The following is a 57,671-nucleotide window of genomic DNA, read 5'->3' as shown; positions in this document are numbered from 1 at the left end:
CGACAACTGCACCAACGGCCTGGGTCGCCTGTGTTCGGATAGCGACGCCACAGGGGCCACATCGTATAGCTATACGCCGGAAGGCTGGACCGGCGGGCGTGGCTTTACCATGGGCAGCACGACGTATGCGCTGGGCTTTAGCTATGACGCCATGGGTCGCGTGACCGTGGTGAATTACCCCGACAGCAACCAGGCCGTTTACTCCTATACCAATGGCGCCGTCGCTAGCGTCAGCCTTAAGGTCGCAGGCACCTCCGTCAATGGCGCGACGGCTATTACGTACCGCCCCATGGACATGGCGATGTCCGCCTGGACGTCCAGCAATGGGCTGGCCAACAGCCTGAGCTACGACACGGACGGGCGGCTGACGGGTATCAATGTGCCGGGCAAGCAAAGCCTGAGCTTTACCTACGACGCGGCCGATCGCATCACGCAGATCACCAACGGCATCGATAACACGCTGACGCAGAATTTCGGCTACGACTACGTGTCGCGTCTGACGTCGGTGTATTCCAGTGTAGAAAACGAAAGTTACCAGTACGACGCGAACGGCAATCGGAACACGGGGACCGTCAACGGCGTCACGCAGACCTACACCTACAGCCCTACCAGCAACCAGCTGACCGGGATAAGTGGCGGCGCCAGCACCCAGTACGGTTACGACGCCAACGGCAACACTACCCTGGTCAACGGGGCATCGAGTTATCAGTACGACCCTTATATCCGACTCGACGCGGCCGGCGGTGCCACCGACTATGTGAACCCGGAAGGTCAGCGCCTGCGCAAGATGGGCGGCTCGACCGGCACCACCTACTTTGCGCCCAGCACAGATGGCACATTATTGGCCGAGGACGACAACGGTACCTGGGTCGACTATGTGCGGTTGAACGGACGACTGATCGGTCGGATTAGCGCCGGCCAGGTCAGTGCCATCCACGACGACCAAGTGGGGCGCACGGAGGTGGTGACGGATGCCTCGCAGAACGTGATGTGGCTGGCGCAGAACTTCCCGTTTACGCAGAAGGTGACCACGGCAAACATTACGTTGAACCTGGGTTTTCCGGGACAGTATTACGATGCCGAAAGGCAAACGTGGAACAACGGCTATCGGGACTATAGCTCAGGCTTAGGTCGTTATATAGAGAGTGACCCCAGCGGATTGATGGGAGGCATCAATACCTATGCCTACGTTCTCAGCAACCCGGTGAGCAGCGCCGATGTTCTAGGTTTGCAGGACGATAGTGTTAAAAAGCAACAGGCTGAGAACGCTGTTCAGGGTGCGACGAATCTTACTTCCGCAGCGGTACTCACTGACGGCGAGGGTGCGATTGGAGATGTCGGCGGGGATCTTGCTGGCGGCGCAATCGCCATTAGTAGTTTCCAAAAATCCATGGCGCAAGCGGATTATAACGAACAAATGGGCACTGGTGATCCACAAGACCATTTATATTCTCAGTTTGCCGGAATAGATTGGTCTCAATACGGCAGTTCATTTGAGCAAGCTTGGAAGGCCTACTTACAGAAGAAATTGGGCAAAAAGAAATGCCCCTAAGCCCCGATGGCGCAAGATGTCACGCGTCATCAAGCTAGGCTATAAGTGGAATAGCATTCGCTCGCATCTCTCAGATAGATAAGTGAACTAACACATGTCGCTATGGTCAGTGCTACAGATAATTTTTAAGCCATGGCCATACCGACTTTTGCTATTAGCAATAGCAATAGCAGCATTATTTTTTCTGTCAAAGAAAAATCAAATAGTTGAAGAATGCACCGAAATCAAAGCGAAGTCTTTTGGTTTTACATTATCTATCTGTGCTGGTTTGGCTGCATCAGCGACGGCATTAATAATTTATGTTGGGCTTGGATGCAAAACTAATCCTGACCCGCTCGTACTTGAGGTTTGGGGGGCAATAAATTGGCATTTTTACATTGAAAGCGTTTTCTTCGAAATCGCGCTAGCGCTAGTAGTCATAGCTTTGATGCGAGGGCGACCCTGGAGAAGCATTTGGGTAGCGATGCCAAAAACGTCTTTTCCATTAACTTTAACTATTATTCTCCTTAGTTACTTATCCCTTCATTATGTAATAAGGCCTTTTTGCTCTTATATTTTAGACGCTATAAAGAATAATTTTTACAGTGACTTGAACGTAAATTCAATTTCCTATCTCATGCCTAAAGAAGTGGCAGAGTTAAAAGTTATCTCTCTAGAACTGGGTCGTTGGGGCGGAGTGTGGATCCTCATTTGGATAGGATTTATTGAGCCATTAATCGAAGAAATTTTCTTTCGTGGCGTGCTATTCAAAGCTTTATTGGAAAGGTCTTCTGCGATGACCGCGATTTTAATTCAGGCCATCCTATTTGCGTTGTTACACCTTGAGCTAAGCCGAATTCTATACCTTTTTCTTCTTGGCGTTTTTCTTGGAATACTTGTTAAGAAAACATCTTCTTTAATACCGTCTATGCTTGTACACATATTAATTAACACAATGGCCATATATCCAATAATTCTTCACTGATCGATGCGCAAAATACGTAAGTAAATTTTAATAATTAGTTATTCAAAAAAATTAACAAGTTACAGTAAAATGTTATTTGTTTAGACATATGGGGAATGTGTAGTGGCAAAATTAATTAATGGGGCTATAGGCTTTCTTGTAGTATTCATTTGGATATGGATCGTCGCACACCTTAGTCGATATTTTCCTAATATTGCCTCAGCATCTTCTTCCAATATTGCATCAGGACTTGGACATGGTGGCGGTTCTTATTATGTCGTCGCCCTTCCTTTCGTCGGTGCTGCATTTTTGATTTTTCCTGATTTTTTTGTTGCTCATTTCAGTCCATTTTCAAAATTTTCCGGCGAGCCAGTACTCAGTCAAGGCTTTTGGTATTTGTGCGGTTACTTTTCTTTGATTATCAGCTGGGCGTTATTGCAGTTTTTTAAATAAGCTTACGCTCCGTGACATCACGCAGTAAGTGATCCTGTCGACTTCCCATAAATCAGTGCCACGCTAAATTAGAGGTTGCCGGGTCGTTCTGAAGGCGGAATTCGGCGGGCGGCAGCCCGCCAAGGCTGTCGTGGGGAATCTCGGTGTTGTAGTCGGCCAGCCACTGCTCGGCCTGCTCACGTACTTCGGTGAGATTGCGGAAGACGTGCATATCGAGGACGCCGCGCCGCAAGCTGCCATTGAAGCGTTCGATGAAGCCGTTCTGCATCGGCCGGCCCGGCTCGATGAAGTCCAACGTGATGCTTTTGCGTTCTGCCCACTCGGCCAACGCCAACGCAACAAACTCTGGGCCATTGTGCCCCGAGGGCAGGCTACGCGCTCCAAGCGCAACTTGGTGGGATAGCCACGCCAGGCCGCGATACGTTCCAACGTGCGAATGACGCGCGTGGCAGGCAGGTTGAGATCGATTTCGATCGCCAGTGCTTCGCGGCTGAAATCGTCGAGCACATTGAACGTCCGAAAGCGCCGTCCGTCCCACAAGGCATCGGACATGAAATCGATCGACCAACTGCTGTTGATCTGCTCGCCGGCCACCAAAGGCATGGGATGCCGGTTAGGCACGCGTTTCTTGCCGCGGCGGCGGCGGTTGAGTTGCATCAGGCAATACACGCGCCACACCCTCTTATGATTCCATACCAAACCGCGACGCCGAATCAGCTGAAAAAGCTTGTCGAAGCCGCGCTCAGGAAACCGCTCAGCCAACTCGGCGAGCAGTGCGATCACTTTCTCGTCCCGATCCGGCCGGCGCCGGTAGCGCGCCGTTGACCGAGACAGTCCCATCGCCAAACAGGCCCGACGCTCGCTCCAGCCGTGGTGATTCATCAACCACGCCAGCAACGGGCGCTTGTGCGCCGGGTCTACAGCTTTTTTGCGATGAGATCCTTCAACGCGTGGTTCTCCATCGCCAGTTCCGCATACATCCGCTTGAGCTTGGCGTGCTCTGCCGCGACGTCACGCAGTCGCTGCACGTCCGAGGCCTCCATACCGCCGTACTTGGACTTCCAGACGTAATAGGTGGCGTCTGAAATACCCAGCTCGCGGCACACATCCTTAACCTGTCGACCGCTCTCGACCTGCTTCAGCGTCGCGACGATCTGACTCTCGGTGAACTTGCTCTTGCGCATCTTTGGTCTCCTTGGGGCTAGTTTGCCCGGAGACCTGCAGTTATGCCTGGATCAAGATTACGGGGGAGTCGACAGCGGCTCATGGGAAAACTCCGGGTTACTGCAAACCCACATTCCCAAATATCTGGGCCATCTCGAATTTTCGGTATCTTCGATCAGCGTCGGTACGATGATCAGCGTTCATCAGAACGAGCTGCCAACCAGACCGGAATGCGCACTAGGCCTCGGCGGCGCATCACCCGTGTATGGAATTACCACTTGAGCCCTTTGTCACGCCCGGCTCTGTGTCCGCGGTTCGTTGGCTTCTGACCCTTGTCAACGCCGACCTTCGTCGTCTTAGGCTCCGCTGCGCGCTGTGAGGCCATTTGCTGGCCATCTTCATGCTTTGATCCAGCACCAACCTTCGTCGTCTTAGGTTCCGCTCCGCGATGCGAGGCCGTTTGCTGATCACCTTCATGCCTTGATCCAGCCCCTGCTTTCGTCGTCTCAGGTTCCGCTCCGCGCTGTGGGGCCGTTTGCTGGCCATCTTCATGCCTCGATCCAGCCCCAGCCTTCGTCGTCTTAGGTTCCGCTCCACGCTGCAGAGCCGCTTGCTGGCCATCTTCATGCCTCGATCCAGCCCCAGCCTTCGTCGTCTTAGGTTCCGCTCTGCGCTGTGAGGCCGTTTGCTGGACATCTTCATGTCTCGATCCAGGCCCGGCCATCGTCGTCTTAGGTTCCGCGCCGCCGCCCGCGAGCCTATCAAGCCGCTGAATTTCCGCCTCGCGTTCGCTTTTGATTGTCTTCTCAACGGCACGCCTAGCCAGCATGCCGCGCACAGCACCTGCGGTGCGCCCATTGGTCTGGTTGCGCACCTCCCTGCCCCGCTGCGTTTCATTCATCGCGTGATCGCGCTTGGTCAGCGCCTCGCTGTGCAGACCACCCTTCCCATCGTGCGCGTATCGGTGACCATGTCGGTCGTATTCCACGCCGTGCTTGGAGGCCATTGCATCCCAGTCCCTCTTCGGCTGGATGAGCCGCTGTTGGTCTGCCTGATGCGTCTGCAGGGCACGCCGCGCCAGCTCCCGACTGTCTGCAGTTTCGCCACCGCCACGCATGCGGTGCTCACGCTGCCCCTGCTCAAGAGCCGCCTCACGGCGCGCCGCCACTACTGCTTGATGCCGGTCGACAAAGCCCTTGATGCCACGCTCTTCTGTGAATGTACGGCCGCCATCGGTACTACGCGCCGTTCGCCCGTCCTCCGATCGCACCAGGAGCTTTCGTGCTTTCGGGTCTTGCCATCCCTGTTTCCGGCGAGCATCCGCAGCTTCCCAGCGGGCGTGCGCAACTACCTGCATCCCCCTGACCTTGGCGTTGCTTCGCTCTGCGTTCGCATTGGCAACGGCCACCTTCACATGGCGGACAGGGTTCACCATGCTCCGTCCCCTGCAAGCCGACTGCCGTTTTGCCTGCGCCTGCTTGTCGATGTTGCGGAGCATTTGCTTTGTCGTGCGATCAAATCGCCGCCGTGGTGCCTTGGCGGAGTAGTCCCGAATCCGATTTCCTAGGCGCTCAGCACCCGCCCCAATGGCGTGCCCCGCCGCACTGGCATACAGCTGCAACTTGCTGCTTCGCGGCTGTTCACCCGGGCCCTCTCGCTCGACTTGTTGGCTGCGCGCTACGCGCGCGGGCCGACGTTCAGCGTCAGGCGTCACTGACGCCGAACGCCGGCCACTGCTCTGCCTTTCGACTGAGATATCGCGTGCCTTCATCGCCGTTTCCTTCCTACCGGAACGGCTTTCGATCTGTGCCGCAAGTTTCTTCCGATCGTCGGTGTGGAGAATGGCTCTCAACCTTGCACGGGACAGCGCCACATAGAACCGTGCGTGATCTGCCAGCTTCCGTTGCCCTGATCGCATGACACCAATCACTACGTCCACCGTCCGCCCCTGCGCCTGGTTGGCAGTCTGCGCATAGGCCAAGTCGATCTTCGCCCCCTGCCGGGCGTCGATAGTGTGACGTCGGCCAGCAGTATCCGTGGCCTCAATCCGGCCATCGTCCCGCACGCAATCAACAACCAAATCCGCGCCATTCTTGATCCGCTCCCCAGCTTCGGTACGGATAGCCCCTTTGGCAACGATCCTGTCCCCGGTGCCAATCCGAGATTGCACTGCCTCGTTCACCTGAAGCCTGTTCGATTTGGCTGGATCGAACGTCCACTCGCGACCATCCGAGCACTGTGCAGTGATCCGACCGCTCTCGATTCGGACAACCTCAGCCAGCTCGCCCCGTTTCGGGCCACCACGATAGTCCCGCCCAGCCTCAATGACATCGCCAACGTGATACCGAGCGGCATCAGCCCGTTCCTTTTCGGTCATCTGCCGGTCTCGCAGCGTAGTAACCGGCCTCGTGTTCTGGACTTCACCAACGTCCACGCGACGCTGCTGGATTGCCTCATTGACCGCATCGCGGTCGGCACGAGAAAGTGTCACAACGAGGGTGTCCCTCCCCGAAGCCGTCTCGCGCATGTAGTCATCAGCGACACACTTCGCCGCCTCATCTGCCGAGGCATGCTCGCGCACATCCACCTTGTCGAGCGCATCGGCCACCTGTCCATTCAGCGCATCGTAGACAGCTCCGCGGAGACGCTCACTCCGCTGGCGTTTGATGTCGGTCAGTTCGTGGGTTGCATCGAGGTGGACCGCCTTGATCTGCTCGAAGGCGGCCCCCGCCCCCACGCTACCGATCTGCCGGTCATCACCAACGAGAATGACGCGCGCGCCGCGCTCCCGCGCAAGCTGGAGCAAGTCGCGCTTGTCGCCGGCGCTCACCATGCCTGCCTCGTCTACGATCCAGACCTCACGCTGCCCATGCTGGCCTGCGCGTTCACGGGAATGGTTGGCCGCCGCGACAGTCTGTGCTTCCGCACCAATGGCATCGCCCAAGGTTTGGGCCGCGCTGTTGGTCGGCGCGAGTGCCCGTACCGTCCAGCCCGCTTCCCGTGCTGCCTCCGAAACAGTGGCGAGCACAGTGGTCGTCTTGGCGGTGCCGGCGAATCCCTGAATCACATGGAGGCCACTTTCGCTCGACAGGATGCCTTGCACAGCCGCCCGCTGCTCCTCGGAGAACGGATGACCACTGCGCGCCTCCTGACGCTCAATCGCCGCATCAATGGAGGCCTTTGAATTGTCGCCGCGCTGTTTCTCTCCGATCCGTATCTGGCCTTCGCCGGCCACAGCGATAGTCTTCGCTGCCGCCAGCATCTGCCGTTCGGTTTCCTCGCCCGCTTGGGTGGTAAACCCAGTTACGTATTCGCGGCGACCGCCAGGCACGTCTTGTAGCGTCTCGCGGGAGATCAGCCCTCCGTTCGTACAAGCGAGTTGGACCGCTTTTCCCAGTGTGAATTCATCAGCCCTGCCCTGTGAGAACGTCCGCGCTGCCGCAAGAATCTGGCGCGTAGTGAAGCGCGTCTCGCGTTCAGAGAGGTGGGTGATTGCATCACGTACGGCAGCATCCGCAGCCACCACGGTATGCTCGAAATCGCCAGCCAAGTTCCGGCCGGAAGGTCGACGGCCGAGAGCAAATCCCACTTGCACTGCTTGTGCTTCCCAGCGTTGATGCAGTTGCCCCGGCGGAAGGTGTTCGTTCGCCTTGCGCGTATCGAGTGTGGCGGCCTCACGGGCCGCTGCACTCGCATCGTCACGACTCAGCCCCCGCTCGGCCAAGGCAGCATCGATCTCGTTCCTTCGGCTCGAAAGATCGTTGCACAGTTCCTTGGGAACCTCCCGTAACTCAAAGCTGACGGCCCCGCCGACATGCACCGTCCAATCGACGTTATAGCCTGCTTGCCGCGCTCCGGCAGCGAGTGCGTTCATGTAAACATTGTTGGTCTCGACCTGGGCGGAATAGAGCCCTTGCCGGCTGTCGATGCTTGTCCAACGTCCAGTCACCGGATCGTATGTCGAGTTGGCAATCACCGCATGACTGTGAAGCTGTGGATCAAGGTTGCGCGACGTCGAATGACGGACGACACCGGCGACAAGGTTTCCTGTATTTCGGTATGCGTAGCCGTCGGCCATATCGCGCTGGCGAGTGATGATTGCGTGCGCTTCGATGTGATCGAGTGCCGCCCGGACAGCCGTGTCGTGTGCGGCCGTCAAGCGTTCATCCTTGTTCACCAGCGCCGCAATGCTCACGCTCTTTGGCGCGCTAAAAGTCACATCCCATCCCGGCGTATGACGCTGAGGATTCTTGACGGCCGCCGCTCCAAACGTGCCAGCCAGCACATCACGGAAGTCGGTTGGATTGATGTCACCGCACAAACCCAATTTCGTTGCACCAAGTCCATACCACGCTGCCGCGCTTTGGTCGGACAGGTAGTAATCGTCACGCTCGCTGTAGTAGTCGAATGCTTGGGAAGCATTGCCGATTTTCGTTACACCGATCATGCTCGAACCCTCCTCACTTCCGATCCGTAGGCCAACGTACTTCCGCCCACTGCGTGAACTTCTGGAGCCCGGCATTGATACGCGCCGCGCTTGCGGTGAGTTCAGTCGCCAACGTCGCCGAAATCGCCTCGGTCAGCTCCGCCTTAAATTCGGCGAACTGCGCGTTTTGCTCGTCACGCATGGCATGGAGTTGCTCCAAAAGCCGTTCATCCCGGTCATCGGCTGAACCGCGCTCAAGCGCGGATGCAGTGAGGTAGGCGTTGATCGACATGCCGAGATTCGCGGCATGCCTTGCGATCGCCTCCGCGTTCTCCGGCGACACACGTAACGTGAGTTTCTTCTCGTCCTGCATGGCTGTTTTTCTCCACAATTTGGCCGCGAGTCATGACGGCATGGCGGCGGAACCTGAAACCTCGCTGCAATGCGATTTCAGGGTGTAGTGACGGCACATTGACGGCAAAAAGCGACGACCCCCATGCCGTCATCCGCAACCCGCATCACCGCTGGATTTGCTGGGGTTTTGAGCGCCGAAGGCGGTGGCGCAGCCGTGCATGGTGTGTGCGAATGAGCGCAGCGAGCGAGCGAGCGGACTTGTCCGCGACTTTCCGGGCCCCGCGTAGCGGGAATGAATCTCCGTTTTCACAGATCCGATGCTCATGCCGGCTTCGTCTCCGCACCCGACTTCACAACCGAAGCCTTCGCCGCAGCAGTTGCTTTTTGCTGTGCGATACGAATCAGGTCACGCGTGCAACCTGCAGCCCGAGCGAGGCGCAAAAGCTCCCGCTCGTCTCGCTCACGATCAGCGGCTTGCTCCGCTTTGAGTTGCTCGCGCAGCTTGGCGATTTTGGCTTCGATGGCATCGATCTTCTTGCTCATGTTCGCGTCCTCATTTGTTGTCTGTACCTGTTGAAGTTTTGGCGATCAGATCGCTACCGCCCTCGTCGCCGGATGGACGACGACACGGCTGTTTTCAACGCGAATCGCAACATGGGAGACCCCGCGATCTTTGAGGTCGAGCAGTTGATCGACCACGGCACTCTCGACCGCCCGCACCACCTCACGCACACCGTAGTCCGAGAGCTTCTCGGCCTTGGCGACGAGATCGATCAACAGTTCCGCGTCAACACTCACCACCTCGACGCCAGCCTCCCCCGCGAGGCCCATCAGGAAGCGGCCCACGATGGCGGCGAGCGCCCGACGGCTCAGAGGTTCAAAAGGAAAAATGGCATCCAGACGTGCCAGCACTTCAGGCAGAAATCCGCTGCTTTTCAGCTCGTCCTTGACCTTGCGCGTGCGTTCGGAAGGATCGGCGGTCGCTGCCGCGATCTTGCCGATTTCGGCCTGCTTAGCGTTGCTGGTCAGCACGATCATGAAGCCCGAGGCGTCATAGACCTGCCCGGTCGATTGTTCGGTCAATCTTGCCTCGTCCAAAAGACCCATCACCGTCTTCAACACCACGGGATGCGCCTTCTCGATTTCGTCCAGCAAAATCAACCCTGTGCCAAACCGGCCGATGGCGCGGCAGAGCTGCCCGCCATCCTCCGAACCGGCGTAGCCCGGAGGTGCTCCGATCAGTCGCTGCACGCCGTGCTCGGCGCTCAATTCATTGCAATCCACGCGAATCATTCGCCCGGCGAAAAGTTCGGCTGCCAACGCCTTCGCCAGCTCGGTTTTCCCTGCGCCTGTGGCACCCACAAATAGCACGGTCATGACCGGCTTGTTGGAGCGTGCCAGCCTCACCCGTCGGAACGACGTCTGCACGCATTCATGCACGACCGAGTTTTGGCCAATCACTCGATCGCGCAAAAATCCTTCCACGCGCACGGGGTCTAGGTGAGAAAAATCAGCGCGCTGACCCTGTGGCGCCTTGGCACCGAGGAAATCGTCCAACTGGTCTTGCTGGTCGGTGGGTACGAGGTCGAAAATGTTCTTCATGACTTTGCCTTCGAGGATGAGGATGAGTGCCGCAACGGCAACTGCGGCGGCTAGCGCAGCACCGATTCCTAAGCCAGGTTGATCGAGTGAAAGGAGCGCCACTTGGGCACTAGCGCCCGCGACAAAGGCGCAGCCAGGGAGCGCCAATTTCAATGTTGAGAAGTAGTACCGGAACTTCACCTCTGGCCAGCGCCGCAGACGGGCATAGACCAGTGCTGCTGACGCTGTCAGCAGCCCGCCAGCAAGGTCTTCAAGATGCGAAAGGAAAAGGAACGCGACCACAACACCAACTGCAATACGGACGCGTGACAAACCTTGTGGCATAGCCAGATTGAGGTTCGGGTTATTCATGGTTCGCTCCTTTTGCAGGCGCAACCACTACTGAAAGCTTCGCCGGCGTCGAAGGCTGCACGTCGGCAAGGTGGTTGGTATCGCCACCCTCTCCAGGCGGCACGGCATAGGGCACCACCGGCACCGGCGGGGTGATGCCATCACCAACTGCAATCTGCGCAGCGATGCCCGTACTGGCCCCCTGGAAACCACCCCGGCTCACTTGGATGACGAACGTGTGCCACCCCGTATTGAGATTGAGCGTGGCCGTCTGCGACGCCGGTTCGTTGGCAAGGGATAACGGCTGCCCCAGTGGCTGGCCGTCAATGGTGGCTTCCACCGTACCCACCCCTGCAGCGGCACGCAGGATTGAGATCGATTTGGGCGCATCGAGCTTGAACCAGCCTTGGAATTTCTGCGCCCAGTCCGGGCCGCCACGCGCAGGGTTCTCCGACTGGAATTCAGTCAGTTGAGTCGATACCGCAACAGACTCCACCTGGGAGAGTTGACCGAATTGGTCACGCTGGAATGTTGAAGACTCGACCCAGCCTGGCGCGATCCCGGGGGGTGGCGCGGACGGCTTGGCCATTACCTGCGGAACCGGGCTTGGGGTGCCACGGATTGCCTCTGTCGGTGCAGGCGCTGGTGCAACGCCCCCCCCTGCCGCCAGCGGCTGTGCTATCGCCACCGGCGGGGCCACAGGTGGTTTGATTACCGGAGCCTGCGCCAGTGGCTCATGAGGAACAACTTCCGCAACTGGCGCGTGCTCGGGCACGGGTGCGATTCGAGAGAGTCCCCTGCGCGCCGCCGAAGCGAGTGATAGCAAAACGACGATCGCGATGAACGCGACGGGGATCAGAACTGCGCGCGGTTGGCGGCGTGCCCAGGCTTGTACGCGCTGAGCGAGGGTTTCGTGATCCATGCTGTCCTCCTGTTGATAGAGGGCAGCAGAAATTGGTGCCCCTATCCTTTGGGAGTTTTCGCGATCGCGCACAAATTCGGAGTCACGATCGCGGTTCTGGAAACGACCGTTCCAGACCGAAAGCCCACCGGTGGCGAGCACGCCCAACAGCTAGAGATAGAAGCCCAATCAGTTGTTGCGTTTGCGACTGGCGATCTTCTGGTCGTAACGGCGTTGCGCTTCAGCCATCGCGTGACCTTGCCAGGCAGACATTTCGCGCAGCAGCCAAATGATCGCACGTACCAGGCCTGACCACGGCGCGAAATAACCAGCGACCACTACACTCCACGGCAACATAGTGCCCTTGCGGTGGCCGTTGCGCATACCTTGAAGGAACTCATTCACGGCCGCCTACCCTTTTCATGTTGCTGGCTTTCTCACGCGCCTCGGCCATCGCTCGATCCAGTTGTTCGAGGTAGACATGAGCGATGATTTTTCCGCAGCGCACCGCGGCGATCCCTGGGGCAAAGAACTCGTAGAAGCCTTCACGAAGCCCCTTGATGAAGCGCTGTTTGACGATAGCCCAGATATCAGACATTACTCACCTGCGCTCTTGCTCGCTTGTCAACCAAGCACACAGGCCGCTTGCTGTAGATCATACGAATCATGGCTGCACCTCCGAAATCATCGAACTCGTGGCCACTTGGGCCACATCGCGTAGACGCTTGGCAAAGTCTTCCGCACGCGGGTGGTAGTAGCGTTCAAGCATGGAGCTCGACGAATGACCCACGATCTTCATCAACTCGTGCAGGCTGAAAATCTCCGCAAGCCGGCTCGTGGCTTCGTGACGGAGATCGTGAAAAGTCAGATCGGCAAGGTAGTCAGCAGAAGGTGTTGTGCCCTTCTCTGCACAGTCAGCCAGGTATCCGGCACGACTGCGTTTGGCTGCGCGAGCAAACGCCTGCGTGATCGAATGCGATTGAAGACCGCCAAGCACGAAGTCATCCGCCACTTCGCCCTTGCCCTTTGTCACAGGCAAAAGATCGTGCAGCACCTTGACTGTTTCAGGCGATAACGGGACACCACGTGGTCTACCCGCCTTTGTGATCCGACCGGGCAAGTAAGCCACGCCGGCATCAATATCAACCATCGACCAGCGAAGTTTGCAGATTTCACCGCGACGCATGGCCGTTTCGACGGCAACGCGAACTGCAGCAGGTAGCCAAGCCGAGTCGCTGGCATCGCATAGCGCAGCAACTTCTTCCACACTGACACGACGTTCGCGCTTGGTCGCCCCCTTGAGCTTCAGAGACACAGCCGGGTTGCTCAACCCAGCCATACCCCAATTGATTCGCGCGCACTCGAAAACTGCATGAAGGATCGTCAGGCGACGGTTGACCGTGGCCACGGCGTAGCCCTTCGTGAGCCAGCGGTCACAGAGGGCGCGCACATTGCCACGCGTGATCCGGTCGAGAACTGTCTGTGCAAGCGCTTCCTCTTTCAGCACTTTGATGTGGTAACCCTCGACCTCGGCACCACGGTGCTTGGGAGTTTCTTCGGTCAGGTACTTTTCCAGCGCCACCGCCAGGGTCATCCTGTCGGCTCCACCAACATCGCGCCAGGCGCCTCGCTCGATTTCGCTCTCGGTTTTCCTTCCCCAAGCCTCCGCGTCCTCTTTCCTGGTGAAGGTCTTGTACAGCTGGGGGACACCAAAACGGGCCTTTCGGATGAGCACCTTGTAGGTGCCTGCATCTGTCTTTGAGATGGTTGCCATGCCCTCATTGTCGGGCATCGCTTCTTTCGCGCAATACAAAAACGAACCGTTCCATAGGCGTTCCGCGCGTCACAGAAATATCTCTGAAACCATTGGTACATCTAGCTTTCTGGCCGTGTGAATTTCGCCTTCACACGGCAGGTGTCGCAAGTTCGATCCTTGCATCGCCCACCACTAGATTCAACGACTTAGGCCACCTCAACGGGTGGCCTAAGTCGTTGTATGCACGCCAGCACGGAAAGTCTCTTTGATTGCCGGAGCGAGGCAGTGGGTTGAAACCCCGTGCGTTGATTCAATTCCTTTCCCTTCGACTGAGTTCTACTTTTGGCGACCGCCAAAAGCAGGGGACTACCCTGAAAACGGGGGAACGTCGCCATTACCATATGACAGCGAAGTCAGTTGGGTACACCCTCCACACGAAGGGCGGATGGCCGAGGGGAGTGTGGGCATTACCGCCTTCAGCCTCACGCAGGGCAAACGCAAGCCGGGAGAGGTCACCAAACTACTGGCGACATCGCGGCTTCCATTTCGCTCTATCTGTCCATTCCAAGCTCAATTTACGCCCTGCTTGACTCAATCAATTCCTTTTGTCTTGGCAGGCATATGCGGTGCAGATCATAGCGATCCACGATAGTTTGCCTTGCGCGCTCTCGCACTTCCTGCATCCGATTGGGATCTTCACAAATACGCAGAATCGATTCCACGAGTTGCTGGCTAGAGAAAAAATCTACCAATAGACCGTTCTTCTCATGTGTGATGACCTCTTCCACCGGCGGTGTTCTTGATCCGACCACCAAACATCCTGCGGCCATGGCCTCCATCATCGACCACGACAATACGAAAGGATAAGTCAGATAAACATGTGCGGTAGAGACCTGCAGTAGCTTAAGAAATATTGCATAGGACACTTTGCCCACAAAGTGAACACGACTGAAGTCAATTCGATCTCCAATTTCTGCCAAATAGAGTTCACGGTAAGTCCCCTTGGCCGGCCGACGCCCGTAAGAAACATCGCTACCCCCAACGATAACAACGTGAGCATTGGGACGTGCTTTGAGCAATTCCGGTAACGCCCTCATGAAAATATGAAAGCCACGGTAAGGTTCCAAGTTCCGACTAACGAATGTAATGACCTCATCGGCCTTGGTTAGACGCAGCTTTTTGTTTGGAAACTCGATGAATGCCTGATCGTCCGGCTTGACATAATCCGTATCGACACCATCGTGCACGACCTCAATTTTTGGCTGATATGCGGAGGGAAACCGCGTGCGCTGCCATATCGTGGGTGCAATGCCAACGTCAGCCTGCTCAAGCGCCATGAGGTGATGCAAATTACGAATGCGCAGACGCAGAACGTCGTCGGCGCTATTGGGGAATTCCGGGTCGAAACTGAAGTCCTGTCCAGCGGTGTTGTAATAGAACTCACAGAAGTGCAGCAATCTCGATTTGGGAAAAACATCTTTCAGGAAAAGCGTCTCTCCCCAGCCCGGATGCGCGTATACAACGTCTGGATAAAAGCCGGCTTTCTTGATTTGTAGTAGTGCTTTGAGCACAACCTGCCCGCGCGTTACCGCGGCTTCCGTCGCACGCATTGTGGGCATCGTCGTTGCTTTTGACGGTGATGGTGTTTGGTAGCCCACCAACTTCACTCCCGGAATAGGGGCGCGAAAATTCTCCCTTAGACGACGCGCTTCGCCCAAACCGATCACTTGGCAGTCGGGCTGCTGTCCGTAATGCACCAACAGATGGCGATATTGTCCAGGAAGATTTTGATGAATTAGCAACAGCCGCATGCCAGCTTTCCCTTGGCGAACATTGAAGAGATCGTTCCTGCATCGATACATGGATTCGGTTTGTGGTCAACGAAAGCTCAGCCCGAAATCACTGCTCTTTTGAATCCCTCATTGATCGCTGAGATCGTCCCATCCTAGTTGACCCAACGCAGAGGCTAAAGCCAATCGGTCGTAGCGCCACCCCGTGATAGCCTCCACACGCATTTGCCGCGCTTGTGCCAGCGCCGTTTGGGTGCTGAGCAATTCCAAGATGGTGCCGATCCCAGACTTATAGCGACGCTGCGCCGATTCCCAAGCTTGAGTGGCCACCTCTTGCAAACGCAGGCTGGCGTCCAGGTTCTGTGTGTCGGTCTGCAATGTCTGATAACTCGTCCAAACCTGCAGGGCCACCTGCTGTCGAGCCTTGTCAAGCGCAACGGATTGCTGATCCAGCTGCGCCTGCGCCTGACGCACTTGGTAGTGGGTTGCGAAACCTGAGAAAAGAGGAATGCTGACCTGAAAACCGACGTAACCGTCGTGTCCGGTTGCCGGGTAATGGGGCAGACCAAGCCCTAACTGAACCGGTTCATTGTTGCGACTGTAATCACCCACCAGCTTGACCGTGGGGCGCCCCTGCGCCTTCGCCTGAACAATCGCCGCTTGCGATGCTTCTAGCTCTTTCTCCGCTGCCAGTACCGCTGGATGCGTTCGCTCCGCGTGTTGCATAAGCGCTGCAACCGTATCGGTAAAGCCCTTGTTCGGAAGCCGGTTCTGATCGACGGACTCTAGCGTTAACGCCGTATCTGGAGAGAGCCCCATAGCATTTGCAAGCGTGCCCAATGCAGCGGCAGCTAAACCTCGATCCTTGGTCTGAGTGACCAGTGCCTGCTCATAGGCTGTGAGCGCCTGATAACCCTCCGTACTTGGCGCGGCGCCCCGAGTAATTCTTTCTTGTGCGGCGATGGAACTGTCTCGTGCATCGGCAACAATCGCGGCGTCCGCGACAAGCTGCTCCATAGCCGCCTGCGCAGAGTAATAAGCCTTTGCAGTGTCCGAAAAAGTTTGTTGAAGCACCGCATCTTCGTTAGCTTGTGCCGCGCTCAGGAGCGCCTTCGCGTTCTTCAGCGCGGCGCGACGCCCGCCAAAGTCATAAAGCACCCAACCAAGCTGCAAGCTGTCGGACTGGACGATCGTTGAATAGTTGGAACTTAGCGAAGCGTGATCGCGCACATTGGTGACAGAGTCGTCGTGCACTAATTGCCCTGTTGCGGTTAGGGTCGGCAGATAAGCCGCCTTACTTACCCCGACCGCTGCCGCTCGCTCTTCAATAATAGTCCAGGCGTCGCGCGTATCCGGACCGGTGCACAACGCGCGCTCGACCGCCTCGCGCAACGTCAAAGGGTTACTGGGCGCACCGAAGGAACATATGGCATGTCCTGCCAGAATCGGGCTAGCTGCGGTTGCTGGGATGGCTCGCTGCGTATGAAAAAGATCGACAGCACGAGAATCGCCAGCAGCGATAGTCGCTCCCAGACCAACAAGGCTTGCCGCCAGAAGAATGGCCCTAGCGCTCATGCAAACTCTCTTGTGCATGCTGTATGAGCGGCCCAAGGAAATAACTGATCACACGTCGCCGTCCTGTGGTGATCTCAGTAGTGACACTCATACCCGGCGTGAGAGGGACCCAACGATCATCGACCCGCATCCGATTGCTTGAGAGCTGCACGTAAACTACGAAGACCGAGCCACGTTTGCGATCGGCAGCAGCATCATTGGATACCTCGACGACTGTCCCTTTCAAATAGCCGTAGTGGGTATAAGGAAAGGCTGCCACCTTCACGACAGCAGGCTGACCTACCCGTACGAATCCGACATCACGGTTTTCAATCGTCGCTTTCACTTGCAACGTGTCGTTGGGCACGATTTCCAATAATGACTGCGCCGTCGTTACGACACCACCCAGGGTATGCACGGACAGCTGTTGCACTGTACCCGCGGTCGGCGCGGTGAGAACCATGAGTCCCTGCCGCGTGGTCGCTTTGGTCTCGTCATCCTGGCTCGTGGTGAAATCTTGAAGATCCTTGTCCAGTTCCAAACGTTGGTCGCGCAGGAAGCCTGACGACGTGCCCGCTAGGTCGGCTTGCTGTTGACGAATCGTTGCGGCCAGTTGCGCTGCATGGCTTCGCTGGGCTTCGAGCTCATGCTCCTGCCCTTGCGCGGTTTGCTCGCGATCCAGATAGTCGATCTGTGCGACGTCCTTCTTCAGCAGCAGGCTGTGATAGACGTCCGCTTGTTGGCGCGCCAAAGGCGCCGTGGCTTGATACTTGGCAATTTCCTGCTGGGTACTGGCAAGATCTGCTTGTCGTGCGCTCAGCTCATCTTTGGCGTCTTGCACTTTTGCCACGTAAGCCTGCCACGTTTGCTCCGCCAGGTCAGCGGCCTGTTGTTGTTCGAGTGCCGTCGCTCCCGGAACAGCAACCAACTTCGGCCAATGGTTAGTCGCGACCGCTTCCAGCAAAGCCCGTGCCCGCGCGACCGCTAGTGCGGCATGAACGCGGTTGGCGTGCGCCGTGGAGGCATCGGCGGCAGCCTGCCGTGTATCGAGTTCCAGCAGAGGCTGACCCGCGCTTACTTGCTGACCGTCCTGAACGTGAATCGCACGAACCACGCCCGTGATCGCCGGTTGGACGACTTTGACGTTGGAATCGGGGACCAACTGGCCGTCGGCGACAACAACAATGTCGAGTTTGCCCAATACCGCCAAAAGCAGAACCAATATCGTCATTACGGCAATGATACGCATCGTCCAGCGCGGAGCAGGATGGACGGGCGTTTCCATCAACTCCAAATGCGCCGGCAAGAATGCTGCCTCATGGCCTTGGCGATCAGGTAACGCATGCATGCCCCGCTCGGCCCAAGCGATCTTAAACACCTCGCCATAGCGCCGCCACAGGTCGCCGAAGGCCTGCCAAAATAAACCGCTCATGCGGCCACCGTCGTCGTCTGAAGCGCAACCATGCGAGCGTAGTACCCGGAACGATGCAACAGTTCCGCATGCGTGCCGCGCTCGATAATGCATCCCTCATCCATGGCCAATATCTGATGTGCCTGACGCACAGCACTCAGTCGGTGAGCAATGATGATGACCGTGCGGCCTGCGCAGATCGCGGCCATGTTGCGTTGAATGACCTGTTCGGTCTCTACGTCCAGCGCGCTGGTTGCTTCATCGAAGATAAGTATGCGAGGCTGAGTCAACAGGGCACGCGCAATAGCCAGCCGCTGTCGTTGACCGCCAGATAGGTTGCCGCCATTCTCTTCGACGCGCGTGTTGTATCCATCGGGTAACAACGTGATGAATTCGTGCGCTCCCGCTAACGTAGCGGCTTGAATCACTTTATCCATGGGCGCGGCGGGATCCGTCAACGCAATGTTTTCACGGATCGATCGGTTGAACAGGCGATTTTCCTGTTGCACCACACCGATCTGACGCCGTAGCCATGCGGGGTCGGCAACATTCAGATCGACGCCATCGACACGTAAAGCCCCCCGCTCCGGTAGATAGAGTCGCTGCAGCAACTTCGCCAGCGTGCTCTTGCCTGATCCGGACCGGCCCACGATGCCGATGATCTCGCCCGGGCGTATCTGCAAGCTGATGTCCTTGAGTACTTCAGGCGCATCCGGCCGATAGCGGAAGGTGACGTGATCGAACACAATCTCGCCCTTCACCGTCGGTAACGACTGCTGATGCGTAGGCACCTCGCTGCGCACGTTGAGCACATCGCCCAACCGGCTCATCGAAATGCCGACCTGCTGAAAGTCCTGCCATAGTTGCGCAAGCCGCAAAACCGGTGCGGCGACGCGTTGCGCCATCATGTTGAACGCGATGAGTTCGCCTACGGTCAGCCGCCCATGGATAACCAACAGTGCGCCGAAGAACAAGGTGCCGACGGTCACGAGCTTGCCGACCCATTGAATGAGTTGCTGACCAACGTTGCCAACCATGCTGGAGCGAAAGCCTGCGGCCACATAGCCGGCCAGTTGGGTATCCCAGCGACGAATAAACTGCGGCTCCACGGCCATCGATTTGACCGTCTCCATGCTCGAGACCGATTCAACCAGAAACGACTGGTTGTCGGCGCCCCGTACGAATTTCTCATTCAACCTTTGCCGCAGGATCGGCACCAATAACACGGAGATAAGGGCGTAGACGGGCAACGATGCCGCGACCATCAGCGTCAACCACACGCTGTACAAACACATCACCCCAAGAAAAATAAACGAGAAGAACACATCGATGACAGCGGTTAGTCCCTGACCGGTCAGAAAATTGCGAATGTTCTCCAACTCGCGGACTCGCGCCACCGTATCGCCAACCCGACGTGACGCAAAATAGGGCAACGGCAGCGCGACCAGGTGTCGGAACAACCGGGAACCCAACTCCACATCAATGCGATTCGTCGTGTGCGCAAAAACGTAATTACGCAACCCCGTCAAAAGGACTTCGAACAATCCGCTGATCAACAAGGCAAGACTGATCACCAGCAGAGTCGACTCCGCCCGATTGGTCAGTACCTTGTCCATCACCACCTGAAACATTAACGGCGTGACCAGTCCAAACAACTGCAAGACGGCGGAGACACCAAGGACCTCCATCAGAATGCGCCGGTATTTGACCATCGCCGGAATGAACCAGGAGAAATCGAATTTCGCTATCTCGCCGGCAATGGCAGCACGCGAAGTAAACAAAATGATCCGGCCATTGGAACGTTCCAGGATTTCCTGGAGGGGGCGAATGCTCGGTCCGCCTCCTGTGGCTTCTTGCACAAGCGCGGTTTGATCTTTCATCCCAGCGATGACGAAATGCCGACCGTCGCGATCCATCGCCAGCGCCGGCCAAGGCAACCGATCCATGCGCTTGGCTTCCAAAGGCACGGCCCTCGCCCTCAGCCCTAACGAGCGAGCGGCAAGAACAAGGTCATCCTCTGAGAACGCTCTGCCCTGCAGGGCAGCGTTATGCCGCAACTGCGCAGGTTCGGCGGCCACGCCATGGAAGTGTGCAATCAACAGCAGTAGTGCCAGACCGGCATCCTGAGGTTGTGCTTGTGTTTGTGTGGCCTCGTCTTCAGCGATCAGCGTCATGCTTTAGCACTCACATTAGTGAGCAAGAACCAGTCGATGCGGAATATGGGCTTTAACTCACCGGGTGAAACAAAGCGTGGCTCGAGACATCCGTTCATAACTTTTATTCCATAAAACACGTTAGGCCGTTGCCAGCTGCTGACGCAGCAGGTCGGACGAAGGAAATAACACATCGAGTTGACGACTGATGCAGGATGCCAGATTGAAGTTATCCCTGATCGTTGCTGCTGAACGCTCCCGCAGCTCAAGGAATTGATCAAACTTAAGAGATGCCTGACATACCTTTTCAGCTAGCGCGGCATGAGAGAAAAAATCGACGAGCAAGCCGTTGACCTGATCGTCGATGACTTCACGCACCGGCGCGGTATCCGAGCCGATGACGACCGCACCTGTGGCCATGGCGTCAAGCACCGACCACGAAAGCACGAACGGGTACGTCAGATAGACATGAACACGTGATACCTGAAGCACCCGAAGATACTGCGCGTAGGGAATCCGTCCAAGGAAGTGCACGCGCTGTGCGTCGATTTGCGCTCCCAATTGCGTGAGCATCAACTCCCGATACGTCATGCCACCGGCAAGTTTGCGGCCGTAGGAAACCTCATCACCGCCAACAATCAAGACATGAGCGGTCGGTAGCCTTCGTAGAATTTCAGGTAGCGCACGCATGAAGACATGGAACCCGCGATACGGCTCAAGGTTGCGACTGACGTAGGTGATGACCGGGCGTGATCGGTCGAGCACCAGTCCATCGCTAAGCCGAACGGTTGCCGAAGGGTCTGGCTTGACCACCGTGGGATCGACCCCGTCATGTACCACAGTCATGCGATCCCTGAGCAACGTCGGGTAGCGCGATCGTTGCCAGTGCGTGGGGCAAATGCTGGCATCGGCATCGATCAAGCTGACCAATTGGGCCATGTTGTCCGTTCTGACGCGATAGCTATCCACGGCCTCCAGCTGAAACTCGGGGTCGAAGCTCAGGTCCTGGCCCTCGCGATTGAAGTAGAACTCGCAGTAGTTGACGATTCGAGCATCCGGAAAGATGTCCTTGACGTGAAGCATCTCGCCCCAGCCGGGATGTCCGTAGATGACGTCGGGACGAAAACCGCTGTCACGAACATTCTGCAGACAAAGCGCGACGGCACGACCGCGACGCATCGATTGCGTTGTCGTCCACAACTCAACCGGCACTTGCTCGCGTGATATCTCCGTTATTTCATAGACATGAAACTGGACGTTAGGCAGAGCCTTGGGAAAGTTAGCCTTCAGGCGTTGCTTTTCCCCGATAACGACGACTTCGCATTGACTATTGGCTGCGCAATACGCCAGGAGGTGTTTGAACTGTCCGGGTGCATTCTGGTGGATAAAGATGATTCGATGGGGCATGGGCTAAGGAATGGCGAAAGTTTTAATCCGGCGGTTAATGTGCAATCGGTGGCAATAAGATCAGCGGGCATTGAGCACATCGATGGTTTGCGAGCCAAGCAAAAGCTTGGTTCGCAAACATCCACTGACTCTCACATGAGAGCCGGTTTCCACTCCGGCGCTCTCTCTACGTCAATATGATTGCTATGCCGCTGCATCAAGCATGAGCTCCTCATCACATTGGCTGGCTGAAGCTACATTCCTTCGCTTACAGGGGCTATGAGGTAAAGCCCTCCACGGTTGTAGTCCATGGACTACAACCGTGCTTCACCGCTAGCGACGCCCTTTTGCTTGGTGACTCACCGCTATGCCGCAACATGCAACAGGAGATCGGGGGTGGCCGGATTAAGCGTTGGCGATGTCGTGATGGCCGCAGGATCACTTCCGCCGTAGCTCGCCATGGCGTGGATCAACGTATTGACGGGGATCGGATCGGCGGACGTGCTCATGGCCTTCGATTGCGCGACGGGCTTTGTCGCCGCCGGCGTACCCAGCGTGATCAACTGACTGCGTGTGAGTGACGTGCCATTGGCCAGCGTCACCTTGGCGACGCCATCCGTGGCCGTGGTCCACATATTATTGAACGTGATCTGGTCACCGCTGACGCCGTCGGTCAACACCAGATTATTGCCGCTCTTGGCGACCTTCAGCGCCGACGAGGTAATGCCCGCGCCCAGCTGCAGGATAGGCGTTTGACCGCTGGTGTAGACCTCGTTGATCTGCAGATGGCCGTAGCCCGAGTTGAAGACGAAGGTGTCGTTGCCGCCACTGCCGACGACAGAATCGTTACCGCCCTTGCCGTCGATCAGGTCGGCGCCCGATGTCCCAGTGATGGTATCGGCGCCGGTCGTGCCCGTCATTTCCATTTGGATCAGCTGCGCGCGAGTAAGCGTGGTGCCATTGGCGAAGGTCACCTCGCCGATACCGTCGGTGCTGGTGGACCACATCTTGTCCAGCGTGATCTGATCGCCTGCCACCCCATCGGCCACGATGAGGTTATTCGCACTTTCGGTCACGTGCAGCGACGACGCGGTGATACCCGCACCGAATTGCAGCACCGGCTGCTGACTGCCGGTGTAGACCTCGTTGATTTCCAGATGGCCGTAACCCGAGTTGAAGACGAACGTGTCGTTACCGCCACTGCCGACGACGGAATCGTTGCCGCCCTTGCCGTCGATCATATCGGCGCTCGAGGTGCCGGTGATCGTGTCGGCGCCGGTGGTGCCTGTCATCTCCAGCGCGATCAACTGCGCCCGTGTCAGCGTCGTGCCATCCGATAGCTGCGCGCTGGCGACACCATCGGTGGCGGTGGCCCACATGCCATCCAACGTGACCTGGTCACCGCTGACACCATCGGTTAGCACTAAGTTGTTTCCACTTTTGATAGCGTGCAGGGACGAGGCGGTGATTCCCGCACCAAGCTGCAGCACGGGCACCTGTCCGCTCTTGAAGGCTTCGTTGATTTCCAGATCGCCATAACCGGAGTTGAAGGCAAACGTGTCGTTGCCACCACCGCCGGTGACGGAGTCGTTCCCGCCCTTGCCATCGATCTGTTCCGCGGCGGCCCCGCCTTGTAGCGTGTCGTTTCCGGTCGTTCCAGTGATGTGAGTCGCCATTTGGATGAGTTGGGCTGCCGTAAACAGCGTGCCGTCGGCCAATTGAACCGACGCGACCCCGACGTCACTGCTCGCCAGCATCGCGGCAAGTGTTATCTGGTCCCCTGCGATGCCATCCGTCAGAATCAGATCGGTTCCGTTGGTCGCGGCATGCAGCGTCGATGCCGTAATTCCTTGGCCTAGTTTCAATACAGGTTGATCACCGCTGGCAAAACTATTGCGTATGACTAATTGGCCATAGCCAGAATCAAACACAAAGGTGTCATTGCCGCCATTGCCGTTGACAACATCGTTTCCGCCTTTGCCATCGATTAAGTCCGCCCCAGCGGTTCTGTAGTCCGCGACGGAGGTACCGTAGATAGAGTCATTTCCCGTCGTCCCGGTCAACCCCATCGAAATAAGTTGCGCCGCGGTAAGTGTCGTGCCGTCTGCCAATTGCACCATTGCGACACCATAACCGTTGGCGACACTATTGGGGTTGGCATTACCCTCCCACATACCATCTAACTCCACCCTGTCACCGGCGATACCGTCGGTCAGAAATAGGTTGTAACCATCCGAGGTGACGCGTAGAGCCGGGGCGTTGATACCGGCACCCAGCTGCAGCACCGATTGCTGGCCACCGAGATATTCGTTGATCTCCAATTGCCCATAACCTGCATTGAACACAAAGGTGTCGCTGCCGCCGTTGCCGATCTCGACATCGTTTCCACCCTTGCCGTCAATCAAATCAGCGCCCGAGACCGAAGCACCTCCCGGCGAGGTGCCATTTATCGTGTCATTTCCCGACGTTCCGATCATGGCAAGCTGGATCAGCTGATTACGCGTCAGCGTCGTTCCATCGGCAAAAGCGACTTCATTCACACCGTAGCCGTTGGAAGGAAACGCATACTCCAATGTGATTTGGTCGCCGCTGATGCCGTCGGTCAACACCAGACTGCTCCGGTAAGCGCCAGGATTTACTTCGTCGCCTCCTGTCGTCGCCACATGCAATGCCGATGCCGTAATTCCCGCCCCCAGTTGCAATACCGAATTGCTGCCGTCGACCGGCTCTTCAATATTCAGGTCACCGTAGTCCGCGTCAAAAATGAACGTGTCGGCGCCTCCATTGCCTATTTCGTCATCGTTGCCGCCCTTGCCATCAAAATAGTTTGTCCCCGTGTTTCCTGTCAGTGTGTCATTGCCGGTGGTGCCGTCGATGGTCTCCCCCTGCTGGATCATTTGTTGCTGAGAGAGGAATGTGCCGTCAGCAAATACCAGCTTCGTGAGCTGATGTTGACTGGTTTGGGTTGCCATAAAATTGGCAATCGTCATTGTCGAATCGGAGGCGGAGCCGAAGCCGATCTGCATCATGTTCGACGCACTGTTGTACGTAAAGCTGAGATCCGACGCGCTGATCCCCGCGCCGAGCCGTAGAACATCGCTACCGGCGATCGTAACGTTTTCCTGAATGGTGTCCGAGCCATCGCCCAGATTGAATACGTAGTTTTCGCTACCCGTGCCGCCGACTATCTGCGTGGTGCCCGAACCGCCTTCGATCGTGTCAGCGCCACTGCCGCCCTCAATCGTATCGTTGCCAGCGCCCCCGGTCAGCGTGTTGTTGCCGGACACACCGACGATCGAGGTATCGCCGAAACCCGCCGTAATGCTGTCGCTGCCGTTGGAGCCGATCAACGTGTCATTGCTGCCGTCGGCACTGGGTGTTATGGACGCCTGCAAGATCGCCGCCGCACTCCACGTCGTGCCGTCTGCAAACTGCAGCGCCACGCCGGCCGGACTATTGAAATAACCGTCGATGGTGATCTGGGCTGCAAACCCCGGATCGGACAGCACCAGGTCGCCGTTGACGTCGCGCACCACCAAAGTCGTCTCGGTTAACCCATCGGTGAGCTGAACCGTGGTACCGCCTGAACCGCTCTGGATCGTATCAGAGCCCGTGCTGGCGCCGACGATGAGCGTCGTGGCGCCGGTGCCTTCGGTGACTAAAGCCGTACCTGCACCCGCTTGTACGGTGTCGGTGCCCGTGCCGCCCACGATGCTCGACGCACCGTTGGTCACCTCGACATAGGACGTACCCGTACCCGTTTGTATATAACCCGTAGCGCCATCGGCAATGATCGTGTCGTTGCCACTACCGCCGTACACGCTCGACGTGCCCGATCCCATGTCCACATAGCTGTTGCCATTGCCGACATGGATGACATTGGTGCCTGAGCCACCATAGATGAGATCGTTGCCGCCGGAACCGTAAATAAAGTCCGTGCCGCTGCCGCCATAGATCGTGTCGGCATCGCTTGCATCAAGGCTAGCCCATCCGGTGGAATTACCGGGGCCCAAATCGGCGTAGATGATTTCTGTACCGCCGCCGCCATAGATCACATCCGCGCCCGCACCACCGACCAGTAGTTCGTCAAGAACATGGTTCACGGGATTGGTCGGCTGACCGCCGATGATCGTATCGTTACCGCTGTTACCGATCAGCGAGTCGTGCCCCGTGCCGCCGATCAACTCGCTGCCCGGCAAAGCTGAAGCCGTGTCTTGAGCGCCTGAATCCATGGATGAACCAAGCAACCCGATAGCTGCGGCGTATGTGCCATCAGGCTGATAAAGCGATATATAAATCTGCACGTTATCTGGCGAGTTTTCTACGCCAGTGACGCTCGGCAACGACGTTGTATCGTAAGGCCTGCCCTTTGTGTCGAGATAGGTGTTACCCCAGAAGGACAGGCCGGCCAGTTCGATGGTGAAGGGGTTGAAACCCGGCTTGGAGGCGCTACTAGCTGTGCTTGCAACCAACGTGTTGGCGCCGGTACCGCCGAAGATAATGCTGTTCTGCCCACCGCCTTGGAGAAGTGCAGTGGCGCCACCGCCGTCGATAAAGGTAATTGCCGTCGTGTCATTACCGGCAGCGCCACCGCTGATGGTTTCGGTGCCGTTGCCCACGCCGACCAGCTGCTGGTCACCCGTTCCGCCCTGGATCGTGGCACTCATTGGCGTCACCAGCGGATCGGTGGCGTGGTAATAGTAATCGCCGAGCAGAACAAGATTGTTGCCATTGCCGGCATAGATATAACTGGCGTTGCCTTCACCGAATATCTCGTTGCCGATGCCGCTGCCCGAGCTGTCGGCACCGTAGATGCTCGCGACTCCGTTGCCCACATCGTTTATATAAGCGTGTTTAGCGTCACCGGGGATGTTTGTATTGCCCGTGATGCCCTCGTCTCGCAGCTGCGATAGATTGCTTGAACCGACAGGTGCAGGCGTCGCATCGCTCAACGTGATGCCAAATTCGCCGTTGATAAAACCGTCTATTAAAGCAATCTTATTATTGGCGGCTATTTTAAGTTCGGTGCTGCCGTCGGCGGCAAAGCCCTCGGTATAAGTGATCGTGCCATCCGCAGATTTCCATTCTGATCCGCCAGCTTGTGCGCTGCCGCCAGTAAGTATCTCGTCGTTGCCGTTGGCGTATTTCCAAATGATGCTGCCTTTACCGTCGGTGTCCAGAATGGAATCAATACCAGTACCGGCACCGTTGATGAAGTAATCATCGTAGCCCGCGCCGCCCTCCAGCGTGTCGTCGGTCGTACCGCCAAACAGCGTGTCGTTGCCGGCACCGCCAAAAAGCTCGCCGACGACGCCCGCGGCAACGCTCAGGTCGTCGCCCTTGTCGTCGCCGAAGACAATGTCATAGGTGTTGCCACCCTTGCCATTGAGCGTATACAGCGGCGTAGCCTGCTTGCTCAGGTCGCTATAAACATACGTGTTGAAGTCGGTAGTCGTGGCAACCCCACCCTGTATGCCAGTGGCGGCCAGGGTAATGATGGCTTGCACCATGTCGTTTCTGGCAATCAGGTAATTTCTGCTGAGGCCCGTGGTCTGGCCAGGCGCCCACAGGCTGGCATTGGCAAAGCTGCTGGAGTCGAGTCCCTGCAATACTGCCGGACTTAGGGCGACCAGCGACGCGCGATAGGCATTATTGGCTGTCGCAGGATCCAGCGCTTTGGCCAGCCTATCTGGATCGGTCGGGACTATCGCCTTGACGGAGGACAGCGGTTCGTTATCGATAAATTGCAGCACTTCCTGTGCACTTTGCTGGGCCGTAAGATTCCCGCTTGGAAACGAAATTAAAAACCGTGCTTCCAGAAAAAGATGGATCAGCTCCCCCATGCCCGCAACCACGTCCGCGGCCAAAGCCTGCGTCTGAGCCGCTGGAGTGAAACTAAAACCGTTGGCCAGAGTGAACACATTATCCGTGCCATTGAGCACGCCGCCCGTCGGATCATTAGCGCTATGGAAATTTCCAATACCGTGATCGCCACCCACCGTCGACAAAAAGGCACCCAAGGCATTTCCAGGGGCTACCAGCGCTTCGACAAGAAATGAGGAAAGCAACTGCGCATCGGCTGGCGTCTCTATCGTAATCGGCGCATCGCCGATATGCGTGGACGCATCCGACACCAGATCGAACATCGTGCGGTAATTGACAATATGCGCTAGCGGGCTAACGGCCAACCCCAATTGGCTGTATATCTCGTTGGCGCCATAGGCATTGAACGTGTAGCCCTGCCAGCCAAAATAGGCCGCCTGCATCTCACTGAGCGTGCCACCGAGCGAATGGCCGGTGGTGTAGACCGCGGTAGCTCCGAACTTTGTGACCAGCGCCGCCACCCGGCTACCAAGCGCTATCGCACCATTACCCTGCGCGTCCTGCCACTGATTGCTAGTGTTGGTAAACGCCATCTCGGCGTCGGTCCAGATATCGGTTCCGGTCCGCTCTGTGCCCCGGTTGACCACGATAATGGCTTTTGAAAGGGGATCAAAGAGAGTTAAGCCTTGATAGCCCGACGCGTCGTTTTCTTCGTCGATCACTCGGTATTGAACGCCATTTACCATTATTGCTGAGTTAATAGCGGGAAGTGGAGCGCCATTCGTACCAGTCCCGCTACCGTAGACCACAGCAGAAAGCCCAATCATATTTTCAAGAGAAATACCTTGTAGCGCACCAGGGTTCGCTGCCGCTGTCGCCGACTGTGCGGCGGGCGCCTGCATTGCCATTGAGTAGGGTGTGTGGTTATACAGACCATTTTCACCCTGATGAATTAGCGCATCTAGGCCATTAAGATCGTCTATCTCTGTGATCATTTTATTAATTCCACCGTGGCGTTGAAGGCATGTTTGTCTTCGCTCTTGTACAATTTCTCTTCATCTCTTAAGCCACAGGCACCTGCATTAACAAATGGTCGGGTCAAACAGGTAACTACATCATCCCTCTCACCACGCATGACGTCACTGTTGACTCCATCTGCCGAGAGCAAATAATCGTCGTGCATAAACCTTACATCTGCCCCCCCACCAACCCAGCGGCATTTGTCAGAGAGATAACGGTCTTTAACAATAGTCGCCACATAATAGTCACCTACCTTTTCCACCTGCTCAGGCACGTCCACCTGCTTGATCACTCGGTTACCAGCCGGATAGCCGATCGGCGCACAGCTTAAGTTGGTGACTACCCAGCTGGTAAGCACTTCAACCCGGTTCACCAGGGAATTTTTCTCCACGGTAATTTTCAGTTTCAGGGTCTGCTGCGGATGCGGGTTCGGCGTGGGGCTGGGCGCCACCGGTGACGTGCAACCTTGCAACATCCCCATGACAGCTATCAACAACGCGAACCGCCGTCGTTTATTAGGCGAACGCGCTCCGTTGTTACCATCATGGTTTGCGATGCAACGATTTCGCATGAAAAACCCCTATGGATTGTAATAATCCCTACTGAATCTTAAATTTTTTTCTGGATAAAGCTGTCAGCGAAAACCTACCCCCGTGTATTTCGGACGACATCGCCACTAGCCTGCACCCATCGTCAACGGTAGCGATCAAGGCGCTTTTGTCCGGCAGGAAGCGATCCTCGAAAATAGTCTCAACGTAACTGTCACCGATTTTTTCTACGCGTTCTGCCACTTGAACCTGTTTTACCCTGGTATTACCTGCAGGCCAGATCACGGGGGCACAACCTAGGTTGCTAACAACCCCAAGCGACTGGACTTCAACTCGGTTCACCTCCGATTCCTTCTCCACGCTGATCTTCAGTTTCAGGGGCTGCACGGGATGTGGATTCGGCGTGGGAGATGCGCGGGCGGACCATTGCAACCTTATAGCGTGCACGCGACACTCAAGAGCAAGGGCATAAGCCAACCCCGTGACGCGGCATGAAGAGGTTTGGCTTGGTCACCAATTACCTCAGCGAACAATGAAATTTCCATGGATCCCCTAAATTTTGGTCCAACAGACGAAATTACATTCCCTCGCACGCAGGGGCTATGAGGTAAAGCCCTCCACGGTTGTAGTCCATGGACTACAACCGTGCCTCACTGCTAGCTATGCCCTTTTCCTTGCTGACTCACCGCTATGCCGCAACATGCAGCAAGAGATCGGAAGTGGTCGGATTAAGCGTTGGCGATGTCGTGATGGCGGCAGGATCACTTCCGCCGTAGCTCGCCATGGCGTGGATCAACGTATTGACGGACATCGGATCGGCGGACGTGCTCATGGCCTTCGATTGGGCGACGGGTTTTGTCGCCGCCGACGTACCCAGCGTGATCAATTGACTGCGTGTGAGCGACGTGCCATTGGCCAGCGTCACCTTGGCGACGCCATCCGTGGCCGTGGTCCACATATTATTGAACGTGACCTGGTCACCGCTGACGCCATCGGTCAACACCAGATTATTGCCACTCTTGGCGACCTTCAGCGCCGACGAGGTAATGCCCGCGCCCAGCTGCAGGATAGGCGTTTGACCGCTGGTGTAGACCTCGTTGATCTGCAAATGGCCGTAGCCTGAGTTGAAGACGAACGTGTCATTGCCGCCGCTGCCAACGACGGAATCGTTGCCGCCCTTGCCGTCGATCACATCGGCGCCCGAGGTGCCGGTGATCGTGTCCGCACCGGTCGTGCCCGTCATTTCCATTTGGATCAGCAGCGCGCGAGTGAGCGTGGTGCCATTGGCGAAGGTCACTTCGCCGACACCGTCGGTGCTGGTGGACCACATCTTGTCCAGCGTGATCTGATCGCCGGCCACCCCATCGGCTACGATGAGATTATTCGCGCTTTCGGTCACGTGCAGCGACGACGCGGTGATACCCGCACCGAATTGCAGCACCGGCTGCTGACTGCCGCTATAGACCTCGTTGATTTCCAGATGACCGTAGCCCGAGTTGAAGACAAAGGTGTCGTTACCGCCACTGCCGACCACGGAATCGTTACCGCCCTTGCCGTCGATCACATCGGCGCCCGATGTGCCGGTGATCGTGTCGGCACCCGTCGTGCCGGTCATCTCCAGCGCGATCATCTGCGCTCGTGTCAGCGTCGTACCATCCGATAGCTGCACGCTGGCGACACCATCGGTGGCGGTGGTCCACATGCCATCCAACGTGACCTGATCACCGCTGACGCCATCGGTCAGCACCAGGTTGTTGCCGCTCTTGGTGGCGTGCAATGCCGAGGCAGTAATCCCCGCGCCCAACTGCAGCACTGGCACCTGTCCGCTCTTATAGGCCTCGTTGATCTCCAGATAGCCGTAGCCAGAGTTGAAGACGAACGTGTCGTTGCCGCCACTACCAACGACTGAATCGCTACCGCCCTTGCCGTCGATCACATCGGCGCCCGATGTGCCGGTGATCGTGTCGGCACCGGTCGTACCGGTCATCTCCAGCGCGATCATCTGCGCTCGTGTCAGCGTCGTACCATCCGATAGCTGCACGCTGGCGACACCATCGGTGGCGGTGGTCCACATGCTATCCAACGTGACCTGGTCACCGCTGACGCCATCGGTTAGCACCAAGTTGTTTCCACTTTTGATAGCGTGCAGGGCCGAGGCGGTGATTCCCGCACCAAGTTGCAGCACGGGCACCTGTCCGCTCTTGTAGACCTCGTTGATCTCCAGATGGCCGTAGCCTGAGTTGAAGACGAAGGTGTCGCTGTCGCCTGCACCGACCACGGAATCGCTACCACCTTTTCCGTCGATCAAGTCCGCACCTGACGTGCCATAGAGGGTGTCGCTACCCGTCGTACCGGTCATTTCCATGTGATTGAGCTGAGCTGCTGTCAATGACGTGCCATCGGCAAACGTCACCACTTGCACACCATCGTTGGCGTTCTGGAGCTCGTTTTGTAACGTGATCTCGTCGCCGCTGATGCCGTCCGTTAGGAACAGGCTGGTTCCATCGGACGTAACATGTAGCGCCGACGCGGTAATCCCTGCACCCATTTGCAATACAGGTTGCTCGCTGTTGCTGTAGCTCTCGTTGATTGCCAGTTGGCCGTAACCGGCATGGAAGATGAATGTGTCGTCGCCGCCATTGCCGACGACAGAGTCGTTTCCACCCTTACCGTCGATGAGATCAGCACCCGATGTGCCAGACAGCGTGTCGTTGCCGCTCGTCCCAGTCACTGCCATTTCACGCAGTTGAGATGCTGTCAGTGTGGTGCCATCAGCAAACAACACGCTTTGCACGCCGTAGTAATTGTTTGTGCCTTCACCATCCAGCGTGACCTGATCGCCGCCGATGCCATCATCCAAAATCAGATTGGAGCCATCATTCGTGACATGCAGCGTCGCCACCGTGATGCCAGAACCCAGTTTAAGGACGGGCTCTTGACCACTGATATAGCTTTCGTTGATTTCAAGCTTGCCATAACCGGCATTGAACACGAACGTATCATTCCCTCCATTGCCGACGATGGAATCGCTCCCACCTTTGCCGTCGATCAGATCCGCTCCAGAGGTACCATAGATACTGTCGCTACCAGTTGTACCGCTGGCCACTTCCATCTGGATTAACTGCGCATTTGATAAAATTGTACCGTTTGCCATTTGCACGGTTAGAAGGCCTGCAGACTCAGTCCACCCGTTGAATATACTGATACGATCGCCGTTGATGCCATCAGTCAAAAAAAAGCTGCTTCCATCTGTCGTGACATGGAGCGACGACAGCGTAATTCCTGCCCCCAACTGAACTACCGGCTTGTCTATTGCGTTCCAGCCATATTCATCGACCGCTAGTTGGCCATAACCGGCGTTGAATACGAATGTGTCACTCCCTCCGTCACTAATCTCGACGTCGTTCCCGCCTTTGCCATCGATAAGATCCCCTTCACCGGTCGAGTACAAGGTGTCATTACCCGTCGTCGCATTGGCTAGTTCCATCTGGTTCAATTGGACCGCTGTGAGCGAAGTGCCATCAGCGAATTGCACGAGCGCTACGCCATCGTCAGAGCCTAATTCTGTCTTCCACCACATGTAATCCAATTGGATCTTGTCGCCACTTATGCCATCGCTTAGGAAAACGGAATCTCCATCAGTCGTAACCTTGAGCATTGATGCCGTGATTCCCGCACCTAACTGCAGCACGGGCAGTTGGCCACTGGAATAGCCATTGTTAACCTCCAGATGGCCATAACCGGCATTAAAAACGAAAGTGTCGTTTCCACCGTCGCCGGCTACAAAATCGTTTCCTCCCCTACCATCGATAAGCTCGGCATCGGGGCTGCCATATATGCTGTCGTTGCCGGTTGTCCCCCCGGCTAGTTCCATCTGGAGCAATTGCTCTGGCGTCAGCGTGGTGCCATCAGCTAGCTGAACTGTCCCAACCCCATTTCCGCCGGGTCCAGGATTAAAGTTCTCCCACATTCGATCCAACGTGATTTGATCGCCAACAATGCCGTCACTAAGAATAAGGTCATACCCGTTGCTCGTAACTTTCAACATGGATGCCGTGATCCCTTGCCCCAAGCGCAACACGGATTGCTGCTGAACCCCATTATCGACATTGCTGATATCCAGATCGCCATACCCGGGGTTGAAAACGAACGTATCGTTGTCTACGCCGTAAGCAATCACCGTATCGTTGCCACCCTTACCATCGATGAGGTGCGTTACATTCCCCGGCTCCAAATAATCTGACCCAGTCGTGCCATCGAGCTCACGAGCCAAATCGTTCAGTTGTGACGGATTGAGTAACGTTCCATCTGCAAACAATACCTCCTGCACGCCATAACCATTGGCATAGGGATAGGCTTCGTCATCTAGCACGATCTGATCACCGCTTATGCCATCGGTAAGGATAATGTCGTAACCGCTCAACGCGGCTTTAACTGCTGACGCAGTAATACCTTTGCCTAATTGCAGGACCGGCTGTTGACCATTTGAATAATTTTCGGAAATTTCAAGCTGACCATATCCGGGGTTATATACGAAAGTGTCATTCCCGCCACCGCCGACGACAGAATCGTTACCGCCACCACCATCAATGGAATCTGCTTCCGGGGTACCTTGCAAGGTGTCGTCGCCGACAGTGCCGTCGATAGTAGTGACTTCCTCCATAAGACGTTCTTGTATCTGCGCGGCACCCCAGATCGTACCGTCTGAAAACTGCAGAGAAACGCCTGTTGGACTATTAAAATAACCGCTGACTGTGATTTGAGAAGGGAAACCTAAGCAAGAAAGTACCAAATCACCGCTATTGTCGTTCACCACCAGCGACGCTTCGGTCAATCCATCAGTCAACTGGATGGCAGTGCTGCCTGAGCTACCCTGAATAGTCTCCGATCCCGAACTAGCACCGACAATGAGCGTAGTAGTGCCGCTTCCATCATGGATAAGAGCATTACCAGCACCAGCTTGTATCGTGTCGTTACCGGTGCTGCCCAAGATGGTTGTAAAACCTTCTGCTAACTCAATATAGGCGTTACCCGTGCTGAGCTGAATCGCGGCGCTGGCACTGTCGGCCACGATCGTGTCGTTACCACTACCACTGAAGACGGCCGCTGTGCCAGATCCTGTTTGTATGTAACTGTTGCCATTGCCAACGTGGATGATGCTAGTACCCGATCCTCCATAAATGACGTCATTTGCCCCGGACCCATAGATGTAGTCGTAACCGCTGCCGCCATAGATTGTGTCCGCATCATTTGCGTCGAGGTTAGCCCAGCCAGTGGCGTTGCCGGGCCCTAGATCTCCGTAGATGATTTCCGTACCACCGCCACCATAGATCACGTCGGCACCAGCGCCACCAATCAGTACCTCGTCCGTCGTGCCGCTAACCGGAGCGGTTGGCTGACCGCCTATAATCGTATCGTTACCGCTGTTGCCAATCAAAAAGTTCGATCCCGTGCCACCGATCAACTCGCTGCCGTGCATAGGCGAGCTGGCGTTAGGCGTACCAGAGTCCATTGACGAACCCAGCAAGTCGGTTGCAGCGCCGTAGGTGCCGTCGGCCTGTGGTAAGGAAATAGACACTTGGACGTTGGCATCGGAGGTTGCTCCCCAAGTCAATTGCGGCATCAAGGCAGCGTTGTCTTCGTAGGCATCGCCATAAAATGATAGACCGGCTAGTGCGATAGTCTTGGGGTTGAAGTTCGTACCCCTGCCGTTGCTGGCCACCAGCGTATCGGCGCCGGTGCCACCAAAAATAACGCTGTTTTGCCCACCGCCTTCCAGCAAAGCATTGGCGCCACCACCGTCGATAAAAGTAAACTCCGTCGTGTCTGAGCCCACGGCGCCGCCGGCAATTGTTTCATTACCGCTGCCCACACCAACAAGCAGCTGGTTGCCCGAGCCACCTTGTATCATGGTGTTTATCGGCTTGATGAGGGGATTAGTGGCGCGGTTATAGAAATCGCCAAGCAGGACAATATTGTTGCCATTACCCGCGTAAATGTAACTGGCATTACCCTCGCCGGTTATCAGATTCCCAAAGGGACCTGAACTGTCAGCGCCATAAATGCTTTCGGCGGGTGAGGACGCACTGTTGGCGTAATCGTGATAGCCACCATCGGTTATGCCGCCATCCTCAAGCTGGGATAAATTGCTACTGCCTTGGGTGCCGCTGGTAGCGGTCGTTAGATTTATGCCGAATTCGCCGTTGGTAAAATCGTCGATATAGACGGTCTTGCCTCCCGACAGAATCTCGAGCTCCGGACTCCCGTCGGCCGACAGATCCTCGGTGTAGGTAAACAAGCCATCGGCGGATTTCCAATCCGACGTACCGGCCTGATCAGTGCCCCCGGTCAGTGTCTGCGTGCTGCCGTTCGACGACTTCCATTCAATAGTGCCTTTGCCATCGGTATCGAGGATATAGTCCATACCGCTGCCGCTGCCGTCGATAACGTAGGTATCGGTTCCGGCTCCGCCCTGGAGTGTATTGTTACCGCTGCTGCCGAATAAGGTGTCGTTGCCCGCGCCCCCAAAAAGTTCGGCATTGGCACCAGGTGAAACCGTCAGTGCATCGCCCTTGTCATCGGCAAAAACGACATCGTAGGTACTGCCTCCCTGACCGTTCAGCGTATAAAGCGGACTAGCCGAACGCGTGAGATCAGAATAAACATAAGAATCTCTGCCACTACTGTTTACGGAACCCCCTGGAAGTTGCCCTGCGCCAGCTAAGGTGACCATGGCCAAAACCATGTCATTTCTAGCAGTCAAAAAATCTTTTGTTAAACCAGAACTTTGACCTGGTGACCAAAGCGCATAGTTCGACAAGAGATTGGGAACTACTCCCTGCAGCACCACAGGACTAAGCGCCACCAGTGACGCGCGGTAAATGTTGTTTGAGGCCGATGAATTTAAGGCATTAGCCAGCAACGTTGAATCTAACGGCACAACCGCCTTTATTCCCGATACGGACTGACCGCTAATATATTGCCAAGCCTCTGTGGCAGCTTGCGAGACACTCAGATTGCCTCCCGTTCCGTCACCCAATACCTCCAGCTGGATAACCTCAGCCACCCCTGCAACCAGATCCTCGGCAAACGTCACCAATTGAGTGGACGGCGGAGCTAGGCTAAATGCCAAAGCCTCATTAAAAATGAGATTTCCATTATTTGAGGAATCATCTGGTCCACTATCTGGACTGTAGAAATTCCCTATACCATGATCCCCGAAGATGGTGCTGATAAGATCAGATAGATTTGAGTAATTTCCGGAAGCCAGTAGCGATTGGTCAGCGGATGTCTCAATGGTTACAGGTTGACTACCTACCTGAGTCGAAGCATCTGACACCACGTCGAACATGTCGCGATAATTCGTTATCGTTGCTGTGGAACTCTGAGTCAGGCCATAATTTGCAAGCAACTCCCCAGCTCCGTAAGCATTGAATGTCACGCCAGTCCAACCGAACTTCGTTGCCTGCAATTGCGTCAGCGTGCCGCCCAGAGAATGACCGACGCTATAGATGGTTGCGATATCGTGAGTTTTGGCGTAATCGGCCGCTTCCTGCCCGAGTTTTTCCGCATCTGCCCATTGGTTGTTTATGTTAGCTAAAAACATTTTGGCATCAGTGCCAAAGTCTCCGGCTTCTTGTGATCCACGATTGACCACAATTATCGAATCGGTAGACTTATCGAATAAAATCAGACCTTGGTAGCTATTTGCTTGATCATTGATGCTGTCAATAATTGTATAGGCTGTGCCGTTAATTTCGATCGGCACTGAAGCTTTGGTTGGCAATGGATCAAAGTAAACAACTGCAGCCAAACCAATAAAATTCGCTAATGAATAAGACAAGGGAATTGCTGCTGCAACAACCTGATTTTGCGACGCAATCGCAGAATCATAGAAGGCAGCCTTGTTACTGAACGTATCGTCATCAATCAGTGCCTGTAGACCTACCGTCTCATCCATTGCGCTCGTCATTTTTTTAGCTCCATAGTTACATTAAAAACGCCATGGAAATGGCTCCTAAGGAAAACCTCTTTATTTCTTAGAAAACATGTCGGCGGGTCGTCTGGGGGCACCGTGCAGGTTAATTCCAATTTACCGGACGCATCGAACTGATTCGGACCGACACCGGTACTTGAAAGCACAAGATTGTCATGCATAAAACGTATTCCATATGCGCCACCTCTCCATCGGCATTTGTCGGGGAAAAAACGATCATCGACGATGGTTGCTACGTAATCGGGCCCTACTTTCTCCACGTGTTCTGTGACGTTGACCTGCTTGGCCATCGCGGCACCGGATACTTGGTTTCTAGGCGCGCACCCAATATCGCCGAAGGTCCAAAGCGATACGACTTCAACATTATTCACGTTCGATCCGTCTTGCACTGATATTTTCAAGTGCGACGTTTTTTGTGGATAAGGGTTGGGCGTTGGATTGGGCGCGGGAGGCGGCGTAGACCAAAAGCCACAGGCCTGCAGCGCACACGCCATGACAACAAGTAGCGACGGTCTGAGCCATTGCAGTGAAGTGCGGCTCGCGTGCGTCACTTTGCTGTAAAAAGCCTCTGCGCTTGGTGGATTTTGCATAAATTCTCGGCATTTGTTTGCTCAGCTTGCGTCATTGGTTGAGGCTATAGCTGAGTGCTTCACCTACGGCTGAAACTACATTCCTTCGCGCGCACGAGCTATGAGGCAAAGCCCTCCACGGTTGTAGTCCATGGACTACAACCGTGCCTCACTGCCAGCCATGCCGTTTTGCTTGGTGACTCCTTGCTATGCCGCAGCATGCAACAGGAGATCGGGGGTGGCCGGATTAAGCGTTGGCGATGTCGTGATGGCCGCAGGATCACTTCCGCCGTAGCTCGCCATGGCATGGATCAACGTATTGACGGGGATCGGATCGGCGGACGTGCTCATGGCCTTCGATTGCGCGACGGGCTTTGTCGCCGCCGGCGTCGTACCCATCGTGATCAACTGACTGCGTGTGAGCGACGTGCCATTGGCCAGCGTCACCTTGGCGACGCCATCCGTGGCCGTGGTCCACATATTATTGAACGTGACCTGGTCACCGCTGACGCCATCGGTCAACACCAGATTATTGCCACTCTTGGCGACCTTCAGCGCCGACGAGGTAATGCCCGCGCCCAGTTGCAGGATAGGCGTTTGACCGCTGGTGTAGACCTCGTTGATCTGCAAATGGCCGTAGCCTGAGTTGAAGACGAACGTGTCATTGCCGCCGCTGCCAACGACGGAATCGTTGCCGCCCTTGCCGTCGATCACATCGGCGCCCGAGGTGCCGGTGATCGTGTCCGCACCGGTCGTGCCCGTCATTTCCATTTGGATCAGCTGCGCGCGAGTGAGCGTGGTGCCATTGGCGAAGGTCACTTCGCCGACACCGTCGGTGCTGGTGGACCACATCTTGTCCAGCGTGATCTGATCGCCAGCCACCCCATCGGTCACGATGAGGTTATTCGCGCTTTCGGTCACGTGCAGCGACGACGCGGTGATACCCGCACCGAATTGCAGCACCGGCTGCTGACTGCCGCTATAGACCTCGTTGATTTCGAGATGACCGTAGCCCGAGTTGAAGACAAAGGTGTCGTTACCGCCACTGCCGACCACGGAATCGTTACCGCCCTTGCCGTCGATCACATCGGCGCCCGATGTGCCGGTGATCGTGTCGGCACCCGTCGTGCCGGTCATCTCCAGCGCGATCATCTGCGCTCGTGTCAGCGTCGTACCATCCGATAACTGCACGCTGGCGACACCATCGGTGGCGGTGGTCCACATGCTATCCAATGTGATCTGGTCACCGCTGACGCCATCGGTCAGCATCAGGTTGTTGCCGCTCTTGGTGACGTGCAGTACCGAGGCTGTAATCCCCGAGCCCAGCTGCAGCACCGGTACCTGCCCGCTCTTGTAGACCTCGTTGATCTCCAGGTGGCCGTAACCGGAGTTGAAGACGAAGGTATCGTTGCCGCCACTGCCGACGACGGAATCATTGCCGCCTTTGCCGTCGATCAAGTTCGCGCTGGATGTACCGGTAATCGTGTCAGCGCCGGTCGTCCCAGTCATTTCCATCTGGATCAGCTGGGCGGCCGTCATTGTCGTACCGTCGGCGAATTGCACTGTCGCCACACCATCACCGCTAGTCGACCACATCTTGTCCAGCGTGATCTGATCGCCGGTAGTCTCGTCGGCAATGATGAGATTATTCGCGTTTTCGTTCACATGCAGCGACGCGGCAGTAATCCCTGCGCCGAATTTCAATACGGGTTGCTCTGAGGTGTTGTAGCTCTCGTTGATCTCTAGATGTCCGTAGCCAACGTTGAAGACAAACGTATCGCTGCCACCTTCGCCGATGACCGAATCGCTGCCGCCCTTGCCATCAATCACGTCAGCGCCCGACGTTCCGTACAAGGTATCGTTAGCAGTAGTGCCAGTCATCTCCATCTGATTGAGTTGGGCGGCGGTTAATGCCGTGCCGTCGGTAAACGTTACGACCTGCACACCCTCGGTAGAGTTCTCGAGCTCGTTTTCCAGAGTTATTCGGTCACCGCTGACACCATCAGTTAGGAAAAGACTGGTGCCGTCGGACGTCACAATCAGCGCCGACGCCGTGATTTCCCCGCCCAGTTGCAAGACCGATTGCTGACCACCGATATAGCTTTCATCGATCGCTAATTGACCGTAGCCGGCATTAAATACGAACGTGTCGTTACCGCCATTACCCACGACCGAGTCGTTACCACCTTTGCCATCGAGCAAATCTGCGCCGGATGTGCCATAAAGTGTGTCACTGCCAGTCGTCCCGGTTAGTTCCATCTGAATCAACTGAGAGGCTGTCAAAGTCGTGCCATCAGCGAATTGCAATGCCGAAACGCCGTAGCGATAGGCAAAATCCAGAAGTTCGTTGTCCAAGACAATCTGATCGCCACCGATGCCGTCAGTCAAAATTAGGCTGACTCCATCGGACGTGACATGTAAAGTCGACGCGGTAATTCCTACACCCAGTTGTAATACAGGCTGCTGTCCGCTGAGGTAGGTCTCATCGATCTCCAGTCGACCATAGCCGGAATCAAAGACGAACGTGTCGTTGCCGCCATTGCCAACTACCGAATCATTGCCGCCTTTGCCGTCGATAAGATCTGCCTCTCCCCCTCCATAGAGGGTATCGTTACCAGCTGTACCGCTCGATAATTCCATCTGGATCAGTTGATTGCGCGTCAGCGTTGTGCCGTCAGCCAGCGTGACCTCGGCTACGCCATCGTTGCTGACATACAGCATGTTATCTAAAGTGACCAGATCACCGCTGGTTCCATCGGCTATAAAAAGATTGTATCCATCAGACGTAACCCGCAAATCCGACGCTGTAATTCCAGCGCCAAAACGGAGTATTGGCTGCTGCCCAGCCGAATAAATTTCATTGATAGCCAATTGGCCATACCCGGCATCGAAAACAAATGTATCGCTACCGCCTTCACCCGTGATGGAATCGTTGCCACCTTTCCCATCGATGAGTTCGCCACCCCACGTACCCACAAGTGTATCGTTACCCGTTGTTCCTTGCGGGAGACCCGCCCAAAGCAACTGGGCCATGGTCATAGTTGTGCCATCTGCCAGTTGCACTATAGGCGAGCCGACGCCACTGAATTGGCTGCCCATATCGTAAAGCGTAATCTTGTCACCGCTTATGCCGTCGATCAGAGCCATGGTATATTCATCGACCTCTGTGGCTTTCAAGTCCGATGCTGTAATTCCCGAGCCGAGTTGCACAACGGGAGCTGGATCTACATATCCGGGCCAGTCAAAGCCACCGGCTCCATCGATCTCCAGCTGACCATACCCGGCATTGAAGACAAACGTGTCGTTGCCACCGCTGGTGACTTCCAGGTCGTTTCCGCCTCTACCGTCAATAATATCCCCATTAGAAGTACTTCCAGTGGCGCCGAGAGTATCGTTACCCGTTGTACCGTACATATAGGTACCGGCCATCTGGGCGAGCTGATCCGCCGTCAATATCGTTCCGTCTTCCAGCTTTAGCTCGGCAACCCCCTGCAAATTAGCGTGAGTAACTATGGCCGGCCCTGAGTCTCCATTTCCTTCGTTTTCATAGCTGACTGCGACATCACCTTCTAAAACGATCTGATCGCCAGTAATGCCATCTGTTATGCAGAGATCACTGCCTTCGACCATTACCATTAAATTCGACAGTTCGATCCCTTCCCCCAGTTGCAGAATGGGCTGCTCAGTACTCCTATAGGCATTGGCGATATCCAGTTTCCCGTATCCGGCATTGAATACGAAAGTGTCATTACCGCCATTGCCTTTGACAGAATCGTTTCCACCCTTACCGTCGATCACATCAGCACCGGAAGTGCCATAAATCGTGTCGCTTCCAACGGTCCCGCCCATGACTTCCATTTGCGTGAGCTGCGTTAACGTTAGAGTGGTTCCATCAGCCAGCTGCACCGCTTGTACACCATAATTGCCGGTACCGGTCGACATGGTGTACCACATCTGATCTACTTCAATCTGGTCGCCATTGGTGCCGTCGCTGAGGTACAGATTGTTGCCACCATCTGTTGTGACGTGCAACATTGATTCCGTTATACCGGCTCCTAGTTCAAGTATAGGTGATTGGCCACTAGCATAAGTTTCATTGATTTCAAGTTGGCCATAACCGCTTTTGTAGACAAACGTATCATTGCCGCCATTGCCAATAACAAAATCCTTGCCGCCCTTACCATCGAGCAAGTCGGCACCGGAGGTCCCGTAAATCGTATCGCTCCCGTTAGTACCGGTTAACTCCATTTGCATCAGCTGAGCGCGCGTTAACGTAGTGCCATCGGCCAACCTGACCAATGAAACACCTTCATCATTTTCATACCACATCTCAACCAGCTGAATCTGATCTCCTGTGAAACCATCGGTCAGTAACAAGTCATCCCCACTTTCTATGACGTGTAAATTCGCTTGCGTGATCCCGCTACCCAGCTGCAAGACCGGCTGATCGCTACCATTAATGGAATTAAGAATCTTCAGATCACCATAGCCGGCATTGAATACGAACGTGTCGTTACCACCTTCTCCGTTTTCGAAGTCGCCACCACCCTTGCCATCGAGCAGGTCAGCCCCCGGTGTTCCGTAGAGAGAATCATTGCCGGTCGTGCCACCTGCAATCTCCATTTGCGTCAACTGCGCACGTGTGAGCAGGCTGCCGTCGGATAACCGAACGGCGGCTACGCCGTCGTTGGCATACGTCTCCCACATTTTGTTCAATGTAATTTGATCGCCCGCAACGCCATCGGTCAAAGACAGGTCATAGCCATCTGTCGTCACATGCAGCGCCGACGCCGTGATTCCAGCTCCCAGTTGCAAAATAGGCTGCTGGCCGTTGGCGTAAACTTCATTAATCGCCAGATCACCGTAGCCAGCGTTGAATACGAACGTATCATTGCCGCCATTGCCGATTTCGATATCGCCGCCACCCTGTCCATCGAATAGGTCTGCGCCAGACGTACCGCTTAAGGTGTCGCTACCCGTCGTTCCCGTAATGCTCTGGGACATCTGCACCAACTGATCTGCAGTGAGCGTCGTCCCGTCGGCCAACACAACTTCCTGCACGCCATTGGAATCACTGCTCGCGATCGCATTGTCCAAAGTGATCTGGTCGCCACTGATGCCATCGGTCAGGACCAGGCTGGATCCTGAACTGTCTGGCGCTACCTTTAGCGCCGACGCCGTGATGCCCGCACCTAGCTGCAGGATGGGTTGTTGACCATCGGCGTAGGTCTCGTTGATTTCCAACTGACCATAGCCGGCGTTGAATACAAAAGTATCATTGCCGCCCTCGCCGTACTCGATATCATCGCCGCCCTTGCCATCGAAATAGTTGGCACTCGACGTGCCAGTCAGATCATCGTTGCCTGTGGTGCCGTCAATCGCCACGCCCAGCTGTATGGCCTGCAATTGGGACAAGCTGGTCCCATCGGCGAAATCGATAGCTGCAATCTGATGCTGACTGGTTTGTGTGGCGACGAAGTTGGAGATCGTAATCGTCTGACCCGTCGACGTGGCGGTGATCTGATAATCATTTGTCGAGCTGTCGTAGATATAGGAGAGATCAGCCTCACTGATCCCTGCACCAAATGAAATCGTGTCATTACCGGCTGCGGCGATGTTCTCGAAGATCGTGTCTGACCCGTCACCCAGGTTGTACGTATAGGTTTCCGTGCCCGTGCCGCCATTGATCACGGTGGTGACCGATCCACCCTCGATGGTGTCCGCGCCGCTGCCACCGTCAATCGTATCGGGAGCCTCTCCACCCGTCAGCGTATTGTCCCCCGACACACCGACTATCGAGGTGTTGCCGTAACCGGCGGTAATGCTGTCATTGCCATTTGAGCCAACGAGTGTGTCATTGCCGCCATCCGAACTTGGCGTCATTGAAGCTTGCAGAATCTGCGCTGCACCCCAACTCGTGCCATCCGAGAACTGAAGGGCCGCACTGCCGCCATCGGCAAAATAACTCTGCAGTGTCAACTGCATCGCGCCACCGTCCGACAATACCAAGTCGCCGTTGACGTCGCGAACAACCAGGGTCGATTCGTCCAACTCGCTATCGACTTGAACTGTCGTCCCGCCGGAACCCAGTTGCACCGTATCCGAGCCCGTGCTCACACCGGCCAGAATGGTTACCGCCCCCGTACCTTCCGTAATGAGCGCCGTACCACCACCGCTATCAGCAGCAATCGTATCGTTGCCGGCACCCGTGGTGATCGTGGCCTCGCCGGCCGAAAGCGAAACACTGGAATTACCGTCGCCCGTCTCGACGACATCGGAGGCACCTCCAGCGATAATCGTATCGTTGCCGGTACCGCCATAGATACTGGACGTTCCAGAGCCCGCATCGACGTAAGTGGCACCGTTGCCTATGTAGATCTGGTCGATGCCAGATCCACCATAAAGGTAGTCATTGCCGCCGGAACCATAGATGACATCGGTACCGTCACCACCGTAGACGGTATCCGAGTCAGATGCATCGAGGGTCGCCCAACCTGCAACGTCACCCGGTCCCATGTCGGCGTAGATGATCTCGGAGCCATTTGCGCCGTAAATGAGGTTGGCCCCTGCGCCACCTATGAGAACTTCATCCGTGGTACCGCTGACCGTGTCGGTCGGATTGCCACCGATAAGAGTGTCGTTGCCGCTATTACCGATCAGCACGTCCTGACCGGTACCGCCGATCAACAAACTGCCTGGGAGTGTCGTCGATCCAGGGGAGCCCGAGTCATACGACGAGCCCAGCAGATTAAATGGCGTCCCGTAGGTATCGTTGGTCTGAAATAGCGACAAGTCCACCTGTATGTTAGCCGCCGATCCCGACCAGTTGACCTCTGGCAACGAACCGACGTCGTACTCATCGCCACTAGCCCCGGCGACCGAGCTGTAGGCATCTCCCCAGAAGGAAAGACCTGCCATGAGGATCGACGTGGGATGGAATCCCGAGCCTGAGCTTCCGTCGTTTTCGCTAGCTTCAAGCGTATCGGCTCCTGTACCACCAAAAATGACGCTGTTCTGCCCTCCTCCGACGAGATCGGCTGTGGCACCACCACCATCAATAAAGGTTGTAGCCGTCGTATCCGATCCTAGTGCGCCACCGGTGATCGTTTCCGTGCCGTTGCCGACACCAATCAGAGTCTGGTTGCCTGACCCACCTACTATGGTGGCGCTTAAAGCGGTCGCCGTCGGATCCGTGGCATGGCTGTAAAAATTACCTAGAAGTACCCGATTGTTTCCGTTTCCTGCACTGATGTAAGTTGCGTTGCCATCGCCCAGTATCTCGTTGCCAAAAGCATTTCCGGCGCTATTGCTACCGTAAATTGCTGCCACGGGTGCTCCCGAAACGTCGTCCTCATAGACATACGTAGCATCGCCGCCTGGCGTGGTGTCACCGGAGAGGCCTCCGTAGCTCAACAATGTAATATTGCTGGAACCGGGCACTGTAGCGGCCGGAGGCTCAGCGCCTAAGTCGATTCCATCGTCATCGTTGCCCGAGAAGTTATCCAGTGTTAGCTCAGTCGTGAGCGATGATGAACCTGTCCCACTGACATCAGAAGCATAGATCTTCTCAAGTTGCGCAAGTGAAAACTTCTGAGCGGCTTGCGAAGACGATCCAGAGGCGTTCCCCTTAATGATCTCTATGTTCTTTGTCGCCTCATTGATACTAACTTGCCCCGATGCGTCGGGTAATTGCACAAGAAATGCGTCAGCTTCCGGGTCAAACCATTCACCTGGTGCGACCCATTCAGAGCTTATCGTTAGCGCTGTTGGCGAACCTTGTTGACCGGAAATGAGATAAAGCAACGGCGTGCCTGAACCAAGCTTGATCGTTTCATGCGTACCCACGCCGACGTAGCAGGTAAAATCGTTGCTGTCATTTGTGGCATCCAACGTGTCCTGACCCGCTTGCGTTGGATTATTGGCCTCTCCCAAGACCACTGTGTCGTTGCCGTTTTGCAGAACAATCGAGTCATTGCCCTTGCCAGCGACAATATAGTCACTTCCTGAGCTTGCGAGAATTGTATCGTTTCCCGTTCCACCTATTAGCGCAGCATCTGAGTTGCTCTTTGAGGCATCCAGCTCGACGTAGCCTCCTTGCGCAATTAGCAAGCTTGGATTGTAAGCGCCAGTATTGATTTGGTAACCGGATCGCGAAGTTACAATCAAATCTTCAGCATTGTGCGCGGTACTACCTCCCACGAGAGTGGCAATCTGAATGTCTAGCGGATCGAATGATGCGGTGTTGCTGTAGTACGGGTTTTCCAACTTGTCGTTGAGCGAGGCGTTCAGGGTGTTGGCGGCGGGCTGGAGTTCGTTCTCCAAGCTCAGCACCTGCAAGTTCTGAATCGGCGTCCCGTCTAACCCGGACTGCGTCAGCCGTTGCGTAGCGATACCGACCTGTGAGCTGTAGATCTGCTCATAATTCAACGCCCAATTACGCAGCGAATGTTGCTGTCCATTGGCATCTGTCAGCGTGCCGGAAAAATCGGCGTAGATGGACGTGGCCTCGGCCATACTTGGCACCGGCGTGCCATCAGCGTTGGTTGCATCGGTCGGGTCATAAAGGCCAAAGACTGCGCTTTCCATATCGCGACGTATCGCCACGCCGTTATGCCCGTCGGTGGGGTCGGATGTGGTCAGCGCACCCTTGTTCGTTTCGTAGCGAATCTGGTACCACGCATCGACCCGGTTGAAGGCATTTTCATTCAAGTCCGCCGTGATCTTCGAGCCCAGCGTGGCCGGCGCATTGAAATACAAGGAAAGCAGCGCCACGCCCTCTTGCGAGGTCAGCATCGCCGGATCGATATGATTGTCTTTGATATATTTTGCGAAATTCGCGTAGATCGATAACTTGCCGTCCGGGCTTTGATAGGTGGTGGGATCACCGCCAGCGACTGGCGGCGTTCCAATGGCTATATCGGTATAGAGGCTCAGTATTTGAGCGTCACTTAACGGTTGCAGCAGATTACCGTTATAATATTTCTTGATGTCTGTTTTTAAAGCATCCAACGTTGTATATGTATGGGTAAAAACATTCTTTTGTAAATTACTAATAACCGTCGTATCGGTTATCCCAAGGTCATTCAGGTAAATTGTTGAGAATTTAGAGTTAGAGAGATTAATCCCAACGCCCACTGTGGGAATGCCCTTGCTGTCGATATAAGGCGTTGCCACGGTGCCTTCCACGCCGGGCATGCTGAGAAATTTCTCGACAATGTCCGTCAGCGAAACGCCCCCGGTCAGGGCGGTCAAATGGTCAGTCATGAGAAAGCTCCTTGGCGTTGACCCAGATGTCGAACTGACAAATGGGGAAATTGTAGATATACGGCTTGAGCCCGGCTTCTTTGTCGATATGGTTGGTTGAGTCTGGTTTAGGCACTTCAAAACTGAAGCCCGTTACCTGGGTTATTAGAACCTTCCGTCCATCATCTTGCACGGCCCATGAATGGTCCAGCTTCAATCCCAATATCTGCCGTTTGCCTTTGCCGAAATTCGCCAACGTGCCTGATAAATACCCAGGGTCCATAAAGAATGGAAGCATCCGTGTGGGTCCCGGATCGAGTTCGAATGAAAATTCAGGCAATGCATAAAGATCCGGCGTTAGCCTCAAAGGTTCTGGTGAGGTTTTGCTCCATTTGAAGTAACACCCATCGACTGCTACCTGAAGCACATGGACATCGGTTCCCAATTGAGTCAACGTGCTGCTTTCCACATAAAGCTTATGCTTGCGATCCAAGTCTTTCGCGTAGTCGATGTTTTGCGGCCAGGATTTCGACCAGTCGGACGAAGGGTTTGGTAGCAGGCTGGCCTTCTGTATCTTATCCAAGGTAGCGATGCCATCCATCTCCGGATGCCGTTGCCAAGTGGGGAAATCAAACCCCCGCATGATTTTCGACAGGTCCAGATCGCACAACTGCGCGTCGGTCATCCGCTCGATATGCGCTGCCTTCAAGTCCTCCAGGAACGTGGTACAGATGGGACCATCGTTGTCCACCTGCGTTTTAAAGGTGGCGCCGTAGCTCGCGGTTGATATAGCCAAAAACAAGGCCAGTACAGGCCTCCAAAAGAATCCATACGCATTGTTCTTAACCGCGGTGAGATTTACCGTGTTTGGCACACCAGTAGGCGAAGTATTTCCCGATTCTCCCGCTGTAATTGGCGTGCAATCTTGTGGATCTGGAGTGTTAGCTGCCATGTCCTATGCTCCTAAGTAACCTTGCCTGTGAATAATCGCCACGCACAAAACTTCTGTACTGAATTGAATGCTTCCGTTTGCGAGGATCGCACCATCAACTGATTGGATGTTGACGCTAAGCACATTGCGCTTAGTAGTTGCATTTGATTCCGCATACCAGCTATCTGGTATAATGGAAAAAACAGCGAGGCGGCCGTCCAAATAGAATAAATTTCCCGGTGGCGTGTAAGGCCCCGATGGCAAACCGGATTGATATTTCTTATCCGCAAAGACGGCCCAGTTGGGTATACCGTCGTAACCTTTGTATCCAGCTGCGCGTCGCGACCTTCGGTACTGGAGGGCATAGGCCGGTTCGTGCCCTACCTTTAAATCCGCCTTCTCAAAGATGATGTCTGTGTTAGAGATTGCACTTGAAAAAGAAGACAGGTATTTGGCTTCGTCTCTCGTGAATTGCTGCAAGTGGCCACGATCTACTCGGGCCTCATACACTTTCTTTGCGATCTCTCTCTTTTCTAAATCATTCGGTATTGGGAGCGGTGTCCATGCAACCTCGCTAAAATCCTTACCTTTAATCAGATCAGTAATTCTGGAATTCATTACGTTGCAAATTTGCTGATCTGACATGGCAGCGACTCGAGCCCTCTCCAAAGCCTCCAGGAAGGCACCGCATTGAGGATCGCTATTACTTTCGATCAATCTGTATGCAACCGGAGCGCAGATACTTTGTACTGACGTAAAAAGCGCCATCCCGAAGACGGATAGTTTCGTTAAATAATGCATGCCGTTCGGTCCTCATCGCCGTTAAGAAGTGCATGAAGACCATCAAGTCCATTTATCGGATGATTCATTTCATCAACTCCACTGTAATATTAAAGGCGTGCTTGTCTTCGCTCTTGTAAAACGACTCCTCCTCCCTTAAGCCGCATGTACCGACCTCGACGAATGGCTTTGTTAGGCATGTCATCTCTAAGGTCCGCTTACCGCTTAAAACCTCATCATTCACACCAACTGATGAAAGGGGCTGATCGCCGTTGAAAAACCTTATGCCTGCGGCGCCTCCCACCCAGCGGCATTTATCGAGTAGGAAGCGATCCCTGAAAATAGTCGCGACGTAACTGTCACCAATTTTTTCTACGTGTTCTGCCACTTGTACCTGTTTTACCCTGGTATTGCCTGCAGGCCAGATCACGGGTGCACAACCTAGATTGCTAACAACCCAAAGCGACTGGACTTCGACTCGGTTCACGTCCGATCCCTTCTCCACGCTGATCTTCAATTTCAGGATCTGTGTAGGATGTGGATTCGGCGTGGGTGTTGGTGCGGGCGGGTCACTGCAGCCCTGCAAGGTGCACGCAAAACCGAAGAGCAAGGGCATAAGCCAACTCCGTGACGCGGCATGAAGAGGTTTGGCTTGGTCACCCATTACCTCAGCGAACAATGAAATTTGCATGGCTCCCCTGAATTCTTAATATGGGATGTGCAGACAAGGCAGCTAGATGCAACCTCGCTTCTTCAAGCGAAAAAAGGAGGCCGTTTTGCTCTCGCCTTACGAAGACGATTCCGCTGGGAAAAACGCGTCTAAAGTTTCGAGCGTTATGTCCAGGTTTTTGCAACTTAGGGAGGTCTTCGTCAACTAAAGAAGAGCATCGTGCGCCGTCGCTCTGAGGCGGCGCGAACCATGATGCAGGGAGACTAGGGGTCATCTATTACGTTCCTTGTAGCGAAGACTTCCTGTTGCCTATCGGGCACGCGTCACCGCAATTGCTGCAGCAACGCTTATTTACGATCTGATCATATATTGCGGTGCCCTCGACCGCGCAAGCATGAAATTACTTGCGAAGTAAATCGCATATAATTACGAAATGCGCTCAAATCTGTACTTTTCGCATGCGGCATGCGGCATCCTTTTTGGAGTTTCGATAAAGCTGTGCGGATCAAGACAACAACCGCGAAAGATCTATATCGAGACGAAAAGAGAGTTCTCTCCAAAGAAACGCAAGCTATGGTTTTCTCCCTGTGAGAACTCCATGCATCTTTAGAGTCCGCCGCCAGCAAACCATTGAGCACGTGCCACATCATTCGCTATTTGCTGCGCATGGCCTCGTCACTCATACGATTCATTCAACGTAACAGCGCCCTTACGCTGGACTTGAAAGCGTTGAACTACTTCAGAAAAGATACGCTTTCTACCCGTATGCTGATGCATCTTCAAAGACTTCGGAACAGGACGGCTGTCGGTGTCATGGACACCATTCTAAGCCAGCTGCCTGTGCTGCTCGAACTGTATTGGACTGATGTATGAGAGCATGGCGTTTTGTGATCGGAAGATCTGCACGACTGGAGGCGATCAATGCTCTCTCCGTCACCGGTTGAACCCACCTGCTCCACAGCGGACTTAAAGGGTCAGTGATCGTCCAGATCGTATCTTCACCGGCAGGTGTGATACCTGCACAAGCTGGATGTATTACGCATCGATTGCTGTGTCTTGAAAGGAGAACTATCCGTGGCCCATGAAAAGATGTTGAAGCAGATTGCTGAGAAGCGGGGATTTTTTGCGGCGCTGGACCAGAGCGGGGGGTCGACGCCGGGCGCATTGCGGCATTACGGGATCGCCGATAGCGAGTACAGCGGCGACACCGAGATGTTCCAGCTGATGCACGCCATGCGGGTACGCATCATGACCGCGCCGGCGTTTACCGGTGACAAGATCATCGGCGCGATTCTGTTTGAAGCCACCATGGACGGTCAGGCCGAGAACAAGCCGGTGCCGACGTTCCTGTGGGAAGACCGCGGCGTCGTACCGTTTCTCAAGGTCGACAAGGGGCTGGAGACCGAAGCCGATGGCGTGCAGCTGATGAAGCCGATCCCCGGGCTGGACGACCTGCTGGCGCGCGCGGTGAAGCTGGGCATCTTCGGCACCAAGATGCGCTCGGTGATCAACCTCGCATCGAAGGAAGGCATCGCGGCCATTGCGAAACAGCAATTCCAGATCGGCCAGCAGATCGTGGCGCACGGCCTCGTGCCGATCCTCGAACCGGAGGTCTCGATCAAGAGCCCGGACAAGGCGGGCGCGGAGTCGATCCTGCGCGAGGAACTGTTGAAGGGCCTGGATGCGCTGCCGGAAAGCAGTCGCGTCATGCTCAAGCTGACGATACCGAGCGTGCCGGATTTTTATCGTCCGCTGATCGAGCATCCGCGGGTGGTTCGCGTGGTGGCGCTCTCCGGCGGCTATTCGCGCAGCGAAGCCTGCCAGAAACTCGCCGAGAACCATGGCATGATCGCCAGCTTCTCACGTGCGCTGATCAACGATCTGAAGAAGTCCATGAGCGACAGGGAGTTCGACGCCGCGCTGGCCGAAGCCATCGACGAGATCTACGAGGCGTCTGTCGACAAGGCCTGAGGCACGGCCGTTGTAGCGTTAGGCCATGCCGAGGTCGTGAAGCCTTGGCATGGCACATCGCAGGGTTCAACTCCGCGGAAGCCGATATTTTCTGTAAGAGCCTGTTCAAAGTCTCCGCGTGGTAGCCGGGCACAAACGTTCGCTAAGCCGACACAAGCGGCGTTGCCCGATCCTGCCGCTCTTCCTCCGCCTTGACGTGCTCGACCAGGAGATCGATGAATTCGCTGCGGACCTTGCGATACGCCGGGTCGGTGGGGCCATTGACGCAGGCTTTGTGCATCGCGGTATGGGCATCGACGAGACGGGGCGATACGCCTTCGCCGAACTCCAGATAGTTGACCAGCGCGCAGCTGGCTTCGGCGTGAGATGTCCAGAACGTCGGGTGAGACGGCAGCGCCGTGAGGCGTTCTTCCCAGAACAAGGCAGAGGCGAGCGCACCGAGCGCGGTGATCGGGAGGTTCGCGTCCGCTGCGGTGTGCGAACCGGCCAGCCAGTCCTGCAGGCGATCGACCGGCATGGGCCGAGCCAGCGCATAGCCCTGCCCCAGATCGGCGCCTAGAATCATCGCCGCCTCGATCAGCCCGATGGTCTCCAGCCCCTCGACCACCACTTCGAGATCGAGATCGTGGCCAAGCCGGATCAGCTGGCGAATAAAGCGCAGCGTGCGCAGTGGATCGTCGGCTACCTGCCGGACCAGCGCCTGATCGATCTTGACCCGGTCGAACGGCCACTGCCGCAGTCGAACCAACGAGCTGTAGCCGGCGCCGAGATCGTCCTCGACCAGACGCACGCCGAGCGCTTTCAGCGCCTTCATACCGTTGAGCACGCGCGGTGCGGAATCGCCGGTGCCGATGGGCGACTCCAGTATTTCCAGCAGCACCGCCGCGGGCGGACAGCTGGAGGCGGACAGCACGGCAGCCGCCATATCGACATAGCGCGAATCCTCGACCGCAACCGCCGGGATATTGACCGAAATATCCAATGTAAAGCCGAGCCCAGCCAAGCGCTGGCGGCACGCGGTGGCCTGGGTCAGGCCCTGACCGAACAGCTGGATCAGCTCGACCTCGCCGAGCGCGGGAAGAAACCGCGCCGGCAGCAGCAGCGTGCCGTCAACGTCGCGAAGCCGCGCCAGCGCCTCCAGCTCGGTGATGTAGCCGTCGGCCATCCGCACCACCGGCTGATAATGCATCTGCATCGCGTCGGTGGCGATCAGGCCGCGCCAGCGCTCGCGCATGAAAAATGGCAGCAGCTCGGCGCCGGGTCGCGGCGGCGCCAGGCGCGACAGGGCCAGGTCGAGCACGGTCTTGATCTGCTCGACAAAGGCCTGCTGATCCTCGCTCTGAAAGCCGCCGGGAAAAGCGCCGTAGATCGTCAGCACTGCCGCAGGGGTGCGAGGCGACGGACAAAGCGGTATGGCGACGCTGGAAATCAGCCCCATCGTCACCGCCAGATCGCGCCAGCTCGTCATGCTGGGATCGGTGGCGTAATGCGCGCAGCGCTGTACGGTAGCAGTTCGCCATGCCCGACCGCTGGGGCCGTTGCCTTCGGGGCGGTCTGCGCTGATCAGAATCGGCGCCACCTCACCGCTCTCCAGCGCGCGCAGATAGCACGCGAACACCTCACCGGACACTGCCTCGTAGATGAGTTTGCCGGCCGAATCCGGCCGTCCCACCGCACTGGCCAGAACCTCCTCGTGCGCGGCCAGCGTATGCACCACACCCTCGATCAGATCGAGATAACTCTCCGCCGACCATGCCAGCGCGTTAAGCTTGGCCAGCACGGCAACGCGGCGACGCTGCAAGGTGCGCATGCTTTCCAACTGCCACTGGCGCTCCAGCCCGAGCCGCTGCAGCACGATGCTAAGCGGTCGTGCATCGCGCTCCACTCCGCCGCCAAGCGTAGAAGCCAGCACCTCGCGCAGCCGGTCGATCACTTCCAACTGCCACACTTCCTCCGTGCCGCACGCGGCGTAGATCAGGCCGGCGCGCATGGCGTACGCACGGTGCGCCTCCCACTCCAGCTCGGGCTGAAAGAGCATGCGCACGTGATCGGCCACGCGCCGCTTGAACTCGCTGACACCGTCTTCGGGCAGCACGCTGATAAGTCCGGCCACACCCTCATGCAGCTGCAGTTCGGCATAGTAATTTTCCAGCGCGCGCGGCAGCTTCTCATCTATGGCGTCGAAGCCGTTCTTCAGCAGCTCCGCCGCCGCCGCGCCGTAGGGCGCTATGCCGTGCGCATCGAGCTCGGCCGACAGCCCGCTCATGCGCTCCGGTGAGAGTGAGGTCGGCAACGACCACCAGCGGCTACGTTTGCGCTTGTGCGCCTTGACCTGGTACATCGCCTGATCGGCACGCCGCAGCAGCTGCTCGCCGTTGGCATCGGCATGCACGGGAAACAGCGCAATGCCCAGGCTGGCCGACAGCTGAAAAGTATTGCCATCGATCACCATGGGCTGCTGCAGCGCGTCGCCCACGCGGTCGAGCAAGGTGTCCAGATCCTGCTCGGATTCGAGCTGGTCGAACAGCAACACGAACTCGTCGCCGCCCAGGCGCGCCACATAATCCTCGTTGCGCAGAGCATGACGCAGGCGCGCGGCAATGCCGACCAGGATGCGGTCGCCCATGGCATGGCCATAGCGGTCGTTGATCGGCTTCAGGTCGTCCATATCGAGCATGCCGAGCGCCACCAGGTTGACCTCGCGCTTTGCCTTGTCCAGCACTTTTTCCAGACGCAGATCCAGCGCGCGACGATTGGGCAAACCGGTGAGCGCGTCATGCAAGGCCAGATAGGTCTGTCGCTGCTGCTCCAGAAACAGCGAGCGTCGCTGGCTGTGCTGGCGCAGGGCCAGGCCTGCGGCGTCGGCAATTTCGTCCAGCAGCCGGCGCATCTCCTCGTCAAACGCATCGGCCTCCACGGTGACCAGGGCGATAACCGCCACCGGTACGGGCTTGCCGTGGCCGCCCGATGCTGCCAACACCGGCCAGCAGCCGATCGCGCCGGTCTGCGAAAGCGGGGACTCGCGCCAGGGCTGGGACGCGCCGGGATAGTCGGAGGGGCGAATCAGCACGACCGGCTGGCCGTGCATGAACACGCGCGTGCGCGACGGTGCATCGGGATCGTCGCTGTAGCGATCCGGCAGCGGCAGCGTGCGCATCGCCTCGGCCATCGGCCCGACCAGGGCCACGCGTTGCAGTGTGTCCGTTCCCTCTTCGGCGGCATACACATCCACTGCGGCGGCGCCGGCGATCTCGGCCAGCGCGTGTGCCAGCGTGCGGTACACCGCATCCGGATCGGGCTGATCCAGCAGCGCACGCTGGATCGTACGCTGCGCATCGCGATAGCGGCTCATGCGCATATTGCGCTCGAGCAGGGCCTGGTGATCCCAGAAACGCGCCAGCTCCTCGACCAGCCGCTGCGCCCAGTCCAGCAGTTCCTCGTTCAGCGCCGGACCGTCGTTGCGCGCGTACGCGGAAAGACTGATCTGGCCGCCGTCGCGTGTGCTCGACACTGCCACGATGACCGAACCGAAGTGGTATCGACTGGCTAACTCGCGCCACGGCGCAAAGGCCGGATCATCGATGGACGTGATGCGGGCACCGCCAAGGCGATACGTCCTGCCGGTCGGCCCCTGGCCTCCGGGATCTTGTTCGTCGATGCTGAGTCGCAACGTATCCACGTAATCGACCGCCGGCCCCGCTGCGGCCACAATGTCGATGTCGGAGCGATTCGGCTCACGCCGCCCGACCCATACCAGAGGCAGATCGATGATCGAGGAAAGAATACGGGCGATTTCGACCATCGCCAGGCGACGGTCGTAACCGGGTGCGGTATGCAACAGCGTCAGGGTCTCCGCCACGCTTTGATAAAAGCGCTCGCGCAGTTCGCCCCGTGCCTGTTCCAGACTCGACATCGCCCATCCCCGAAACCACGTATAAGCACATCGTGCCTGAATCGTGCCGCGAACGTCAGTGGCGGCCTCGTGAATACGGCTCCGGCCTAGGCCCCGGGCGCTGCCTGCGTCGCAGCGCGTGGATACGCGGGAAGCGACCGACACTTGCCCGCATATCACCGATTGAGACCGAGATACCTTAGTCTTCCCGGATGAATTCGAACGCTGGCGGCTTGATCGTGCACCGCGGCAGCCGCACCGAGCGGCTGGCCGATACTCTGGCAGAACTGCTCGAAGCCGAGCGACCGCCCCATCCGCTGACCGCGCAAACCGTGGTGGTGGCGCATCCGGGCCTGAAGCGCTGGCTGCTGGGCCGCATTGCGCATCGACCCAGCCCCCATGGCGGTCACGGCATCGCGGCGAATATCGAGATGATTCTGCCGTGGCAGTGGTTCGAGCGCGTGGCCCGCCGCACGCTCGGCGACGAGGCGCTGATCGGCGGCGCGTACCGTAGCGACGTGCTGCGCTGGCGTTTGCTGATGGCGCTGCCGACGCTGGGCTCCGCCGAAGTCAGCGCGTACTTGGCCGGAGACGACGCCGCGCGCCGCGGCTTTCAACTTGCCGAATACCTGGCCGGCCTGTACACCCAATATCTGACGTATCGGCCCGATTGGATTCTCGACTGGGAGCAGCACCCCGCCAAGCACGCACGCGACTGGCAGGCGGCGCTGTGGCGGCAGGTGCAGCAGACCATCAACCGGCCGCATCGCGCCAAACGCAGCGGCGCATTGCTCGATGCACTGCAGACAGACGGCCACCGCGACAGTACGCCGCTGCACGTATTCGGCATCAGCCACCTGCCGCCCGACGTACTCGCCGCGCTGCAAGCCTGCGCGCTGCACCGGCCGGTGCATTTGTATTTCCCCGACCCGTGCCGCGAGCACTGGGTTTATCTCCGCCGCCAGCGCTTTCTGCTGGAGCGCCAGAACGATCCGGATGCGCTGTATTTCGAGGTCGGCCATCCGCTGCTGGTGGCGCTCGGCCGCATCGCCCAGGATTTCTGCCTGACCCTGGACGACTGCGACGCCATCGACGAACGCGACGCGCTGGACGAGGCCGAACCGCTGCCCGGCGAAACCTCGCTGCTGGCGCAGCTGCAGTCCAGCATCCGCTGCCTGCAGCCGGAGCTGGTGGGCGAATCCATTCGCGAGGCGATAGACGGCGGCGAAAGCGCCGAAGACGTGCTGCCAGCCCTGCGCAACGACGCCAGCCTGCGCGTGCATGCCTGCCACACGCGACTGCGCGAACTGGAGGTGCTGAAGAACGCCTTGCTGCGGGCCCTGGCCGACGAACCGAGCCTGCAGCATCGCGACATCGTGGTGATGGCGCCGGACATCGGCGCTTACGCGCCCTATCTCGCCGCCGTGTTTGGCGAACAGGCGCAGTACCGCAGCGATCCCAGGCATATCCCCTGGCATCTGGCCGACGTCGGGCTGGCGCGGGCGCATCCGTTGATGAGCGCCTTTACGCAGGCATTCGACCTGGCCGAAAGCCGCTTCACGGTCAGCGAGGTGATGGACTTTCTCGACGTGCCCGCCGTGGCCCGCCGCTTTGGCATCGACCGCGGCAGCCGCGACGCGTTGGAGCGCTGGCTGCAGCGCGCGCACGTAGCCTGGGGGCTGGATGCCGAGATGAAGGAGGACGTGGGCGCTGCGGCCACCGACGCCAACTCCTGGCAGTTCGGGCTAGACCGCCTGTATGCCGGACTGATCGTAGGGCGCGATTCGGACGTTTCGACCGACACAGTCGATAGCCGTCCAGACGGCCAAATATCGGGCGACATTCTGCTCGACGACATTCTGCCGCTGGACGGCGTTGCCGGCGGCGCGGTCGAAGCGATCGGCCAGCTCGATCGTCTGCTCGGCGAACTGCGCGCCATGCGCCAGGCCTTCGGCTCGACGCGCTCGCTGGCCGCATGGAGCCAGTGGCTGCTGGAACGCATCGACGCACTGTTTCTCGCCGACATGCGCGATGAAGCGGAAAACAGCGCGCTCGACACGCTGCGACGCGTGGCCGCCAGCCTCGGCAGCCAGGCCAGCGAAACCGGTCTCGGCACGCCGCTGCCGTGGAGCGTGGTACGCGAAGCGGTCGGCGGCGCGCTCGACGCCGTGCCCGAGCGCCAGGCCTTTCTGCTCGGCGGCGTGACCTTCTGCGGACTCGTGCCGCAGCGCTCGATTCCCTTCCGCGTGGTTTGCCTGCTCGGCATGAACGAGGGCGAATTCCCGCGCCCCAGCAAGGATGCCGGCCTCAACAAGATCATTCAGCAGCCGCGCCGCGGCGATCGCGATACGCGCAGCGAGGATCGCTACCTGTTTCTCGAAGCGACGATGTCGGCCCGCGACATGCTGCACATCAGCTACATCGGCGAAGGCGTGCGCGACGGCAAACCGCGC

Annotated in this window: 27 protein-coding genes and 1 pseudogene (2 of these 28 cut by a window edge); 5 read left to right on the top strand and 23 right to left on the bottom strand. The window is 56.8% G+C overall.

The features are described from left to right. The 3 genes from HDE78_RS17650 to HDE78_RS17640 all read left to right on the top strand — a co-directional run. Nucleotides 1-1,552 carry the 3' portion of an RHS repeat protein gene (locus HDE78_RS17650; protein ID WP_179481915.1) on the top strand. 422 nt of this gene lie to the left of the window's left edge, so the window shows 1,552 of its 1,974 coding nt (coding positions 423-1,974); its start codon lies off the left edge, out of view; the stop codon is at nucleotides 1,550-1,552. Between the two features lie 94 nt (nucleotides 1,553-1,646). Beyond that, nucleotides 1,647-2,516, top strand: coding sequence for a CPBP family intramembrane glutamic endopeptidase (locus HDE78_RS17645; protein WP_179481913.1), 870 nt, complete (start codon nucleotides 1,647-1,649; stop codon nucleotides 2,514-2,516). Nucleotides 2,517-2,618: 102 nt separating this feature from the next. Then, complete coding sequence (locus HDE78_RS17640; RefSeq protein WP_179481911.1) at nucleotides 2,619-2,948, top strand: hypothetical protein; 330 nt, start codon at nucleotides 2,619-2,621, stop codon at nucleotides 2,946-2,948. Between the two features lie 52 nt (nucleotides 2,949-3,000). Here the strand turns inward: HDE78_RS17640 and HDE78_RS17635 are convergent. The 22 genes and pseudogenes from HDE78_RS17635 to HDE78_RS17530 all read right to left on the bottom strand — a co-directional run bounded on the left by HDE78_RS17635 (nucleotide 3,001) and on the right by HDE78_RS17530 (nucleotide 49,301). Beyond that, nucleotides 3,001-4,132: pseudogene (locus HDE78_RS17635) on the bottom strand (IS3 family transposase). Nucleotides 4,133-4,383: 251 nt separating this feature from the next. Continuing rightward, the gene (gene mobF, locus HDE78_RS17630; protein WP_179481910.1) at nucleotides 4,384-8,559 is read right to left on the bottom strand and encodes a MobF family relaxase; all 4,176 of its coding nucleotides are present in this window, start codon (nucleotides 8,557-8,559) and stop codon (nucleotides 4,384-4,386) included. A gap of 13 nt (nucleotides 8,560-8,572) precedes the next feature. Further along, nucleotides 8,573-8,911 (bottom strand): toxin-antitoxin system HicB family antitoxin, encoded by a 339-nt coding sequence (locus tag HDE78_RS17625; protein ID WP_179481908.1) that lies wholly within the window; start codon nucleotides 8,909-8,911, stop codon nucleotides 8,573-8,575. Nucleotides 8,912-9,213: 302 nt separating this feature from the next. Then, entirely contained in the window at nucleotides 9,214-9,435 is a 222-nt protein-coding gene (locus HDE78_RS17620) for a hypothetical protein (RefSeq protein WP_179481907.1), read from the bottom strand. 45 nt (nucleotides 9,436-9,480) lie between these two features. Continuing rightward, entirely contained in the window at nucleotides 9,481-10,845 is a 1,365-nt protein-coding gene (locus HDE78_RS17615) for an AAA family ATPase (protein ID WP_179481905.1), read from the bottom strand. Then, nucleotides 10,838-11,746 carry a hypothetical protein gene (locus HDE78_RS17610; RefSeq protein WP_179481903.1) on the bottom strand — a complete coding sequence of 303 codons (909 nt, stop codon included), beginning with the start codon at nucleotides 11,744-11,746 and terminating at the stop codon, nucleotides 10,838-10,840. Before HDE78_RS17610 ends, HDE78_RS17615 begins: the two co-directional genes overlap by 8 nt. A 168-nt stretch (nucleotides 11,747-11,914) precedes the next feature. Then, on the bottom strand, nucleotides 11,915-12,109 hold the full coding sequence (locus HDE78_RS17605) for a hypothetical protein (protein WP_179481901.1): 195 nt from the start codon (nucleotides 12,107-12,109) through the stop codon (nucleotides 11,915-11,917). A gap of 13 nt (nucleotides 12,110-12,122) precedes the next feature. After that, nucleotides 12,123-12,323: a hypothetical protein gene (locus HDE78_RS17600; protein WP_179481899.1), complete on the bottom strand. Its 201-nt coding sequence runs from the start codon at nucleotides 12,321-12,323 to the stop codon at nucleotides 12,123-12,125. 66 nt (nucleotides 12,324-12,389) lie between these two features. Then, nucleotides 12,390-13,517: a site-specific integrase gene (locus HDE78_RS17595; RefSeq protein WP_179481897.1), complete on the bottom strand. Its 1,128-nt coding sequence runs from the start codon at nucleotides 13,515-13,517 to the stop codon at nucleotides 12,390-12,392. 539 nt (nucleotides 13,518-14,056) lie between these two features. Then, entirely contained in the window at nucleotides 14,057-15,292 is a 1,236-nt protein-coding gene (locus HDE78_RS17590; protein WP_179481895.1) for a glycosyltransferase family 4 protein, read from the bottom strand. A 108-nt stretch (nucleotides 15,293-15,400) separates the two neighbouring features. Continuing rightward, the gene (locus tag HDE78_RS17585) at nucleotides 15,401-16,846 is read right to left on the bottom strand and encodes a TolC family protein (protein ID WP_179481893.1); all 1,446 of its coding nucleotides are present in this window, start codon (nucleotides 16,844-16,846) and stop codon (nucleotides 15,401-15,403) included. Further along, nucleotides 16,836-18,257 carry an HlyD family type I secretion periplasmic adaptor subunit gene (locus HDE78_RS17580; protein ID WP_179481891.1) on the bottom strand — a complete coding sequence of 474 codons (1,422 nt, stop codon included), beginning with the start codon at nucleotides 18,255-18,257 and terminating at the stop codon, nucleotides 16,836-16,838. Before HDE78_RS17580 ends, HDE78_RS17585 begins: the two co-directional genes overlap by 11 nt. After that, nucleotides 18,254-20,410, bottom strand: a complete 2,157-nt coding sequence (locus HDE78_RS17575; RefSeq protein WP_179481889.1) for a type I secretion system permease/ATPase — start codon at nucleotides 20,408-20,410, stop codon at nucleotides 18,254-18,256. Before HDE78_RS17575 ends, HDE78_RS17580 begins: the two co-directional genes overlap by 4 nt. A gap of 120 nt (nucleotides 20,411-20,530) precedes the next feature. Beyond that, a complete protein-coding gene (locus HDE78_RS17570; RefSeq protein ID WP_179481887.1) occupies nucleotides 20,531-21,796 on the bottom strand; it encodes a glycosyltransferase in 1,266 nt (421 codons plus the stop codon). A 344-nt stretch (nucleotides 21,797-22,140) separates the two neighbouring features. Next, entirely contained in the window at nucleotides 22,141-28,593 is a 6,453-nt protein-coding gene (locus tag HDE78_RS17565) for a calcium-binding protein (protein ID WP_179481885.1), read from the bottom strand. Beyond that, nucleotides 28,590-29,099, bottom strand: coding sequence for a hypothetical protein (locus tag HDE78_RS17560; protein ID WP_179481883.1), 510 nt, complete (start codon nucleotides 29,097-29,099; stop codon nucleotides 28,590-28,592). Before HDE78_RS17560 ends, HDE78_RS17565 begins: the two co-directional genes overlap by 4 nt. Nucleotides 29,100-29,854: 755 nt before the next feature. Further along, entirely contained in the window at nucleotides 29,855-37,138 is a 7,284-nt protein-coding gene (locus tag HDE78_RS17555) for a calcium-binding protein (protein ID WP_179481881.1), read from the bottom strand. After that, nucleotides 37,135-37,752 (bottom strand): hypothetical protein, encoded by a 618-nt coding sequence (locus tag HDE78_RS17550; RefSeq protein WP_179481879.1) that lies wholly within the window; start codon nucleotides 37,750-37,752, stop codon nucleotides 37,135-37,137. The genes HDE78_RS17555 and HDE78_RS17550 overlap by 4 nt, the downstream gene beginning before the upstream one ends. A 186-nt stretch (nucleotides 37,753-37,938) precedes the next feature. Then, nucleotides 37,939-46,995 (bottom strand): calcium-binding protein, encoded by a 9,057-nt coding sequence (locus HDE78_RS17545; protein WP_179481878.1) that lies wholly within the window; start codon nucleotides 46,993-46,995, stop codon nucleotides 37,939-37,941. Next, nucleotides 46,988-47,926: a hypothetical protein gene (locus tag HDE78_RS17540; protein WP_179481876.1), complete on the bottom strand. Its 939-nt coding sequence runs from the start codon at nucleotides 47,924-47,926 to the stop codon at nucleotides 46,988-46,990. The genes HDE78_RS17545 and HDE78_RS17540 overlap by 8 nt, the downstream gene beginning before the upstream one ends. A 3-nt stretch (nucleotides 47,927-47,929) precedes the next feature. Continuing rightward, nucleotides 47,930-48,706: a hypothetical protein gene (locus HDE78_RS17535; protein ID WP_179481874.1), complete on the bottom strand. Its 777-nt coding sequence runs from the start codon at nucleotides 48,704-48,706 to the stop codon at nucleotides 47,930-47,932. A gap of 64 nt (nucleotides 48,707-48,770) precedes the next feature. After that, nucleotides 48,771-49,301: a hypothetical protein gene (locus tag HDE78_RS17530; protein WP_179481872.1), complete on the bottom strand. Its 531-nt coding sequence runs from the start codon at nucleotides 49,299-49,301 to the stop codon at nucleotides 48,771-48,773. A 1,143-nt stretch (nucleotides 49,302-50,444) separates the two neighbouring features. On the opposite strand from HDE78_RS17530, the gene HDE78_RS17525 reads away from it, so the two are divergent. Then, a complete protein-coding gene (locus HDE78_RS17525; protein ID WP_218862508.1) occupies nucleotides 50,445-51,326 on the top strand; it encodes a fructose bisphosphate aldolase in 882 nt (293 codons plus the stop codon). 142 nt (nucleotides 51,327-51,468) lie between these two features. Here the strand turns inward: HDE78_RS17525 and HDE78_RS17520 are convergent, their stop codons facing one another. Continuing rightward, the gene (locus HDE78_RS17520) at nucleotides 51,469-55,239 is read right to left on the bottom strand and encodes a diguanylate cyclase (protein ID WP_179481868.1); all 3,771 of its coding nucleotides are present in this window, start codon (nucleotides 55,237-55,239) and stop codon (nucleotides 51,469-51,471) included. Nucleotides 55,240-55,430: 191 nt separating this feature from the next. Between HDE78_RS17520 and recC the strand changes: the two genes are divergently transcribed. Beyond that, nucleotides 55,431-57,671 carry the 5' portion of an exodeoxyribonuclease V subunit gamma gene (gene recC / locus HDE78_RS17515; protein WP_179481866.1) on the top strand. Its footprint extends 1,272 nt past the window's final position, so 2,241 of the gene's 3,513 nt are visible here — the first part of the coding sequence; its start codon is at nucleotides 55,431-55,433; its stop codon lies off the right edge, out of view.

The sequence above is a fragment of the Rhodanobacter sp. K2T2 genome, assembly GCF_013408815.1.
In the GTDB taxonomy this organism is placed as follows: domain Bacteria; phylum Pseudomonadota; class Gammaproteobacteria; order Xanthomonadales; family Rhodanobacteraceae; genus Rhodanobacter.
Note: the sequence above shows the minus strand (reverse complement) of the source record. Positions and strands in the feature narration are given on the sequence as shown.

Excerpts from the sequence above, each read along its gene's own strand:
- HDE78_RS17620 (WP_179481907.1), bottom strand. The coding sequence starts at position 9,435 with ATGAGCAAGAAGATCGATGCCATCGAAGCCAAAATCGCCAAGCTGCGC.
- HDE78_RS17525 (WP_218862508.1), top strand. The coding sequence starts at position 50,445 with ATGTTGAAGCAGATTGCTGAGAAGCGGGGATTTTTTGCGGCGCTGGAC.
- HDE78_RS17520 (WP_179481868.1), bottom strand. The coding sequence starts at position 55,239 with ATGTCGAGTCTGGAACAGGCACGGGGCGAACTGCGCGAGCGCTTTTAT.
- HDE78_RS17535 (WP_179481874.1), bottom strand. The coding sequence starts at position 48,706 with ATGCATTATTTAACGAAACTATCCGTCTTCGGGATGGCGCTTTTTACG.
- HDE78_RS17615 (WP_179481905.1), bottom strand. The coding sequence starts at position 10,845 with ATGAATAACCCGAACCTCAATCTGGCTATGCCACAAGGTTTGTCACGC.
- HDE78_RS17540 (WP_179481876.1), bottom strand. The coding sequence starts at position 47,926 with ATGGCAGCTAACACTCCAGATCCACAAGATTGCACGCCAATTACAGCG.
- HDE78_RS17550 (WP_179481879.1), bottom strand. The coding sequence starts at position 37,752 with ATGCAAAATCCACCAAGCGCAGAGGCTTTTTACAGCAAAGTGACGCAC.
- HDE78_RS17570 (WP_179481887.1), bottom strand. The coding sequence starts at position 21,796 with ATGCCCCATCGAATCATCTTTATCCACCAGAATGCACCCGGACAGTTC.
- HDE78_RS17600 (WP_179481899.1), bottom strand. The coding sequence starts at position 12,323 with ATGTCTGATATCTGGGCTATCGTCAAACAGCGCTTCATCAAGGGGCTT.
- HDE78_RS17560 (WP_179481883.1), bottom strand. The coding sequence starts at position 29,099 with ATGGGGATGTTGCAAGGTTGCACGTCACCGGTGGCGCCCAGCCCCACG.
- HDE78_RS17595 (WP_179481897.1), bottom strand. The coding sequence starts at position 13,517 with ATGCCCGACAATGAGGGCATGGCAACCATCTCAAAGACAGATGCAGGC.
- HDE78_RS17585 (WP_179481893.1), bottom strand. The coding sequence starts at position 16,846 with ATGAGCGCTAGGGCCATTCTTCTGGCGGCAAGCCTTGTTGGTCTGGGA.
- HDE78_RS17530 (WP_179481872.1), bottom strand. The coding sequence starts at position 49,301 with ATGCCCTTGCTCTTCGGTTTTGCGTGCACCTTGCAGGGCTGCAGTGAC.
- HDE78_RS17610 (WP_179481903.1), bottom strand. The coding sequence starts at position 11,746 with ATGGATCACGAAACCCTCGCTCAGCGCGTACAAGCCTGGGCACGCCGC.
- HDE78_RS17555 (WP_179481881.1), bottom strand. The coding sequence starts at position 37,138 with ATGACGAGCGCAATGGATGAGACGGTAGGTCTACAGGCACTGATTGAT.
- HDE78_RS17545 (WP_179481878.1), bottom strand. The coding sequence starts at position 46,995 with ATGACTGACCATTTGACCGCCCTGACCGGGGGCGTTTCGCTGACGGAC.
- HDE78_RS17590 (WP_179481895.1), bottom strand. The coding sequence starts at position 15,292 with ATGCGGCTGTTGCTAATTCATCAAAATCTTCCTGGACAATATCGCCAT.
- HDE78_RS17565 (WP_179481885.1), bottom strand. The coding sequence starts at position 28,593 with ATGATCACAGAGATAGACGATCTTAATGGCCTAGATGCGCTAATTCAT.
- HDE78_RS17575 (WP_179481889.1), bottom strand. The coding sequence starts at position 20,410 with ATGACGCTGATCGCTGAAGACGAGGCCACACAAACACAAGCACAACCT.
- HDE78_RS17645 (WP_179481913.1), top strand. The coding sequence starts at position 1,647 with ATGTCGCTATGGTCAGTGCTACAGATAATTTTTAAGCCATGGCCATAC.
- HDE78_RS17605 (WP_179481901.1), bottom strand. The coding sequence starts at position 12,109 with ATGCGCAACGGCCACCGCAAGGGCACTATGTTGCCGTGGAGTGTAGTG.
- mobF (WP_179481910.1), bottom strand. The coding sequence starts at position 8,559 with ATGATCGGTGTAACGAAAATCGGCAATGCTTCCCAAGCATTCGACTAC.
- HDE78_RS17580 (WP_179481891.1), bottom strand. The coding sequence starts at position 18,257 with ATGAGCGGTTTATTTTGGCAGGCCTTCGGCGACCTGTGGCGGCGCTAT.
- HDE78_RS17625 (WP_179481908.1), bottom strand. The coding sequence starts at position 8,911 with ATGCAGGACGAGAAGAAACTCACGTTACGTGTGTCGCCGGAGAACGCG.